At 39.1% G+C, this 45,562-nt stretch carries 37 protein-coding genes (1 of these 37 only partly in view); 19 read left to right on the forward strand and 18 right to left on the reverse strand.

Annotated elements, in window-relative coordinates; all coding sequences use genetic code 11:
• The 6 genes in view from B3297_RS15135 to B3297_RS15160 are tightly spaced (each overlapping or abutting the next) and all read right to left on the reverse strand, a layout consistent with a single transcriptional unit that may run on beyond the window.
• On the reverse strand, positions 1-1,031 hold the 5' portion of the coding sequence (locus tag B3297_RS15135) for a DUF58 domain-containing protein (protein WP_286779092.1). The gene continues 298 nt to the left of window position 1, outside the view; 1,031 of the gene's 1,329 nt are visible here — the first part of the coding sequence; its start codon is at positions 1,029-1,031; its stop codon lies off the left edge, out of view.
• Complete coding sequence (locus tag B3297_RS15140) at positions 1,031-2,020, reverse strand: AAA family ATPase (protein ID WP_286779093.1); 990 nt, start codon at positions 2,018-2,020, stop codon at positions 1,031-1,033. Before B3297_RS15140 ends, B3297_RS15135 begins: the two co-directional genes overlap by 1 nt.
• A complete protein-coding gene (locus B3297_RS15145) occupies positions 2,017-3,210 on the reverse strand; it encodes a DUF4350 domain-containing protein (RefSeq protein WP_286769242.1) in 1,194 nt (397 codons plus the stop codon). The genes B3297_RS15140 and B3297_RS15145 overlap by 4 nt, the downstream gene beginning before the upstream one ends.
• Entirely contained in the window at positions 3,207-4,082 is an 876-nt protein-coding gene (locus tag B3297_RS15150) for a DUF4129 domain-containing protein (RefSeq protein ID WP_286779094.1), read from the reverse strand. The genes B3297_RS15145 and B3297_RS15150 overlap by 4 nt, the downstream gene beginning before the upstream one ends.
• Entirely contained in the window at positions 4,075-4,986 is a 912-nt protein-coding gene (locus tag B3297_RS15155; RefSeq protein ID WP_286752832.1) for an ABC transporter permease, read from the reverse strand. The genes B3297_RS15150 and B3297_RS15155 overlap by 8 nt, the downstream gene beginning before the upstream one ends.
• Entirely contained in the window at positions 4,977-5,939 is a 963-nt protein-coding gene (locus B3297_RS15160; RefSeq protein WP_115049359.1) for a stage II sporulation protein M, read from the reverse strand. The genes B3297_RS15155 and B3297_RS15160 overlap by 10 nt, the downstream gene beginning before the upstream one ends.
• Before the next feature lie 115 nt (positions 5,940-6,054).
• On the opposite strand from B3297_RS15160, the gene B3297_RS15165 reads away from it, so the two are divergent.
• The gene (locus tag B3297_RS15165) at positions 6,055-6,786 is read left to right on the forward strand and encodes an RDD family protein (RefSeq protein WP_115046318.1); all 732 of its coding nucleotides are present in this window, start codon (positions 6,055-6,057) and stop codon (positions 6,784-6,786) included.
• Between the two features lie 352 nt (positions 6,787-7,138).
• On the opposite strand, the gene fabD is transcribed toward B3297_RS15165, so the two are convergent.
• The 3 genes from fabD to B3297_RS15180 all read right to left on the reverse strand — a co-directional run bounded on the left by fabD (position 7,139) and on the right by B3297_RS15180 (position 12,544).
• The gene (gene fabD / locus B3297_RS15170) at positions 7,139-8,029 is read right to left on the reverse strand and encodes an ACP S-malonyltransferase (protein ID WP_201639970.1); all 891 of its coding nucleotides are present in this window, start codon (positions 8,027-8,029) and stop codon (positions 7,139-7,141) included.
• 217 nt (positions 8,030-8,246) lie between these two features.
• The gene (locus B3297_RS15175; protein WP_070560942.1) at positions 8,247-9,476 is read right to left on the reverse strand and encodes a M16 family metallopeptidase; all 1,230 of its coding nucleotides are present in this window, start codon (positions 9,474-9,476) and stop codon (positions 8,247-8,249) included.
• A gap of 230 nt (positions 9,477-9,706) precedes the next feature.
• Complete coding sequence (locus B3297_RS15180; RefSeq protein ID WP_286779095.1) at positions 9,707-12,544, reverse strand: outer membrane beta-barrel protein; 2,838 nt, start codon at positions 12,542-12,544, stop codon at positions 9,707-9,709.
• Positions 12,545-12,813: 269 nt separating this feature from the next.
• On the opposite strand from B3297_RS15180, the gene B3297_RS15185 reads away from it, so the two are divergent.
• Entirely contained in the window at positions 12,814-13,410 is a 597-nt protein-coding gene (locus tag B3297_RS15185; RefSeq protein WP_286779096.1) for a ribonuclease HII, read from the forward strand.
• 27 nt (positions 13,411-13,437) lie between these two features.
• Here B3297_RS15185 and B3297_RS15190 read toward each other — a convergent pair whose 3' ends face one another.
• The 5 genes from B3297_RS15190 to B3297_RS15210 all read right to left on the reverse strand — a co-directional run bounded on the left by B3297_RS15190 (position 13,438) and on the right by B3297_RS15210 (position 21,231).
• A complete protein-coding gene (locus tag B3297_RS15190; RefSeq protein WP_286779097.1) occupies positions 13,438-15,918 on the reverse strand; it encodes a YfhO family protein in 2,481 nt (826 codons plus the stop codon).
• A 400-nt stretch (positions 15,919-16,318) separates the two neighbouring features.
• Positions 16,319-16,639 (reverse strand): YbjQ family protein, encoded by a 321-nt coding sequence (locus tag B3297_RS15195; protein WP_046673052.1) that lies wholly within the window; start codon positions 16,637-16,639, stop codon positions 16,319-16,321.
• A gap of 3 nt (positions 16,640-16,642) precedes the next feature.
• Positions 16,643-17,329: a potassium channel family protein gene (locus B3297_RS15200; RefSeq protein WP_046673051.1), complete on the reverse strand. Its 687-nt coding sequence runs from the start codon at positions 17,327-17,329 to the stop codon at positions 16,643-16,645.
• Positions 17,330-17,438: 109 nt separating this feature from the next.
• Complete coding sequence (locus B3297_RS15205) at positions 17,439-19,229, reverse strand: TrkH family potassium uptake protein (protein WP_236586147.1); 1,791 nt, start codon at positions 19,227-19,229, stop codon at positions 17,439-17,441.
• Between the two features lie 106 nt (positions 19,230-19,335).
• The gene (locus B3297_RS15210) at positions 19,336-21,231 is read right to left on the reverse strand and encodes a hypothetical protein (RefSeq protein WP_286779098.1); all 1,896 of its coding nucleotides are present in this window, start codon (positions 21,229-21,231) and stop codon (positions 19,336-19,338) included.
• A gap of 95 nt (positions 21,232-21,326) precedes the next feature.
• Between B3297_RS15210 and B3297_RS15215 the strand changes: the two genes are divergently transcribed.
• Positions 21,327-22,364, forward strand: coding sequence for a hypothetical protein (locus B3297_RS15215; RefSeq protein ID WP_286779099.1), 1,038 nt, complete (start codon positions 21,327-21,329; stop codon positions 22,362-22,364).
• Positions 22,324-24,777: a hypothetical protein gene (locus tag B3297_RS15220; RefSeq protein WP_286779100.1), complete on the forward strand. Its 2,454-nt coding sequence runs from the start codon at positions 22,324-22,326 to the stop codon at positions 24,775-24,777. The genes B3297_RS15215 and B3297_RS15220 overlap by 41 nt, the downstream gene beginning before the upstream one ends.
• A gap of 65 nt (positions 24,778-24,842) precedes the next feature.
• Here the strand turns inward: B3297_RS15220 and rsgA are convergent, their stop codons facing one another.
• The gene (rsgA, locus tag B3297_RS15225) at positions 24,843-25,763 is read right to left on the reverse strand and encodes a ribosome small subunit-dependent GTPase A (protein WP_115046310.1); all 921 of its coding nucleotides are present in this window, start codon (positions 25,761-25,763) and stop codon (positions 24,843-24,845) included.
• 106 nt (positions 25,764-25,869) lie between these two features.
• Here rsgA and polA point away from each other — a divergent pair, with 106 nt between their 5' ends.
• The 11 genes from polA to B3297_RS15280 all read left to right on the forward strand — a co-directional run bounded on the left by polA (position 25,870) and on the right by B3297_RS15280 (position 39,363).
• Positions 25,870-28,671 carry a DNA polymerase I gene (polA, locus tag B3297_RS15230; RefSeq protein WP_286779101.1) on the forward strand — a complete coding sequence of 934 codons (2,802 nt, stop codon included), beginning with the start codon at positions 25,870-25,872 and terminating at the stop codon, positions 28,669-28,671.
• Between the two features lie 4 nt (positions 28,672-28,675).
• Positions 28,676-29,806, forward strand: coding sequence for a toxin-antitoxin system YwqK family antitoxin (locus B3297_RS15235; RefSeq protein ID WP_286779102.1), 1,131 nt, complete (start codon positions 28,676-28,678; stop codon positions 29,804-29,806).
• 24 nt (positions 29,807-29,830) lie between these two features.
• A complete protein-coding gene (locus B3297_RS15240; protein ID WP_046671639.1) occupies positions 29,831-30,484 on the forward strand; it encodes a phosphatidylserine decarboxylase family protein in 654 nt (217 codons plus the stop codon).
• Positions 30,485-30,547: 63 nt separating this feature from the next.
• On the forward strand, positions 30,548-31,585 hold the full coding sequence (locus B3297_RS15245; RefSeq protein WP_070560922.1) for a sensor histidine kinase: 1,038 nt from the start codon (positions 30,548-30,550) through the stop codon (positions 31,583-31,585).
• Between the two features lie 90 nt (positions 31,586-31,675).
• On the forward strand, positions 31,676-32,323 hold the full coding sequence (locus B3297_RS15250) for a DUF47 domain-containing protein (RefSeq protein WP_046671637.1): 648 nt from the start codon (positions 31,676-31,678) through the stop codon (positions 32,321-32,323).
• A 36-nt stretch (positions 32,324-32,359) separates the two neighbouring features.
• The gene (locus tag B3297_RS15255; protein WP_046671636.1) at positions 32,360-33,370 is read left to right on the forward strand and encodes an inorganic phosphate transporter; all 1,011 of its coding nucleotides are present in this window, start codon (positions 32,360-32,362) and stop codon (positions 33,368-33,370) included.
• A 197-nt stretch (positions 33,371-33,567) separates the two neighbouring features.
• A complete protein-coding gene (locus tag B3297_RS15260) occupies positions 33,568-35,004 on the forward strand; it encodes an OmpA family protein (protein WP_376778163.1) in 1,437 nt (478 codons plus the stop codon).
• A gap of 181 nt (positions 35,005-35,185) precedes the next feature.
• A complete protein-coding gene (locus B3297_RS15265) occupies positions 35,186-36,598 on the forward strand; it encodes a tetratricopeptide repeat protein (protein ID WP_286779103.1) in 1,413 nt (470 codons plus the stop codon).
• Positions 36,599-36,695: 97 nt separating this feature from the next.
• On the forward strand, positions 36,696-37,442 hold the full coding sequence (locus tag B3297_RS15270) for a shikimate dehydrogenase family protein (RefSeq protein ID WP_070561041.1): 747 nt from the start codon (positions 36,696-36,698) through the stop codon (positions 37,440-37,442).
• Between the two features lie 44 nt (positions 37,443-37,486).
• On the forward strand, positions 37,487-38,128 hold the full coding sequence (locus B3297_RS15275) for an MBL fold metallo-hydrolase (RefSeq protein ID WP_070560919.1): 642 nt from the start codon (positions 37,487-37,489) through the stop codon (positions 38,126-38,128).
• Positions 38,129-38,133: 5 nt separating this feature from the next.
• Positions 38,134-39,363, forward strand: a complete 1,230-nt coding sequence (locus B3297_RS15280; protein WP_070560917.1) for an FtsX-like permease family protein — start codon at positions 38,134-38,136, stop codon at positions 39,361-39,363.
• Here B3297_RS15280 and B3297_RS15285 read toward each other — a convergent pair.
• On the reverse strand, positions 39,360-40,007 hold the full coding sequence (locus B3297_RS15285) for a carboxypeptidase regulatory-like domain-containing protein (protein WP_070560915.1): 648 nt from the start codon (positions 40,005-40,007) through the stop codon (positions 39,360-39,362). The genes B3297_RS15280 and B3297_RS15285 overlap by 4 nt on opposite strands.
• A 57-nt stretch (positions 40,008-40,064) precedes the next feature.
• On the reverse strand, positions 40,065-40,340 hold the full coding sequence (locus B3297_RS15290) for a NifU family protein (RefSeq protein WP_046671629.1): 276 nt from the start codon (positions 40,338-40,340) through the stop codon (positions 40,065-40,067).
• 242 nt (positions 40,341-40,582) lie between these two features.
• On the opposite strand from B3297_RS15290, the gene B3297_RS15295 reads away from it, so the two are divergent.
• Genes B3297_RS15295 through coaBC form a run of 3 tightly spaced genes read left to right on the forward strand, consistent with a single transcriptional unit; the run spans position 40,583 to position 43,032 of the window.
• Positions 40,583-41,512 (forward strand): outer membrane protein assembly factor BamD, encoded by a 930-nt coding sequence (locus B3297_RS15295; protein ID WP_112375121.1) that lies wholly within the window; start codon positions 40,583-40,585, stop codon positions 41,510-41,512.
• A complete protein-coding gene (locus B3297_RS15300; RefSeq protein ID WP_046671627.1) occupies positions 41,496-41,825 on the forward strand; it encodes a DNA-directed RNA polymerase subunit omega in 330 nt (109 codons plus the stop codon). Before B3297_RS15295 ends, B3297_RS15300 begins: the two co-directional genes overlap by 17 nt.
• 10 nt (positions 41,826-41,835) lie before the next feature.
• Positions 41,836-43,032 (forward strand): bifunctional phosphopantothenoylcysteine decarboxylase/phosphopantothenate--cysteine ligase CoaBC, encoded by a 1,197-nt coding sequence (gene coaBC, locus B3297_RS15305; protein WP_070560911.1) that lies wholly within the window; start codon positions 41,836-41,838, stop codon positions 43,030-43,032.
• 45 nt (positions 43,033-43,077) lie between these two features.
• Here the strand turns inward: coaBC and B3297_RS15310 are convergent, their stop codons facing one another.
• Positions 43,078-44,403, reverse strand: a complete 1,326-nt coding sequence (locus B3297_RS15310) for a methyltransferase RsmF C-terminal domain-like protein (RefSeq protein WP_286779104.1) — start codon at positions 44,401-44,403, stop codon at positions 43,078-43,080.
• A gap of 130 nt (positions 44,404-44,533) precedes the next feature.
• Between B3297_RS15310 and B3297_RS15315 the strand changes: the two genes are divergently transcribed.
• Positions 44,534-44,920, forward strand: coding sequence for an SRPBCC domain-containing protein (locus B3297_RS15315; RefSeq protein ID WP_286779105.1), 387 nt, complete (start codon positions 44,534-44,536; stop codon positions 44,918-44,920).
• The last annotated feature ends 642 nt before the right edge of the window (positions 44,921-45,562 follow it).

Consider the following 45,562-nt stretch of genomic DNA (forward strand, 5'->3'; position numbering starts at 1 on the left):
AAATTTGTATAGACAAAAATCAGCGAACGTTTATTAATATGTGCATTGGCATAACTATATAATCTTCCAAATTCAGACTCCTCAAATTTGGTCGACACCTGGTATAGTGCTTCTGAAATCTTATGCATTTGATTATTCCTCTTCTCTGCAGCTATAAATGCATTGATATCTTTTGAAAAGGTTAATAATCCAGCTCGGTCCTGCTTTAAGATGGTCGCATTGGAAAGAACAAGTGCAGCATTAATCGAGTAGTCCAATAAGGTAAGACCGTTGAATGGCATACGCATTGCCCGACCTAAGTCAATAAATGAATAGATCGGCTGAGACTTCTCCTCTTCATACTGATTGACCATCAGCTTCTTTACTTTTGCAGATGCCTTCCAGTTCATGTGCCTATAATCGTCTCCCTGCACATACTCTCTAACATGGTCAAATTCCATGGCTGAACCAATGCGTCGAATACGCTTTATCCCCAGTTCATTCAATCGGTTACTTGTTGCCAAAAGCTGATATTTTCGTAGTTGAATATAGGATGGATAACAGGGGATTTCCTGTTCTTGATTGGTAACAAACCTTCTTTTGAAAAATCCAAAACGTCTAACCAAAGCCATACAACGACCAAACTGATAAATTCCCCTTTGTGTAGGCCGCAAGGAAAATGAAATTTCAGAGCGTTGAAAAGCGGGTAAACTGGCTGCAAAATCATTGTCCCGAATTTGGAGCTGCACCGGAAACTCCTCTAAAACATCTACTTTTGTTGCAAATGGATAAAAAGAGCTCACCATAAGCTTCATCGGGTTTTCATCTCCATTGGATAATTTTTCAGGATATATCCTTGTGATCTCAATTCTGCCCTTCCCTGAAAATAAGACAATAAAATCAAAAGCCAAAACAGCCAACCAGATCCAAAAGACAATCCAGGCCACAATCAACAATCCTTTAACGAAAAAAGAAAATGTAAAGAGTGTCGCTACCCCCAATAGGGAGTAGAAGAATTGATTTGTTAGAAAAAGCTGTTTTAGTTTCTTCATTATCTTGGAATTTCTACAGAATTTATGATTTGATCGATGACATAAGCGGTGGTAAATCCTTCCATTTCCCTTTCTGGAGTCAACATGACACGGTGGCCCAGTACGGCAGATGCTACCCTCCGAATATCCTCAGGAGTAACAAAGTCGCGGCCTGTTAACGCAGCTGAAGCCTTTGCTGATTCCAACAAAGCAATAGAAGCCCGCGGTGAGGCACCTAGTGTCAAACTTGGATTAGTTCGTGTTTTTATAATGACTTGAGCAATGTAAGTTAGCAACTCCTCGTGCACAAAAATAGACTTGATCAATTTCTGGAATTCTAAAATTTCTGTGGCCGAAACGACAGCCTGAACCTGATCCTCTTTATTCTTTGCTTTTTGAGCATGATGCTCCTTCAATATTTCCAATTCCTGTTCAAGTTCAGGATAGTTCACATTGATCTTAAACAAGAAACGGTCGAGCTGAGCTTCCGGCAATCGATAAGTACCTTCGTGTTCGATGGGATTTTGCGTCGCAAAAACAACAAACGGCCCTGGCAATTGATAGGTTGTTCCATCTACCGACACCTGTTGTTCCGCCATGCTTTCAAAAAGTGCTGCCTGGGTCTTTGCGGGAGCACGATTGATTTCATCGATTAAAACAATATTTGCAAAAATGGGGCCCCTACGAAATTCAAACTCATTACTTTTCAAATCGAGTATCGACGAACCGGTTACATCCGAGGGCATTAAATCCGGTGTAAATTGAATCCGCTTAAATTCACTGTGAATCGTTTTGGCAATCAATTTTGCGGATAATGTTTTCGCCACCCCGGGTAAGCCCTCGATCAAAGAATGCCCTGAGGCCAAGATCGAGATTAAGAGCATGTCAATCAATTGATCCTGCCCAACGATGACTTTTTTCACCTCCGACTTTACCTGCGCCATTTTATCGAATAAAACCGAGACATCTATTCGGTTTTCAAAAGATATATATTTATCGAAGTCACTCATATCATTTTTGCTTTATGTTTAAACTCTTCTATTGTATCATTAATCATCTTAAGATCAGCCACATCATGTTGTTTAGCATCTTGCATATGAACAATCAGCCTGATTAAAGACTGCGTCTCTAGGAGCGGAACTCCAGTCCGCTCAGCCAGCTCCTCACTGAACTCCTCTTCCCGCAACATCAGCGTGTCCAAATGAAACCGCATCCGAAGATCGTGCAGGAAGTAATCTATTTTTTTTGCGACCATATTACCTGGTGCGCCATTTTCATAATATAAAGTAGCAATGGTTCCACAAAAGTCCTTCGAGAGATTCGGTTCTGGGCTCACGACCGCCACGGCTCGCTGCTCTCGTCTACTTCGAAATACAAGCAAAAGAACTAGCCCCGCCAACAAAACATACCAAGCTTGCCTAAGACCATCATTCATAAGCAATACACGCAAAGGTGTCCGATATTGCTCCAAATTCGCTTTAAAATCATACCAAGCGATCGGCTTATCATTTAGATAAGATAACGACTTAGCAACATAGGCATATTGCGAAGCGGAATTCAGCAAGTAATAGTTTCCAAATAAATCAGGGGTCAGGTGCAGATAGAATGTCCCTTTACCAAATTGAACGGCTATGAAGTTCGGTAACATAAATTCCTTATAGGTAATCGCGCCCAAAATGGTCGCATGTTTAGGAAGTTTTTTGAATACTTCGCCAAGATCTGATTTACTATAATGAATTTTATTGTTATCGTTCATCAACCGCACACGCAGTTGGCTTTTTATATTCACACCTTTTTTAAAACCATAGAAGTTATCTGTTTTCAAACCGAGGGAATCCAACAGATAAGGATCAATATCCTCGGCTACAATCATTGCTTTCCCACCCCGGTTTACATAATCCAGTAATTTATCTTCCGCTGCTTCACCCATTGAAAAATAGGAGGTGTAAAAAAATAAGTTTGCGTCGGTTTTCTTTGTACTGTCCAAATATTCATACAATGGTCGCTCAATCGTTGTGTTCTTTTGATCAATGATATGCTTTAGTTCTTGACGTAGCACATAAGCGCCAAAAGGATTTTTATCTTTTGCATCAAAAGTCCGATCCCAGATAATAGGTTTCTTACTTGTTGCATCGATAAGGGCTATTAACACTAACACAACAGTCAATAATATCAATCCAAATTTTACCGATCCCTTCATTTAATTTGTTTTTGATACTGGTGAAACAATTGCTGATATTGATTAAAATTGTCCTCTGTTAATTCAAATTGACCAAACCAGACATAATCAAATATTCTTGTACATTCCGCAAATCCACGACGGAGCTCCTCGTTTTGAATCTCTTGTGTAAATTCAGCGTTCGTTTTGCTCAGCTTCCATTTGATATGATCGGATTGCGCTAGTTTCTGAATATTCAATAGCTGTAAGTACCGGATACCCAATGCATAATTCCTTTGAGCGATAGCCTCCTGAATATAAGGCTCCAGGTTGCTATTCATCAGGTTTCGCTCCACATACGCTAAAACGTCCAGTTCACTCTCCTCTTCACTATGCTTAATAAAATATTGTTTTCTGTTGTAGAGCACTTTATAAAGAATAAACGCTAATGCGGTGACAGCTAAGAAGGCAAATACATAGCCAAACTCTTCCCGAAATTTATAAGGATTATCCGGCATGATACTCCCGATCCAATCGGCGAGCCGGGCAAGGATGCGTTGCAATACGCCCACCCGATCTTTAATATTTTCAGAATAAACAAAATCGTCTGTCTCGTAACGTTTGATGATATCCTGATAAGGATCCATTTTAAACGAACGTTCTTCGGTATATTTTGGAATCGAATCAAATAATGTTGGATCCCACAGGTCAATTTCGTCTTTTCCCTGTTGGCCATTAGGAGCCTTTACTGCAGAATCAATGCGGACAGAATCTGCTCCCACCAAGGTTGAATCTATTTGCACATTAAGTGAATCAATTCTATCGCTGTTGGAGTCCGTGTCCCTTGGCTTGGGATCACAGGCGTACATAATCGATAAACAGGCAATGCAGAAAAAAGACAAGAGTTTATTCATCTTTTCCTCCTATCTTTTCGATCATGCCATAAATACGTTCTCCAAATTTGAGATCCTTGGCTGTTTCATAAATAATACCATTGGCCAAAACGCCGGACATATAAAGAAAGAGCGTAAATAGTGTGATAAATAAGCCCCCAAATGTCATCAGGAGTTTTCCCCAGGATGAGTCAAAGAAAGCGGCATCTATTCCAAGGAAGTTAAATGACAAAAGCCCCATGATAATCAATGGTACAATGGAAATCATCATGACAGCCATTTGAAAAATAAAGTTCACAATGTAGGTTGCGATACCGTATTGGATCAATTTTTTGCTCAGCATGACATAGGCATCTGTAAAACAGCTTCCCAGATCCGAATAACCTTCCCGATAAAATAGAAAAGAGCAAAACAACCATATCCCAACCATCGAGCCCAATATACCAATGGCAAAACTTCCAATAAAAGGGATAAATGCACAAATCACAGCTACGATTGCCAGTGGGATAAAGACAACGATTAACGCCAATATCATGGCAATCAAAAACATAAAGTATTTACCGAGGTTAGATCTGAAATTTCTGAATACTTCCGATCCTGAAAATGCTGTGCTTTTACGTTCTTTGAGTAGCATAAAATATTCAATGGAAATACCATAAACGTACAATCCCAAAGCGATCAATGCCAAAATGAGTAATCCAGCCCAAGTAAAAGCATCGATATCCTCAAAAGAATCGCTATTAGCCGAAAAAGTGATTTTTGTAGAAAGAAAATAGTAAACTAAAGCAATCGCTGCTAGGGGAACCGCAGATAAACCAAAAATAGTAGAAACAAAGTGCTTATAGATCAATTTAAAAAGATCTATGAAACTTTGGATAAAGTCCCCCACCTTCCGTTCTTTTTGAAACTCAAAATCTATTTCCATTGAAATCGTTTTGCTAGTCGATAAGGATTAATAACATAAAAATAAAGGATAGCCAGTACGGATAAAACGATAATTATTAAACATAACCAAATTGACATATTATAATACCGTGTTACAAAACCTTCCAATGTTCCGGCTATAATAAAAAAAGGAATCGTGCTGACGAGAACTTTCATTGCAATCTTTGCTGTACGGACAAACGATGTCAAACGTGTAAACGATTTGGGAAATAGAATGCTATTACCGATGGCCAATCCGCATCCTCCTGCCACAATAATTACCGAAATCTCAATAGTGCCATGAATCCAAATCGCCGACATGGCTTTCCCCATAACGCCATACTGGAAAAACATATGGTGAAATGCACCAAGCATAATACCATTGCTAAACAGCACATAACCTGTCCCTACACTGAAAAATAGTCCGGCAGCAAAGGCCATAAAAGCAACCCGCACATTATTAATCGTAATCCAAATCGCTGATCCAAAGTTGCTCCCCTTCCCATATACTGCAGCAGGATCTCCTGCTTTTATGCTTTCTATCGTCGAATCGACATAGTAGTCACCTAAAATAAGCCGAATAAAATCCATATCGTATACAGACGATACAAAACCAATGACTGAAGCCAAAACAAAAATTAAGAAGGAGTACAACAAAGGTCTACGGATTGACCAGATCGCCTGCGGTATCTCTTCATTGATAAAAGATTTAAACTTATTATTGGAAGCTTTCTGATCTTTATAGATTTTCTGATGCACGGTCACTGCCAGTTCATTCAGGTAAGCCTTTACCTTACTTTCAGGATAAAAAGTTTGTGCATAAGCCAGATCATTAGTGAGCTCAATGTAATTTGAGGCCAGTTCATCTGGATCAACCTGCATATTAATTGATAAATTATTTTCAATTAACGTCCATTTTTCTTTATTTCGTTCTACAAAGGATGCTTCTCTCATTAATTTTTTTAACTGGCTGAACCAAATATAGGAAATATCCATGATTGAAAAGCACAAATTGGAGCTAAAATGACCTAGAAATTCTATATTGCTATTAAACTCAAATAATTTACATATGAATAAGCTTGAGATAAATACAGCACAAAATGTAAAAATCGAATATAATCTTGCCAGTCTTGGTTCAAGAATGATCGCTTTTGCAATAGATTATTTTATTATAGTCTGTTATTATTTCTTTTGCTTCTTTCTCTTGGACAGCATAAACATGAACGCAGGAGATCCCTATCTTTTTTATGGCGTTATGATGGCATTGACCCTACCCGCGTTTTTTTACACATTGATTACCGAAACCGCCTTTGGTGGTCAGACAGTAGGTAAGAAAATCATGAAAATAAAGGTCGTTAAACTTGACGGTTCGCGAGCCAACTTTTATCAATACTTGTCCAGATGGAGTCTATCTATTGTAGATATTTGGATGACGATGGGTGGTGTCGCCATTACCTCGATCGTTTTATCCAAAAATGGGCAACGCATTGGAGATATTGCCGCAGAAACTTCCGTTATCAGCCTCAAACCTACATTAAAATTGAGCGACACAATTTACGAAGAGACTTTCGACAATCATCCAATTCTATTTCCACAGGTTATCAAATTGAGCGACAAGGATGCTAATTCGGTCAAAGAGATCTACCAAACAGCTTTTGATAGAAGAGATGTGGGCATTTTAACAGCTTTGGTCCAGCGTCTTGAGGCGGTTATGGAAGTCAAACATCCTGAAAAAATGACTCCCAACGACTTCGTGCTGCAGGTCATGAAAGATCATTACAGCATGTTTAAGGATAAATAGTTTTTACGCTCATAGTTGATTCTGCATTCTCTCGGTTAAAAAACGGATATCGATCGGAGCTCGTTCGGTGTTTCTTCGCTTGCAACCGAAGAAGTACCGAACGAGCTCCGAACAAGTACCGAATAAGCACCGAGTAATCTCCGAAACTGATCGCTATGTCTTATCCATTTTTACAGGTTAATTCTTGAGGTAAAGTAAGAACCGTATTAGACCTTTTGTAAACATTTTTCAGGGATGGACAGGTAATTCTTGATGTGATTCCGATTTTTCGTTCATAAAAAATGCCCTCAAAAAGTTGGACACTTTTTGAGGGCACAGCAAAATAATTCCTTTTTTTATACTGAACATTTTGTTACGCGGTCACTGAAGCCGCAGAAGTCTGCACCTGACGGTCAACCTTCTTAACCAATCCCTGCAATACATTTCCTGGACCTACTTCTACAAAAGCTGTTGCACCATCGGCCAACATATTTTGTACTGTCTGCGTCCACCGTACAGCGCCAGTTAATTGCGCAATAAGATTTTCCTTGATAACCGCTGGATCTGTCTGTGGTTTGGCATCTATATTTTGATAAATCGGACAGCGAGGCGACAAAATGTTTACAGCTTCGATAGCCGCTTGCAATTCGACTTTGGCAGATTCCATCAATGGTGAGTGAAATGCTCCACCAACATTTAGCTTTAATGCGCGCTTAGCACCGGCCTCGGTCAATAAAGCACAAGCTTTATCCACACCTTCAATAGATCCCGAAATCACCAATTGTCCGGGACAGTTATAATTCGCTGCCACCACTACGTCATCAACTTTAGCACAGATATCTTCCACTATAGCATCTTCCAGACCTAATATCGCAGCCATCGTTGAAGGCTGAAGCTCACATGCTTTTTGCATCGCGTTGGCGCGTTGTGCAACCAATTTCAAGCCATCTTCAAAGCTCAGTGCGCCCGCTGCTACCAAAGCCGAAAACTCACCCAATGAGTGACCTGCAACCATGTCCGGTTGAAAAGACTCTCCCAATGCTTTTGCCAAAATGACCGAATGCAAGAAAATAGCCGGTTGGGTTACGTTGGTTTGTTTCAACTCCTCGTCTGTACCGGAAAACATGACATCCGTGATGCGAAATCCTAAAATATCGTTAGCCTGTTCGAACAAAGCTTTCGTTTCATCATTTAAATTATACAGGTCTTGCCCCATTCCAACAAATTGGGCCCCTTGACCAGGAAATACATATGCTGTTTTCATCCCTTATATTTTTTATTCGTTTATTTGTCTGCTACAATAGGTATTGAATCTGCTTTCTGCAGTCAATGGTTGATGAGAACGAATTCCCGTAAGCGCAAACTTAGATAAATTGCTTTTTATATGCAATATAAATTCATTTCAGCCAGCTATATTCCCATCTTCGGCCGTTCGATCTCATATTGTTCATTTCCTCAGAAGGATCTATCGATCCTTAAATTCAGTCTTCGGGAACAAAACTTAGCGACAACATCTTCTTCGGGTCAAATACATCTTGCGCTATTTCCAGCAGCCCTGTATTAGTCAAGTCCTGAATTTTTTCAATTACTTCGTCCAATAAGATGACACGATCATAGTCCATCACGTTTTTCGCGGCAGAGATAATCATACTCATACGGTTCTCTTCGGTCAAAGCAATCTGACCAATAAATTTCTGCTTCGCCTTTTTTACTGCAGTTTCGGATAGCGGTTGCTCGGTTAGCTTCGCTAGTTCTTTAAAGACGAGTTTTTTAGCTTTTTCAACTTTTTCTTCATCGGTACCGAGGTAAATACTAAATAACCCTGTATCCGAAAAAATAGTATAATTAGATTCAATGGTATAGGCTATTCCATATTTCTCCCGAATAGAAAGATTCAGAATAGAACCCATTCCCATGCCGCCAAGCATATTGTTCAAAAGCAACAGCCCTGTCTTACGCTCATCACGATAACCGTAAGCCAAAGATCCAAGCATGTAATGAACCTGATTAATTGGTTTTGCAACTGCAAGATGCTGTTCAATAATTGGATTGACATCGTTTCTCATCCGCATAATTGTATTTGCTGGAACACCACCAAAGATCTTGTGCAACAATCGCTCAACTTCTTTTAGCGTATAATTACCTGTGATACCAATAACCATTTCATTTGTATCATAGTTTGCCTGCATAAAGTCGACGATATCGCCCTTTTGTAGTGCGAGAAGCTGATCTTCCAGTCCCAAAATATTGTGTCCTAAACCCGACCCCTGAAAAACCAGATCCTCAAAATCGTCTACAATAGACTCTTCTGGGCTATCCAGGTAAGACGCCATTTCATCTACAATGACAGATTTTTCTTTATCCAATTCTATATCGGGAAAAGTGGAATGAAAAAAGATATCTTCAAAAAGATCTAAGGCACGACTTAAATAAGGCTGAAGAATAGAGGCATGTACACAGGTATATTCCTTCGTTGTATAAGCATTCAAATCTCCGCCAACGGATTCCAAATGATTTATAATCTGTTGTGTCGAGCGTCTTTCTGTTCGTTTGAATAAAAGATGCTCAATAAAATGGGCTACACCATATTTTCCAGCAGACTCATCACGAGACCCCGCATTGATGACCATGCAGACATGTGTAACCGGTAAATTCTGATATTGAAATACTACGCGTATTCCGTTTGAAAGTCTAATAATTTCGTATTCCATGCAGTATAAACTAGCTGTAACTTCTTTAGTCTATCTATTTTGTGTGCCCGTTAGCCTTGACTATCTCCTCCAAAAAAATATACAATCGTACATTCTTTCGCCACTTTGCTCAATCTTCAAATCATAGGGCACATGAAGTGATCACAAAACTAGGCATTTTTAAACGCAAAACGGTCATAGCGAAATCACTATGACCGTTTTTATATCCTATAGCAATAAGATTATTCAAATTACATACGCGGTGGTCTCATTCCGCCTGGGAATCTGTTCTCGCCTTCAGGGTTCCCCATAGCGAATTTTTGGAACTTGTAAGTAAACAAAATCATAAAATATCGTCCCAAACGGTTGGTACGGCTATCTGTAATCATAGATTCGCTCACTGTCCGGGAAACATTCGTTTGCTGATTCAATAAGTCAAATGCTTGTAAACGTACTGTACCACGTTGTTGACTCAAGAACTTCTGCTCAAGGTACGTATTGATGACAAACGGGTTTGCATTGATACCGGCTCCATAACCACTATTGAATTGCTTCGATAGATCCGCTCCGAAAATTGTAGTTTTTGTGATGTTAACAGAGCCAATCAATGTGGGTGTCCAAGAAGAAACATTCGTCGTACGATTTGTCAATGAATTCTCCGTATGATTAAATTGGTAGCGTACTCCCGGATTGATTTCCAAATTCTCCGAAGGGTTGTATCTAAACATCAAACCTTGATTTAAAACAATATTCCGGGCAACGTTCTTTTGACCGATGTTATCATCTTTCTCCGTAGAAACATATCCAATATTTTTGTTGTAGGACACCCCGCCCATTAACATAATATTATATGTTTTTTCTTTCAATGACTTTCCGTAATGATAAAAAGAACTCACATTAAATGGTTTATCGCTTGTTTCATTCAAGTAGCGAGTTTCGGATACTAACGTAGAATTTGTTTGTCCAGTTTGATAGTCCATTAAATCATCAAAATAGCTTTTGCTCAAGCTCACAATCTTGTTGTTAGTCAAACCGGCATTAACGAACGCAAAGAAGTTATTTCCTTTTTGAAAATCATTTTTACGGAACCGCACATTCAATTGATGGCTAAATTCCGGATTCAGATTGGCGTTACCGATTACGATACTGGTCCGATTTGTACTCATATCAAAGGGCAAGATCTGCGTTACTGAAGGCTCATTCGGTGTTCCCGAATAATTGACAGAGATATTGGACTGTCTCGAAAATTTATACTCAAAACGTGCAATAGGCATCCAGTTCATATTGTTGCGATGAATTGGAACGACTAAGCCTGAACTGATCGCATCTCCTCTTAATTGGGAAGGTTGAGCTGCTGCTCCAATGGAATAGGTTATTTTATCGCCACTATACAAATAGTTCGCCCCTATTTTATGTGTTGTGAAGGAATAATCGTAATTGTAATCAAAATTCAACTTCGGGTCTTCTGCTATAAGGTTTCCATCGCGGTCAAATCCTTGTTGTTTGTTCGAATTATCATACTTATTTTTGTTGAAATCATAGGTAAACTCTACTTTTCCTTTCTCGGAAACAGGCTCAGTATAATTCACCGAGGCCCCTCCATTCCAACTTTTATTATTAGCTTCCAGAATCGTCTTTTCATAGATCGAGTCTAATGGAGCATTTGCATTGTTGGGATCCGCCAACAACCTATCTAGAATGGCATTCTGATCTTTCGTTGTTTTTGCATTATTGAAGTTCATGTTTACAAAAACATTCCTTCCTTTATCATTAAATTTATGATTGTATAAACCGCTAATCCCAAATCTCGGTGCAGTGGAATTGGCAACAATATCTTGCGCCTGAGAATTATTAAATACACTACTACGATACGTGAGCGAATTCGTACCTGTCGTTGCATCGCTCTTGTCGTAGCCAAACTGAGGCGATATTTTGATATAATCTTTCGTTGTAGGCTTCCATTCGACATTTGCTTCGAAACGATGGCTATCACCAACCGTGTTCGAATTGGATGTCACACTGTCCGTCTGCATTATATTAGGCAGTGTATTTTCCTGAAAACGTTGGGATAGTGTTGTATTGTTGCTATGGCTAAAACTATAGCTACCGTAAACAGTCAGTTTATCATTAAAGTCTTTGCGGTAATTCAGTCCTATGGAACCAATTTTTGTCAAACCGTCCGAGCCACCAAACATACCACCACCTCGGCGGCCGCCACCACCCTGGCCACGGCGGGCGCCACCACCTACAGTACTAAAATCGAATAAGGGGGCATTGGTATTGTTCAAATTCCCCAGCACCGAAATTTGTTCACCTTCACGCATCCCCATCCACATACCGGTAGCCTGATAGCGATCTTCTGTTCCCACGCCAGCCCGTAGGGTAGTCATGTGTCCTGTATTGTATTTTGGGTCAATCTGAATATTTAATACTTTTTCTGAATCACCCGTTTTATTACCGGTGACATTGGCCATATCGCCATAATCGTCGATGACCTGCATCTTTTGGATAATATTTGCCGGTAGATTCTGTGTAGCTGTCTTTACATCTCCACCAAAAAAGTCCTTACCATTTATACGAACCCGCTTAACAGACTCCCCTTGTGCCGTAACATTGCCGTCTTTATCGACTTCGACCCCTTGTAATTTTTTCAAAGCGTCCTCGGCAACCGCGCCATCGCGGAGTTTTAGATCTTTCATCGTATATTCGAGGGTATCACTTTTGACAACGACTGTAGGGACTCCATCAACAACAACTTCTTGTAGCATCTGTGAGTTCTGTTGTAAAGTCAAACTTGGAATAATATGCTTTGATTCGCCTTTAGGGATACTAAATTCCTGCTCAAAACGTTCGAACCCAAGGTTTGAAACCGTAATTTTAAAGGTATCCGCCTTGACTTTATCAAAGATAAAAATCCCGGCCATATTGGATCCTGTCGTCATGGAATCCAATTTTGACGTTAATTTCACTGTTGCACCGGCGACAATTCGATTCTTGTCGTCCTTCAACATTCCCTGTACGCTCTTCGTCTGGCCGTAAACGGTCCATCCCATCAGCATACTAAACAACAAAAGCATAAAGCCTCTCATAATATGTATTTTTATATTTCTATAATTGTTAAATCTTTGACACCAAAACTATTGCCCAAGTTTAATATTGAAACAATATGGCCCAGACCGGAACAACTTCTTATTTTGCTAATGAAAATTATTCCATCATATTAATAGTCTAGTGCTCTAAATCTTTACAAAAGAAGACATTATTAGTGTTAATTAATGTAAATGGCCAATATTCACACAGAAGTTACAATAAATAACTCCAAATTTATTTGTAATTTCGGCTATTTTAAGAATCGCATATGCTATTATCATATTATCAGGAGCAGTGGATTGAAGCCGGTTGTGACGAAGCTGGAAGGGGCTGTCTGGCAGGGCCCGTTTTCGCTGCAGCAGTGATTTTCCCAACAGACTATTACCACGATCTCCTTAACGACTCCAAACAACTTAGTGAGAAAAAAAGGATGATGTTGCGGCCAATTATCGAACGCGAAGCTCTCGCATTTGCAGTTGCCAGTGTTTCAGCCGAAGAAATAGATCGCATAAACATCCATAATGCAAGCTACTTAGCCATGCACAAGGCGCTTGATCTCTTAAAGACCAAAGCCGAGTATATTATTGTTGACGGGAATAAGTTTATTCCTTACCAAGAGATACCTTATTCATGTATTGTGAAGGGGGATGGAAAATACCTATCCATTGCTGCGGCCTCTATTTTGGCTAAAACGTACCGGGATGAATACATGGACAACATCGCCTTGGATTATCCCGATTACGACTGGCTCAACAACAAAGGGTACCCAACAGTTAAACACAGAACAGCTGTATTGGCGCATGGGTCTACGCCACATCATAGAAAAAGCTTTAGAATAACTGATCCACAACTCAAATTATTCTAAAGCTCACACAATAAAAAGAAACAGCAGCTAAGCCGCTGTTTCTTTTTTATTCCCTCTAAAGGAGAAATATATCGCCGCTCCTATTCCCAATACAAGAATAATAGACGAGATTAAAGTCAATACATTACCCAATTTGTGCGACTCTGGATCAAAAACAAATTCTACCTTATGCGTTCCCGCAGGTAACTGCAGTGCTCTTAAGATATAATCCGCACGAATAATAGGCGTTTCCTTTCCATCCACATAAGCTTTCCACCCTTTATCGTAAAATACTTCAGAAAATACCGCAAAGGCATCATTGGCAGATGTATATTCATATTGCATTTTATCGGGATGGTAGGAGGTCAACTTAATCTCTCCTGTCGTTGAAGCATTCGAAGTTTTAGCCTTAATCTCATTTTGATATTGTTGATTCACAAAGGCCTCCTTATGTGGGTCAAACGAACTGATTGCCTGCATTTCTTCGGCATTTCCTTTCACAAAACTTACCCGATCTACAAACCAAGCATTTCCTGCAGCTGTACTTCTTCTTACAATACGTTGTGACTGATTCTGAGGATCTGTCGTAATCAAATAACGTACGTTGAACATATCCAATACATCTTCGTTCAGGGCGCCATTAAATTGATTTTCCAAAATTTCCTGGAAACGCATTAATTTTGCTGCATGGTATCCGCCTAAGGATTTATGGAAGTAGGACGGACGGGCATCCGAAAACGGATCTGAAGTCAAGTCTAGTACGCGGTAGCTTGGATCTTTATCCATTAAGATCAATTGATCCACTTCACGTTGTTGGAATACTTGCTGTGCTGTAGCCCCTTTCTCCATAAAAGATTTGTCATTCAAAAAGCGCTTATCTACACTCCATAAATCAAACAAGAATAAGACCAGCAATGTCCCCAGTAATACACCTTCGCTCAGTTTCTTCTTTAAAAAGACCCAAACAAATCCAAAAGTTAGTAGAACAATGACAAAGGAACGATAGGCATCTTTGCTTGCGATATCTTTACGATCCAGAACCAACTGGTTTGCCAAGTCCGTCGCAAAGGCCTTGTCGCCTATCTGGTGCTCAAAAGTTGCTACTAAATTGCTATGCTCCGCATTCCTAAAACTTAAAAAGAGATCGGGCATCACGCCAATAAGCAGACAGACGCCACCGACACCAATAAAAGTATACAGCACTTTTTTATCTAAGTTTGGAATCTCCTTCGCCCGTGTCAAAAGCTCGTTGACAGCCAGAATTGCCATCATAGGTACTGTAATGGAAACCACAACAAGAATGGATTCAACAGCCCTAAACTTATTGTACATTGGGAAATAGTCAAAGAACAGATCTGATACAAGTGTAAAGTTTTTTCCAAATGACAAAAGCAATGCTAAAATGGTTGTTGCCAAAATCCACCACTTGAAGCGGTCCTTGACAATAACAAGGCCTAAAACAAATAGGAAGAAAACTCCAGCCCCAAAATACCATGGTCCCGAAGTGAAACGTTTGTCGCCCCAATAGGTTGGCATGCCTTGTGCCATCTGACCAGCTTGAATCTCCGACGCACCTCCTCGTTCCATTAGGAATTTAGCGACATGTGATTTTTCGTCCAATTGTCCACCAGTTGAACCACCATAGGCATTTGGAATCAAAAAGGTAATGGTTTCACCAATCCCTTGGCTCCACTCATAGGCATATTCTTTATCAAGCCCTTTCTCTTTGCTGTTGTTGTTATCAACCTTCGTGATATTGGCATGTCCACGCGTACTTAATTTACTATATTCCCAAGTTGGTAATAAAATTGAAGCATTTACCATCAAAGCGATGACCACTGCGATAATCTGCCTTCCTGAAGCGATAAAAAAACCTTTTAATTGCTTTTGTTTAAGCGCATCGATGAACGTGAAAATCACGTATACCATGAGGACTATTAACAGATAATAGGTTGTCTGTAAGTGATTGACGCGAATTTCCAGCGAAAGGAACAACGCCAATAATACAGGCCCCCACAATTTACTTCCCCGATAACACATAATAACCGCAGCAATAACAGGCGGAATAAATGCGATTGCATTGGCCCTTGTTATATGCCCAGCTTCAATATAAATAAAATTATAGGATGTAAATGCAATGGCTATTGCGCCGACTGCGGCAAGCCAGGGTTTGATCCGTAAGACACTAAAAAGGAAATAAGCCCCCAACAAATAAAATAGCACCGTATCCATTGGGCTCGGAAAGGCGAACTTAACCGCTTTTAAGAAATAGGTACCAATGTTATTCTCATTTTCTTGCCAAATTTGATAAGTCGGCATTCCGCCAAACATAGAATTAGTCCATAAAGGCGCTTTACCATCCTTTGCCTTAAAATCAAATAATTCCTTCTGCGCCGCCTGCGCCTGTACCACATCCGACTGCGCCAGTGTTTTTCCTTGCCAAACAGGGGTAAAATAAAAAAATACGAGCGCAATAAATATCGCAATAACGATCAAATGTGCTGAATTCGCCTTAAACCAATTTTTCATCCGTATAAATTTGTCATTTTAAGGTGATGAATATATCTAATTTATTCAACTTACCAAATAATCGTTCATTCATAACTTGCTTTTCGTTGTATCTATGAACACATTATTCGCGGTTTGATAAATCTCGATGATTTCATTTACCTTCTTAGGTTGTTTAAAAGTCTTAAAAGCCAAACTTAGATAAATTTGTTTTTATATACAATTATAATTATCGCTCAGTGTCCTGTTAACAGCAGGGTATTAACTGTATTGACTCGGCAATCGATCGCTCTTCCTTTTAAATACATAAATAGAAGGTGTCTAGAAAAATCGGGGCAAGCCTTTGGGTACTCAATAGCTGAAATGTTGCCTTAGCGAGGGACACATAAAAAAGGGAGCAAAATTTTTTGCCCCCTTGTAATTAAGATCTCATTTTTACCGCCGTTCCCGTTGCGCCCACCATCATCATTCCTCCTGTTCCTACCGTCTGGAAGTCCAGTCGAACCCCAACGACCGCATCAGCGCCCAAGGCGCGTGCACGGTCTTCAAGTTCACGCAGCGCTGCTTCACGGGTTTCCTGGAATGCGCGTTCATAAGAGTTGGATCTTCCGCCAAAAAAATCGCGAAAGCCCGCCATCATATCCTTGATTGCATTTGCCCCCAGAACCACTTCGGAAGAGACTATTCCCAAATAGCGTTCAATTTGGTGCCCCTCAATAGTACCTGTTGTTGTCAATAACATATTTTATTCTCCTTTTTGAATTAACTTATTAATATTGGATAGCTCACCAAAAACAACCAAAATATCACCCTCTTCCATGATCGTTTCCGATGCGGCAATTCCTGAAGCTTCTTTTTGTTCTTTAGTCACACCATCCTTTTTCATTTCTGTAATTTTCACGGTGGTTAAGACGATCACCTTGTATAAATTCGTCAGGTTCGCTTCACGCAAGGTCATCCCCACGTAACGCGCCGGAACTTTAGTCTCCACAATAGAGTATTTATCCGAGACTTTAAACGAATCGACGATATCAATATTGTCTAAACGCATTGCCAAACGCTCAGCAGCCTCTTCTTCCGGCATGATATATTCATTGATTTCCATGGCCTCCAACACAGTTTTTTGTAAATCTGAAACGATACGACCAATGATACGTTTAACCTTCAACTGTTTTAAAAGGGCTACGGTCATGAGCGAAGCTCCCTCATCCTCTCCAATTGCAACAATGACAGCATGGGCATCTTTAAGGGGTAATGACGATACCGCTTCTCGGTCGGTTGTATCTAGGCATACCGTGTGCGTTATCTTGTCCTTGAGTTGTTCAACGATACTGAGATTTCGGTCGGCACCAATCACCTCATGCCCGAGTTCAGTAAGATGTACCCCTAAAGAACGTCCAAAATGCCCCAATCCTAAAACAATATACTTCATATCTCAAACTAAAATAAATTTACCTTTATTTCCAAGCTATCTTTCAATTTATATGCTCATATTCCGCTGATAAAGCCATCAAATTTAGCCAAAACGGTCACTTGTCTGCTTAAAACAAGATCTTTTCTTCCGGAAATACAATATTTCTCCGGGTTGTATTTTTAATAAAAGCCACCAATAGCGTCAACATCCCAACACGTCCAACAAGCATTGTCAACGCAATAATTAATTTCCCCCCCATACTGAGCGAGGGTGTAATCCCCAAACTTAATCCACATGTTGTATAGGCTGATAGTGCTTCAAAGAGGAGTGCTTTCATACTCTTATCTGGATCAGTAAAAATGAGAACAAAAAAACTGAATCCAACCACAAAAAACGACAATAAAATAATCGCAAAAGCCTTGTTAACAGATTCGCCGGCTATTCGCCTTTTAAAAATCTCTATATATTCTTTTCCTTTAGCCAGCGAAACAATATTCAACAGTGAAACAGCAACGGTAGTTACCTTTACTCCCCCACCAGTAGATCCGGGAGAGGCCCCGACCCACATCAGCAGCATAATCAAAAAAACAGTTGGTGGCCCAACAAAACTCAAATCAACACTATTGTAACCTGCCGAACGTGCGGCATTGGCCATAAAGAAGGAAGTCGCCCATTCCCCATCGATTCCCTTTTCAAGAGAAAGTGTATTCCCTCGCTCCAAGAAATAGAAAAACAAAGTGGCACCTACAATAATAATCGCATTACAGACCAGCACCAATTTAGAATTAAAGCTAAAGCTCCATGCTTTATGCTTATAGTTTTTCTTTGTGATCCATCGGTGATAATAAAGCAATATGGATTCTTTCATATAGGTGTAGAAATTCAATACTATTCCAAACCCCAAACCACCAAGAATGAAAAGCGAAGATAACGCCAACTGGAATGGGTAATTGAATTTATAGGCTTCATTGGTAATACCCCCTGATAAGATCGAAAATCCAGCATTACAGAATGAAGAAATAGAATGAAAGATCGAAAAGAAAACCATGCTCCCTAAATTTGGAAAATTAGCACTTTCCAAGGTACTAAAGATCAGTATAGCGCCAAGAAATTCAAACAGCAGCGTAATAAATATCATGGTCAATAGGGTTTTAATGACAGAGGCTACTTTATTTTCACCCAGAATTTCACCAAACATCAATTGATTCTTAAAAGAAAATCCGCCAGAGAAAAAATAGCCAAAAAAACCTGTAAATGTCATAATACCCAACCCGCCAACCTGTATCAAAACAATGACCACAGTTTGTCCGAACATGCTAAAATTGGTTGAAATATCGGCAACTGACAAGCCTGTGATACAAACAGCACTCGTTGCCATAAATAAGGCGTCCACAAAACTTAATGGAGCTTCTACCGTGGTCCGTGGCAACATCAAGAGTACCGTGCCAAGCAGGATAAGAGCGAGGAAACTGATGACAAATAATATGGTCGGATTAAAATAAAAATTATCAAAGAAAAGTGTGCTCTTCGACAGCTCCGCGATAAAAATTAGATAGATTCCGAGATAAACCCACTGTTCTCTTGAAAAAACAGCGAGTGCTCCAAACCCTGCAAAACGGGCAATAAGAATAAATACAAAGTAAATGAGAATAACCAAGCCCGAGTAATGCTCCACAGCAATTTTTTTGAGTGCGTAAATGGAGGATGACTCGCGGAGAGCAATCATGAAAAAGAGCACAAAGAATAGATAATGAATTGTTTTACCCAGCAATTTCCCTAGTGCAGGATCAGTAACATAGCCTACATTAAATATAACGATTGCAGCGCAAATCATGCTCACATAGAACATGATTTTGTCTACAAGCCCATTTTTATATTTGAAAACAAATCGGATAAAACTTAAAATCGAATCTATCATAATGTCTCAAACTAAGATAAATCTGTCAATAAATGCAAATCTATCTCCGTTGTGTTTTTTGGCGCGCCGACTTAACCAAGGCAACCTTTTCACGTGAAACGGATCTTTAATTTCCCGCCCCTTCTTTCTCGAGTTCCTTTTCAGCCTTTTCACGGTCACGCTTCCTTTTCTCTTCAATCTTTGCCGCCTCTTTGGCCTCATCTTCTTTTTCTTCCTTCAGCAACTCCTCAGGCGTTTTGTGCTTCTTAAATATACTTGAAATCATTTTCTTGGCCTTGCTGATTCCCCCAACGATTTTTTCAACTTTTCCAGCTGTGTTCATTAATTTAGCTTCCCGTTCTGGATCAAGGCCGACACATTGCTTAATTCCAACCAACAAAGTCTGCCACATCGCTTTAAAAAATGGATGATTGGGGTCCCTGCGCTTATTGATATGCCCTACCGTATATTTCCCGTATAAATCCGGATTGCTCGGATTAAACAACACCTGATTAATCATAAAAGACAGCAGCCCCTTTTTTTCTCGACGACCATCATCACCTGGCTCCGACAGGATATTAACTTTGAGATCATCATAATCCATTTTAAAGGTTCCTTTACTACGGTAATCGTTGGCCCATATGTCAAATGTAATCTGACTGAGATTGCCCGATTTAACCTCAACATTTAACAATGGCCGGATCATTTTATTAACGACTGTTAGATCCATTTTCCCAAGTGTGCCCTTGTAGGTATAGGCCCCAACTTTAGAGGTCATATCAAAAACGAAGTTGGTAGAAAGCTTGCCTGCATTCATAAAATTGCTGCTCAAATTTGCACGCATGAGCTTCTGCTTAAGCAATTTTGCCGAATCATTTGTCACATTCAATATCGTACCATACGTGTGATCAAAAGTAATGGTACCGATTTGACTATACTCATCACTCATTTCAGCATACGTAATTCCTATATTATCTAAAATCAATGAATCAATTCCCAAGCGTGTCGACATCTGCATTAATTTCATGTGCGGAGCATTTCCAATCTGACTGGTGGGTGGGCTTTTATAATGTTTATCACTATAAATCGAAAGAGAACCATTTTTTAAGCGTGCATTTTGTGCATATATTTTCTTATCACGGGAAAGCTCGGCAAAATTGAATCCCGTCAAAAGCAGGGTATCCATTTTCAGCACCATATAGCTTCCACCTTCACCTTTCTTTCGGTAATATGCAGCCTTATTCAGCGTCGGCTGATAAGCAACTTTAGTCAACAGGACATTGCGATTTTTACTATTGATTTTCAACTGATCAAAGTTTATCTTATAAAACCCGTCTGGAGTTTTATAGGTAAAACCAGGCACCTCAATATCAATCATTTTCGTATGATAAAAGCGCTGTTTGTCATGCTCAGAAGTCGAATCGATTAAAACGTCATCTATACGAACCTTGACCTTCTTGACTTCGAAATCTTGATAAACCCCTTTTTGGACCTGCGTATATTTAAAATCGATATCATTCAAATTGACAGCCCGAACCTGAATTTTTTTCAGATTATCCTTTATCTTTTCATACAATGGTTTTTTAGGTCCCCTACTCACCGTATCGTTATAACGGTGTACCTCATTGATGACATGAATCGTTGGTGTTTCGACGGTGATATCATTCAAAAAAAGTTCCTTTTCCATCAATACCCTTCGGATACCAAAGCTTTTTATTTTCAGCCTATTGATGGAAATTTCAAAGCGGTTATCTGGTGCTTTTTTGACCAACTCCAACTTTTTATATACGGAACTGTCTGAGACGAGCTGCAGATTGTCTATTGTTATATTGCCTAATAATAGGTTGACGTGGATATCGTCGTATGTAATAGTATACAAATTGTCCGTTGCTTGAGACACCAGCTGCTTGATTTTAGTATCTAAAAGGGGCTTCCACTTATTGCTAAAATACCAAATACCACCACCCAACGCCAGTAGGATAAACGCTACAATACCAAGAATCCATTTGAAAATAGGCTTCATAAAGTCACAATCTCTTTGTAATTTCGTCTTTATTTTATTGAATAACAAACAAAATTAAGCCCATTTTGTTTGAATTATGACTAAATAAGGTGAATATGCTGCGTAAAACACAACTATTTTTATTTTTTGTACCGCTATCTCTACTTTTTTTAGTTTCCTGCACCAAAACAAAGCATGAAACGGGCTTCTATTTTTGGAAGACCGTATTTCAGGTAGATACCGCAGAAAGCCGATCCTTAAAAGAAATTGACGCGAAATCTATCTATGTCCGCATCATGGATATTGATTTCGATCCATCTGGTGTACAAGCCATTCCTATTAGTCCCATTACGTTTACGCAACCTATACCCAAAGAACAGCAATTGATTCCTGTAGTATTTGTCAACCAACGTGTTTTTGCAGAGATGGATAGCCTGCAGATCAGGGGATTGGCAAATAAGATTGTTCCGTTTGTGACGGCTAAAATACAACAAGCCGGAAAAGAAAAATTTACCGAACTCCAACTGGACTGCGATTGGACAAAGACATCCCGTGATAAATTTTTCTATCTGCTCAGCTATTTGCAGCAATTACCGGCATTAAAAGATGTTATCGTGAGCGCTACGCTGCGGCTCCACCAAGTCAAAAATACGGTTACCAGCGGAATTCCGCCTGTGAAAAAAGCCATGTTGATGTGTTACAATATGGGGAATCTCAGACAATTTGGCAATCAGAACTCCATTTTAAATCAACAGGACCTCAAGACTTACCTAAGCGGAACATTACGCAATTATCCGATGGAAATGGATATTGCATTACCGCTATTTCAGTGGTTTGTCGTTTTCAGAAATAATAATTACATCGGTATTTCAAAGCATATCAACGAAGAGGATATCAAAGACTCCGCCTTATTTACCCATAACTCCAATACGAACCTCTATATTTTAACAAAGGATCTCCCAAAAGCAAACCTTAAAAAGGGAGATGTTATACGTTTTGAATCCATCAATCAGGGTGAGCTCCTACAAACGGCAAAATTTTTGAAGGGAGAGCTGAAAGGAAAAGAACACCGGATTATTTTTTATCATTTAGATCAAGCTACACTAGCACACCATGGCAATGCCGAATTACAAAAAATTATTGCTGCTTTCTAGCACTACATTAGCTTTCTTCTTTGGAGAGATTGCAACCAATATCGCCTGTGGTCCTGAAGTGGATCCTTACGACAATCAAACGACATATTATCTCCCCAATCTGGAGGAAAATGGATTTTCTGCCTTTCAATTCATCCCCTACCAATTTCTTTATACCGAGGAAGCACCAGTCAAAGAAAGTTTAATTAATGCCGAAACTTGGGTGAAGCACCTCGGTTCACAGGTCAAGGTTAAGGATGTCGAGCAATTGATGTACAACAGCAACGCTGCAACCGCTAATTTAGCCAGCAATCAACAAAAATCGGCTTGGACCAGCCTGCCAGATTCCATTAAAGGAAATACGTTCTTAAGCACATTGATTGACGGAAAACATGAAGCTGAACGTGCTTATTTTATGTTCACCAAAAAGCAGGAACCCATTACGAATATTCAACATAACTATTGGGATCCGGATACCCGAAATTTCAAAGAAATCACACAATTAGCTGAACTCGCCGAACAGCAGATCTCCAAGTACCCCAAAAATAGCTTTCTCTATATCCGTTATGCATATCAAGCCGCCCGCTTATATCTATTTGGGAAGGAATACGCCAAGAGCATGACGATTTATGAAAAGTACCTGCAATCTGCTAAGGGAGACGAAGCTATCCTCAATTGGGCACTATCCAACTATGCGGGGGCTGTCCGCAAAAATGGTGATCCTGCAAGGGCAGCTTATCTCTTTTCCAAATTATTCACCGCCAGTCCGGAAAGACGCATCCTCGCGTATGCTAATTTCCATTATATTACAGCCAGCGATGCCGAGATATTTCAATATGCAAAAAATGATGCCGATAGATTCAACATCAATGCGATCATTGGCTTCGGGACAAGTGACTATGCCCTGAAATATCTGATCGACTGCTATCAGCTCGATCCTGCCAATACCGTAAATGCGGTACTATTAGGACGCGAAGTCAATAAGATAGAAACAGAAATGAACGAGTCTTTTTACCTCAGTAGCGATAATTATAATTACTACAGTAAAAATGACGATAAAGGAAAAGTTAAGCTACATCTGGATTCGCTCCGCAATTTTGCGCTAAAACTTTATCGCGACAAAAAATATGTTCAACCCCAATTGGGCCTTATTACTGCTGCCTACCTAAGTTGGATGAATAAGGAAAATGCTTTAGCAAAAGAATACCTTGCTGGAATAAAAGAGACTGACCTCAGTCCAAAATTGATTGATCAGCTTCAAATTACCCGATTGCTCACACAATTGACGGACTGGCAAAGCAGTAAGCAGCTGGATGAAGTTCAATTGACCAAAACCTTATCGTGGTTAGAAGAAAAAGCAAAACTAGATGGTAAAGAAGATATCCGCAAACAAAACTGGGGTTATAGTGCTTTTGAATACAGCAACTATAGTTTAATCTGCCGGAACATTTTACAAAATCTTGTTGTAAAACACTATTTGAACACACAAGACACCGCTATGGCTAGTTTAGCTGCTGTAAAGGCAGATGCTTTTTACAACTATGGCTTTGTGAAAGACTCATTGGAAGATAATATGCAGTGGACAACAATGCACTTTTGGGAAAATAGCCTTACACCTAAAACGCTGTTAAAAATAAGGAATTTATTGTCGGACAATTCCCAACAGAACACCCTGTCTAAATTCTTATTGAAAGATATCAAACATTTTAATAGGGATTATCTCACCGAATTACTGGGTACAACTTATTTGCGCGAACTGGATTTCCAAAAAGCAGCAAAAACATTAGCAGCACTTCCTAAAGACCATAAAATAAAGGAAATTAAAAACTGGTATAGCACGGATGAAGATGACATCAAACCCAACCCCTTTATTGTGACGATAAATGACTATCCAAAAAAATACGGAAAGGAAAATACAACCAAACTAAAATATGCTGAACGGATGGCGCGGTTGGAAAATGCGATAAAAACGGAAAAAGACAATCAGAAAAAAGCGGAATATTACTTTCAAATGGCTACAGGTATCTATCAGACAAGTACCTACGGCAATGCATGGTCCATCGTATCCTACGATTGGTCATCGACAGATAACCATGCTCCCTCAACACTCCATTGGCAACGAAACTACCTACAGACTAAATCGGCAAAGGAATGGTATAGCAAAGCGCGCGCGCTCAGTTCCAATAAAGAATTCAAGGCTAAATGCACTTTTATGCTGGCCAAATGCGAACAAAAGGATTTTGTTTATACCAATGAATCGTGTTGGCAGTATTATGATTCACCTTTGAAAAATCCTTTTTATCGCTTTTCAATGCAAAATAGGTACTTCAAAGAATTGAGCACACAATATAAAGATACCCCATTCTTTACCATCGCGTCAAAAGAGTGTACCTATCTTCGCGACTTTTTAAACTTGACACAAGCGATACAATAAGGGCTGCCGCCTACCTTGCTTTATAAAAATATAGCGCCTTNNAAGGCGCTATATTTTTATAAAGATTAAGATCTACTATCTTCATTATGATATATACTGAGGTAGCTATCATAGCGGGAACTCTCAATATAGCCTTCTTCCACAGCCTCCATAATGACACAACCGGGTTCATTGATATGCCTGCAATTATGAAATCGACATTGATTCATCAACGCGCGCATCTCTGGAAAAAAATGGGATAGCTCCTGTTTTTCTATATCGACAATTCCCAACTCACGAATACCAGGCGTATCAATTAACTTCCCTCCAAAAGGAAGATCAAACATTTCAGCAAAAGTAGTTGTATGCTTTCCTTTGTCAGACCAATCGGAGATTTCACCAGTTTTCAACCCGTATTCAGGAACGATTGCATTGATCAACGTTGATTTGCCAACCCCAGAATGACCTGATACCAAGGTTATTTTATCTTTAAGCAGTTGCTTGACAACGTCGATATTGGTACCGGTTAACGCAGAAACCTCGAAACAGGGATAGCCAATATGTTCATAAATAGCTTTATAGTCTGCCAATATCTCCAACCCTTCATCACTAAAAAGATCCAATTTATTGAAAATAATTACGGCAGGAATTCCGTAGGCCTCCGTTGTTACTAGAAAGCGATCGATAAAACCTAAAGATGTTGGCGGAGAGGCAAGTGTCACCACTAAAAAAGCTTGATCCAGATTTGCTCCGATAATTTGAGTTTGTTTGGACAAATTGACGGATTTTCGAATGATATAATTTCGACGAGGTTCCAGTTCGTGAATGACCGCACTATCCTGATCAGGTTCCACATCAAAATGTACCCAATCCCCCACAGCAACAGGATTAGTCGTTTTTATTCCTTTAGTACGAAACTTTCCTTTAATACGACAATCGTATCTTTTATCATCTTCGCCCAAAACTTGATACCAACTACCTGTCGATTTAGTTACCAGTCCTCTCATAAATCCTGTTGCATTAAATGTGTCATAGTACAAAAATCGGAAAAATTTATTAAACTTACCCTTTGATGAATTTCTTACCTTTGTAAGGAGACTAAAATTCAATTTTGTGAAAAAACTATTTCTTCTAGATGGAATGGCTCTGATATATAGAGCTTATTTTGCATTGAGCAAAACTCCCCGAATTACCTCAACAGGGTTAAATACAGGAGCAATCATGGGATTTACCAATACCCTATTGGATGTATTGAAAAATCAGCAACCTTCCCACATAGCAGTAGTGTTCGACACGGCGGCACCTACCGCACGACATATTGAATTTGAAGCTTATAAAGCACATCGCGAATCTATGCCAGAAGACCTTGCGGCCTCTATCCCCTATATCAATCGCTTAATTGAGGGCTTCAATATTCCGATCATCACCATGGATGGTTACGAGGCCGACGATATTATCGGTACGCTGGCAAAAAAGGCTGAAAAGCAAAATTTTCAGGTCTATTGCATGACACCGGATAAAGATTTCGGGCAACTTGTGTCTGAAAATATCTTTATCTATAAACCTGCACGCATGGGTAATGGAGCAGAAGTACAAGGTGTCAAAGAGATTCTTGAAAAATGGGAAATTTCTGACGTTTGCCAGGTCATCGATATCCTTGGTCTTTGGGGCGATGCCGTCGACAATATCCCTGGTATACCTGGAATTGGAGAAAAAACAGCGAAAAAACTTGTTCAGGAATACGGATCTGTCGAAGGCATTATCGCTAACGCGGATCAGCTTAAAGGAAAAATGCGCGAGAACGTGGAGAATTTTGCAGAACAAGGGCTTATCTCCAAAAAATTAGCCACTATTTTATTGGATGTACCCATTGAACTTGATGAAAAATCGCTAGAACTGGAAGACCCAAACAAAGAAATCCTTGAACCACTATTTGCAGAATTGGAATTCCGAACACTTGGAAAACGAGTTTTCGGCGATGAATTCTCCGTACTTGACAAGAGCATTCCTACAAATGGGCAAATGGATTTATTTTCGACAACAACGACGACAATTACCACGACCGAAATTGTCACTGAAATCAGTGTCGAAAATGTCGCAATAAATAATATACATAATACAACACATGAGTATGTTTTGGCCGACACAGCGGAAAAACAAGTAGCGCTAGCCGAACAGCTTGCGTCTTTAGATAGTTTTTGTTTCGACACAGAAACAACAGGATTGGATGCAAACCTTGCCGATATTGTGGGCTTATCATTTTCTTTTGAAAACGCTAAAGCGTATTATGTCCCAACACCTGCCGATCGTGAGGGTGCTCAAGCTATAGTCGATATTTTCAAGCCAGTTCTAGAAAACCCAAACATCGAGAAAATAGGACAAAACATCAAATACGATATTTTGTTATTAGCACGCTATGGTGTAAAGGTACAAGGTTCCCTTTTTGACACCATGCTTGCACATTATCTAATTGATCCAGATACCCGCCACGGGATGGAGGTACTTGCAGAAAATTACCTGAATTACAGCCCGGTATCAATCACCGAACTTATCGGTGAAAAGGGAAAGAAGCAAGGGAATATGCGCGACGTTGAAGTCGAAAAAGTAAAAGAATATGCTGCTGAAGATGCAGACATTACCCTACAGCTAAAAAATGTGTTTCAACCCCTTCTTGTCGAGACCAACACCATGCAGCTCGCTCAGGATGTCGAATTCCCATTAGTCTATATACTCGCTGAAATTGAACGAAACGGTGTAAAAATAGATGTTCCGGCACTTGAAGAGTTTTCAAAAACACTGGATCAGGACATTAAAAATCTCGAGGAATCCATCTTTGAGAAAGCGGGCGTAAATTTCAATATCGCCTCCCCTAAGCAATTGGGAGAAGTCTTATTCGATAAACTGCAACTGGATCCTAAAGCTAAAAAAACAAAAACAGGACAATATAAAACAGGTGAAGATGTATTATTGGCATTGGCCCATAAATCAGATATCGTCCAAGATATCTTGAACTTTAGGCAGATGCAAAAACTCAAATCTACCTATGTTGATGCGCTACCTGAATTGATAAACCCCGAAACAGGGCTCATTCATACGTCATATAATCAAGCGGTTGCCGCAACAGGCCGTCTGAGCTCAACTAATCCGAACTTGCAAAATATCCCGATCCGTACCGAACGGGGAAGAGAAGTCAGAAAAGCCTTTATCCCAAGATCTGAAAACAACGTGATCCTCTCAGCCGATTATTCACAGATTGAACTCCGCCTGATTGCCGAACTCAGTAAAGATCAGAATATGATGGAAGCATTTAGTCAAGGTCACGATATCCACCGGGCAACAGCCGCGAAAGTCTATAATGTGGATTTTGATGCCGTTACTTCTGAACAACGTCGCAACGCGAAAGCAGTTAACTTTGGCATTATCTATGGCCAGTCGGCCTTCGGCCTTTCCCAAAACCTTGGCATATCTCGTAAAGAAGCATCCGATATCATCAATGAATATTTTAACCAATATACAGGAATAAAAAAATACATGAGTGATGCCGTCGAGTCTGCAAAAGAGAAGGGTTACGTTGAAACAATTTTAAAACGAAGACGTTATTTGAGAGATATCAATTCTGCAAACATGACCGTTCGCGGATTCGCTGAAAGAAACGCAATTAATGCTCCGATCCAAGGATCGGCAGCAGATTTGATCAAACTTGCCATGATCGCGATTCAGAAGGAAATTGAACAGCGAGGTTTAACAGGTAAAATGATCATGCAGGTGCATGATGAATTGGTTTTTGACGTACCTAAAGACGAGATCGAGGTATTCAAAAAAATTATTTTGGACAAAATGTCCAATGCTATAAAAACAAGTGTTCCTTTGATCGTAGAAATTGGAGAAGGCAAAAATTGGCTAGAAGCACACTAAAGTTATGATTAGAAAATTCATCCATATCTTATTATTATTGTCTGTGTGCAGCTTTACAAACCTGTATGCACAGGATGAAAAACCTGTATTCTATGAAAAATTAGACCAGGGATTGATTCGTTTTTATTTTGACAAATATTATTATTTGGTTTCAAAAGAGTGCGAGTTTAAAACGATTGAACGTGTGAGCAAATTTGATTTTGCAAAGCAAGTCTTTGACGGAGAGTTTCGCGATTTTGCGCCAAATGGAGCGAGAATACTCATTGGTTCCTATAAAGATGGTAAAAAAGAAGGCGTATTTCAAGCCTTCCATCCAAATGGAGTGCTGAAATGGGAAGTAAATTTCCAAAACAACCACCCGACCGGTGATTGGAAATATTACTACCCGGATGGAAAACCGCTATTGACCATAACCTATAGTGAACAAGGCTACTTTATAAAAGATTACTGGGACAACAGGGGCAAACAGGAAGTAATAAATGGCGAAGGCAACTATGAATTTTCTATTCCGTTTGAAGGATTTACTGAATTTGGGTTTGATTTCTACCTACGCAAAGGAAAGGTGAAAAGCGGCAGGCCACAGGGAAACTGGAATACATATTTCTACAATGTAGGTCAGCAACCCGTTTACGCTATGACACAACGCTTTGCAAATGGTGTGCTCACAATGACCTATGATGACAATGGAGACCTAAATAATGAGGATTTCATGTCGCTAAGCATCCTCCCTTATGACTATTTTATACGAGCGGAACTATTTAACGGTAAGTCTTGCAGCTTTGATGATTATTCCAATTTTTATGCTTTCTTAACTAAACGTTTTAATGACAATCTCAATAAAACAAGACTAGATATCACCAAGCAGGTTAATTTTTCTTACCTCGTGGAAGTAAAGAAAACCGGAATGGCTAATCTAAAAAGTCTCAAGTTAACATCAGATTCCGGAAACGAATCTTTCGATGGCATTTTGAGCCGTATTGCGAGAAGTATTGACTTCTATTTCCCTACGTATAAAGACAACCAGCCTCAAGACGACCTCATCAGAGTGTCTGGTGGGATCACACAGGGTAACGATGGAAAAATCTATACCCATTCAATTAAAATCGAAAGACAAATAGACAATTCGAGTAAATAATTATCTTTGCAGAAATAAATAGATATGAAATTTCATAAAGAAGGATATACCACATTAGCGATCGCTGTACTTTTTATCTTCATTATCAATGCCGTTGCGGATTATTATGACGCTCCGCAATACGCCAAATGGTTTATTTATGCGCTATCAGCATTCCTATTCATCACAGTTGTCCAGTTTTTCAGAAGTCCCAGAAAAGTGGTCAACCCGCAGGATGACGTGATTCTTTGTCCAGCGGATGGAAAAGTTGTTGTTATCGAAGAAACTGAGGAAAATGAGTATTTCCATGATAAGCGTATACAGGTATCTATATTTATGTCTCCTGTCAATGTGCATGTCAACAGAAACCCAATCAGTGGTTTAGTCACGTTCTTTAAATACCATCCCGGTAAGTTTCTGGTGGCTTGGCACCCCAAATCATCTACAGATAACGAAAGAACAACAGTCGTTGTCAAAGATAAGGCTGGTCGGGAGGTTCTTTTCCGCCAAATAGCAGGAGCCTTAGCGCGCCGCATTGTATGGTATGTAAAAGAAAAAGACGAAGTCGTGCAAGGCAATGAGTTTGGTTTTATCAAATTCGGTTCCCGCGTAGATTTATTTCTTCCTTTAGGCACTGAAATCAATGTTAACATTGGTGACAAGGTTACTGGAGCAAAAACGATTATCGGAAAATTTTAACAATTTATTAATATCATTATAAGTAACTTAGGCTCCAAATCAGGGGCCTTTTTTATTCTGCAAATGAACTTTAAACAATTACTACTGGCAAACTCCGCAGCTGTCGGCATTGCAATATCTACGATCAGCTTTTATTATAAACATGACCTACAGACAGCGCTGATCATTTTCTTTGTTGCTGTGGTAACGAGTTTCCTTCTATTTAACTATCTATTTGAAAAATATATATATCGTAGACTCAATACGATGTATAAATTAATTCATAACCTTAAACTCGGTAAGGATCTTAAAGATGCTATCGGAGAACATGTCAGTGAGGATCCTATCACAGATGCTGAGAACGAAGTCAAAGCATGGGCAAAAGATAAAAAAAATGAGATAGAGCAGTTAAAATCACAGGAGAAATTCCGAAGAGAGTTTTTATCCAACATTTCTCATGAATTCAAGACGCCTTTATTTGCCACTCAAGGTTACATTGAGACCCTGCAAGATGGCCTGATGGAAGAAGACATGGAAATGGCCAAGAATTTCTTAGATAAGGCTGCCCGGAATCTAGACCGGCTAAATTACCTGATTCAGGATCTTGATGAAATATCCAAACTGGAATCCGGAAAAATGGTCCTGAATATAGAAAAATTCGATATCGTCGACCTCATTAAAGACACCACCTACTCTCTTGAAGACAAAGCTAAACAACACAATATCAAAATAGAATTCAAACCCAAAGTGGGTACACCCCATTGGGTTAAAGCTGACCGAAATAAAATTCATCAGGTATTATACAACCTGATAGATAATTCCCTAAAGTATGGAAAAGAGGGCGGGACAACGAAAATTAAGATTTTCCCACTGTTTGAACAGGTTCTTATCGAAATTACAGACGACGGTTATGGCATCGAAGAAAAAAATCTGAGCCGTGTATTCGAGCGCTTTTTTCGAACTGATAAGAGCCGATCACGCGATATTGGAGGATCAGGATTAGGATTGGCTATCGTAAAGCACATTGTCGAAGCACATCAGCAAAACGTAAATGTGCGTAGTACAGAGGGCATTGGAACAACATTCGGCTTTACTTTACAAAAAGTTCAGTCCGGTAATTAAACAATTGATGACACTTTTGTGTTTAAACAAAATCAATGTTAACATTAACTTAACATTAAGGTATTATTTTTGCAAAAATAAATTTAAGATATGTCTTTAAATAGCATTTTTCAATACTTCGTTCCAAAGGATAAAAAATTCTTCCCTTTGTTTGAACAAGCCGGCAACAACTTGATCGAGATGTCAAAGTTGTTAAAAGATATTGTTAACTCAAGCAACCCTGAAAAGAAAAAGGAATTAACACGCAAAGTGGAAGATTTGGAACATAGAGGCGACAACATCACGCATCAAATTCATTTGGAGCTGGGAAAGAACTTTATCACTCCTTTTGACCGCGAAGATATACACTCTTTGGCAAGCTCATTGGACGATGTCGCAGATTTTATCCATGGAGCCGCCAATAGAATGGACCTTTACAAGGTTGAAAAGGCCACCGAGCCAATGATTGAAATTGCTGACTTACTAGTCGAAGCTACAGAACATGTATCAAAAGCTATTCATGAGCTTAGAGATTTGAAAAATATCCGCAATATTACGGATTCATGTGTTCGCATCAATAGCGTAGAAAACAAAGCGGATTATATTTTCGATAAAGCTGTAGCTGACCTTTTTGAATTTGAAAAAGATGCAATTTCATTAATTAAACACAAGGAAGTGTTATCTGCAATGGAAGATGCAACCGATAAATGTGAGGATGTTGCTAACGTATTAGAAAGCATTCTGGTTAAAAACGCATAATCATTCGATTTAAGTGCACAAAAATTCTACGAGATTATGATGTCAACATTACTCGTTGTTGTAATTGTCCTTGCGATTGCTTTTGACTACATCAATGGATTCCATGATGCCGCCAATTCTATTGCGACAGTTGTATCAACAAAAGTTTTAACGCCAGCAATGGCCGTTTTATGGGCTGCGATATTCAACTTTGCAGCTTACTTCTACTTTACAGATCATAAAGTAGCCAATACCATTGCAAAAACAGTATTGGAAGAATACATTACCTTAGAAGTTATTTTTGCGGGGTTACTTGCAGCAATCGGTTGGAACTTATTTACATGGTACTATGGTGTGCCATCCAGTTCATCCCATACGCTTATTGGAGGTTTTGCAGGATCGGGAATGGCTTACGCGTTCATCCTTGGCGCAGATCCTATCCACGCCATCAATATTGATGCAACCTTAAAGATTATTGCATTTATCGTACTGGCCCCTATTATAGGTATGACGATATCGGTTATCATCACATTGATTGTAATCAACCTGGCAAAAAACTCCCGTCCAAGTGTTGCCGAAAAATGGTTCAAGATATTGCAACTTGTTTCTTCTGCCGCCTTGAGCTTTGCACATGGAGGTAATGATGCGCAGAAAGTCATGGGAATTATCCTTGTAGCGATGGTTGCTGGTGGCTATGTCCCAACGACTGAACACATGCCTGAATGGATTCCATTAACTTGTTACGCAGCAATCGCTGCCGGAACAATGAGCGGTGGGTGGAAAATTGTTAAAACGATGGGAACCAAGATTACAAAAGTAACACCCTTGGAAGGTGTTTGTGCTGAATCTGCAGGAGCTGTCACCTTGGGTATCACAGAACATTTTGGGATACCAGCCTCAACTACGCATACCATTACAGGTGCAATCATCGGTGTTGGTGTTGTCAAACGTGTATCAGCAGTACGTTGGGGGGTAACAATTAGCTTGTTATGGGCTTGGATATTAACCATTCCGGTTTCAGCTTTGTTGGGCGCGTTGTCGTTATTGGTCGTACATTATTTGCTTTAGAAAAAAATACTTAATTTTTTTCTTAAACCTATTGAAACAAAACAAAAATTTGGTACTTTCGTACCGGATTTTTGTTTTGTTGTTTCACATTAAATACTTAATTTAGTACAAAATATAGCAAAAACAAAATTTTAACATAACTTTAAGACTTTGGCACGGCAATTGTACTATTCCATGTGTTAATACGATAATTAAATTTGAAAACAATTAAAATTAATAATAACCTTAAAAACAAGAGTATGAACTATTCTACAATTAAAAAAACAGCAGTTGCTGCTACATTAGTTGCCGCTTTAGGTTTCGCTGGTACAGCACAAGCTCAACAAGTATTCGGTGGTAGATCACAATACAGAACTTGGTCTATCGGAGTTCAAGGTGGTATCACTACACCAAACACAATTCTTCCTGGATCAAATGCTTTTGGACAAAAAGTAGGTTACTTCCAAAACAAAGTTGGTGAATACTACGGATTAACTATCCGTAAACAATTCTCTCACACTTTTGGTTTAGAATTAGAAGCAAACCGTGGTAAGATCAAAACTTATAACAAAGCTCTTGACGGATTTAACGGATTTGAAGCTGGTTCTGGAACTAATCGTAATGGTGTTGCTAAATCTGCACAAACTGATGTAAATTGGGCAGCTAGCATTAATGGTGTATTTCAATTAGGAACTATTGATTTCTTAAGAAGAGAAAATGCGGTTAACTTCTACGCTAAAGTAGGTTTAGGAGTATTGGCTAATAATCCTGTTCAATTTGGAAATGAAGACTTTTCTGGAACAGAGGTTTATAACAATAAAGGTAATTGGGGATCTGAAATCTTCGGTGACCGTGAATTCAAAGGTGACCGTGATAACAAACTAACGGCTTTCGTTCCTGTAGGTGTTGGTGCTAAATTCAAATTATCAGAAGTTGTTGCCTTGAATTTAGGTTATACAATGAACTTTACTGATGATAACTTATTATATGGTCCCGCTCGTACAGATTACAAAGGTAAATTCTCTACAGTGATGGCTGGTTTAGAATTCACTTTAGGTTCGAAAGACAAACAAAACTTGACTTTTGCTAACCCAGTTGCTACATTGTATGATGAGTTGAAAGATCCTTCATTGAGAAACGAAGTTGAAGCGTTGAAACAACGTGTAAGCACTTTAGAAGGTACTGTTAACACATTAAGCGCTGACGCTGATGGTGATGGTGTATCTGATAAATTTGACAAATGTCCTGGTACTCCAGCTGGTACTCCAGTAGATGGTTCAGGATGTCCAATCAAATTCCCAGAGCCAGTTGCTAACAACGTTACTTCTAACGGTTACTACGCTCCAATTCAATTCGAATTTGATAGCTCAGTATTGAAAACTTCATCTTACTCTACATTAGACAAATTGGCTAAAGAGTTACGTGATAACAATTCATCTGTACAATTAGATGGTTATGCTTCTGCTGAAGGTTCTGAAGCTTATAACTTGACTTTATCTAAAGACCGTGCGAACTCTGTAAAACAATATTTAGTAAACGCTGGTGTTTCTTCATCAAGCATCACTGCTAACGGTTACGGAGAGAAAAACCCAGTTGCATCTAATGCTACTGAAGAAGGTCGTGTTCAAAACCGTCGTGTTGAGATCAAAAAATAATCGTATATAACTTATACCATTATATTAGAAGCCGGCTTTAAAGCCGGCTTTTTTATTTTACCCGTATTTATCCTTAACTTTGTGGAGGATATCCGATTTGTGGAAAATTAGTTCGAACAAATTAGATAAGAAATTAGTATTTTGAATTAAAGAACAGAATACTGGTTTTAAACTTTTGAGAATGGAAGAGGATTTTGAATTTGAAAACCCCGAAGAAAGAAAAATCTCGGTGGACAGATATGAGGAAATGCTTCGAAACGAGGATCAGTATTTTTTTGACTCCAAGGCTTTTGAAGGAATTATTGATTACTACACTGAAAAAAATGACCCTGTTAAGGCCCTACAGGTTACCGAATATGCGATCAGCCAACACCCTTTTGATATTACCTTCCTATTGAAACAGGCACAACTGTTTTCAACGATTCAACAATATCAGAATGCACTTGCAGCGCTTGATAAAGCGGAATTATTGGAAGCTTCAGAAGGAGACATTTTCTTGATCCGCGGCGGCATATTAGGCAGTATCGGCCAGTTTGATAATGCTTTGGAACAGCTCTTCAAAGCACTTCCGCTATTAGATAATAAAGATGAAGTCTACTTCCATATTGCGATGATCTTTCAAGCGCAAATGAATTATGACAAGGCTATAATTTATCTAAAGAAAGCCCTTGAGCTCAACATGGATTACCAAGAAGCACTCTATGAATTGGCCTACTGTTATGATGTATTGGATAGACAAGAGGAAAGTATCTCCTTTTATAAAAAATACATTGATTCAGATCCATACTCCTACTATGCTTGGTACAATTTGGGAAATTCTTTCCATAAAATCAGTCGGTTTGAGGAAGCTCTGGATGCTTATGACTATGCTATATTAATTAAAGAAGACTTTTCTTCAGCTTATTTCAATAAGGGGAACGCTCTTGTTAATCTAGATCGCTATCAGGAAGCATTGGACGTATACAAACAAACATTTGAATATGAGCAACCAAGTGCTGATACCTATTGTGCGATTGGCGAATGTTATGAGAAACTTGAGCAGATGGAGGAAGCCCGCAATTATTATAAAAAAGCAGTCAAATTAGATGCGGAGCTTGCTGATGCCTGGTTCGGTATTGGGGTCACCTTAGATTTCGAAGAGCGTTATTTTGAATCTCTTCATTTCTATAAAAAAGCATTGGAGCTGGAAGATACAAACCCCGATTACTGGTTTGCGATTGCCGATGCCCGATACAAACTACAACAAATAGATCTTGCAGAAGAAGCCTATAAAAAGGTAGTCGCTTTGAACCCAACAGATATAGATGCGTGGCTCGATTATTCCTCCATTCTATTTGAACAAAGTAAAATTGAAGAAGCCATTGATGTACTATCCGATGCCATCACACAAAATCCAAATGCTGCAGAGCTGTACTATCGTGTGGTTGCTTATCTATTTGCCAATGGACAATACAATGAAGCGCTGAACTTTTTAGAGCTTGGTCTGGCGACGGATCCCGATAAGCATCATATTCTTTTTGATTACCTTCCACAGCTACAAGGGAATCAGATTATTACTGAAATTGTAAAAAAATATACAAAGCCGAAAGATTAACATGTAAGAGGCTCATATCCGGTCATTGCATAGCAATGACCGGATATTAAAATTGAAAATATATTCCTGTTCCCACAACGTACTTTTCGCAATTCAAATGAAAAAATTAGGCTTAATAGGATACCCGTTAGGGCATTCTTTTTCAAAAAAATATTATCTAGAAAAATTTCATCAAGAGGGTATTACCGATGTGGATTATGATTTATATCCACTTGCTCAAATAGCCGATTTTACAATAATTGCTTCCAATAAAGACTTTTACGGTGTCAATGTGACCATTCCCTATAAGATAGAGGTTATGGATTATTTGGATGAGCTCTCGGAAGAAGCTCATGCAATACAAGCTGTAAACTGTATTCGAATCAGCCATACATCAGATGGCATAACACATCTTAAAGGCTACAATACAGATGCCTATGGTTTTGAGGCATCGCTAAAGCCGCTATTAAATCCCCAAGCGGATAAGAAGGCTTTGATTTTAGGTAATGGGGGCGCTGCAAAAGCTGTCATTTATGCCCTGAATCAACTTGGAATAACACATACTTTAGTAAGCAGAACCAAACAGGCAGGCCAGCTCACTTATGATGAAATTGATCGTGCTATCCTAGCTGACCATACTTTGATTATCAACTGTTCACCGGTTGGTACATTTCCCAATACAGCAGAATATCCGAAAATTCCTTACGAATTCTTAACTGAGAATCACCTCTGTTATGATCTCATATACAACCCAGAGGAAACAACGTTTCTTCGAAAAAGCAAAGAAAAAGGTGCCAGAATCAAAAACGGGTATGAAATGTTGGTTCTACAAGCAGAAAAAAACTGGGAAATCTGGAATAGTTGACCTTTCAATAGTAAGAAATCAATAAAAACTGTAATTTTACCACTATGCTTACGATCAAAACATTCACTTTCAATCCCTATCAGGAGAATACTTATCTACTTTATAACGAGTCAGGAAATGCCATTATCATTGATCCTGGGATGTACGGCGAGCAAGATCAGCAAGAACTCCTAGCTTTCATCGCAAACAATAAACTCAAGCCGACACTCCTATTAAATACACACTGTCATATTGACCATGTATTGGGGAATAGTTTTGTCCATGAAAAATTTGGCTTGCTTCCGCAGTTTCACGAAGGTGAGGTACCAATTTTAGTAGCGGTTCAGAATTATGCTCCTCAAATGGGCATCCGATATGACATTTCCCCAATTGGGGAAACATTTCTAAATGAGGATGATACCATTCATTTAGATGATGATGAGCTAACGGTCATTCTTGCGCCTGGACATTCCCCTGCACATATTTGCTTATATTCAGCTGATCAAAAATTCTTGATCGGAGGAGATGTTCTATTTCGCAATAGCATTGGCCGTACTGATCTTCCTGGGGGAAATCACCAGCAGCTTTTGGATAGCATAAAAACAAAACTTTATACCTTGCCCGACGACACGATCGTCTATCCGGGGCATGGCCCATCGACTACGATTGGCTTCGAAAAAAATTCTAATCCATTTATCCAAGGATAAAAGTCATGAACCTGCCATTTCTATTTGCAAAAAGATATCTGTTTTCTAAGAAATCAGTTAATGCCATTAATATCATCTCTTCAATTAGTGTGATTGGCGTAATGGTAAGTAGTGCCGCATTAATCATTTTGTTATCATCATTCAATGGAATGGAACAGCTGATACTATCCATGTACAGTAAGTTTGCTCCTGAGCTGAAGATTGAACCCAAGAAAGGCAAACTTTTTGATAGCAAACAGGCTATCTTCAGCGAATTACGAAAAGATTCTAATGTGGTTCATTATACGGAGGTTCTACAAGAGAAGGTATTGTTACAATATTCAAATAGACAATTTATTGCAAATATAAAAGGTGTCGAACCTCAATCGCTAAGTAAGAAGACCGGAGACAGTATCCTCGTAGATGGCCAATACAAACTTACTCATGACTCGACTAACCTCGCAATTCTAGGGGCTAGCGTACAGGCAAATCTGGCGATTCCTATGCAGAACTCTTCGGGACAAATTCAAGTGTATTCACCGAGAAAAGGGGTAAAAAATTCCTCCAATCCTGCTGAAGAGTTCAACATCCGATCCATAACTCCTGTAGGGGTAATGCGCTATCAACAAGATTTTGACAATTTGATAATTACACCGATTTCATTTGCTAAAGAGGTTCTCGGAGAATATGACCGCGTTTCATCGATCGAATTTTACCTAAAAGATGGTATAGATGTCAACTTATTTGGGCAGACATTACAAAAGAAAATAGGACCAGATTATATTGTAAAGAATAGGGAAAAACAAAACCCCACCTTATATAAAAATGTACGTGTTGAACGCTGGGTCGTCTTCTTTATCCTGACCTTAATCAGTGTGATTGCAATCTTTAATATTGTAGGTTCCTTAACCATGCTTGTACTGGACAAACAAAAGGATATGACGATCCTGAAAGGTTTGGGTGGGGCTGATAATCTAATTCAACGTATCTTCTTTTATGAAGGTCTTATGATCGCTATTATCGGTTGTGTATTAGGTCTATTGATAGGCGGCATATTCAACTATATTCAGTCAGTCTATGGAATCATTCGTGTAGAAGATGGAGCGAATACCATTATTGACAGCTACCCTATGGTAAGTAAGTGGAGTGATTACATTTTAGTATTCATAACAGTCATTGGCATCTCTGGTCTAGTTTCCTATTTCTCCGCTAAATTAAGTGTGAGAGAACTCAATAAACTGAAATCGACTGATTAATAACTTGAACTTTTTCGGCTTTGACTTCCTTTTGTAATCTGTTGGATTAAACTGCCCCATGCAAAAGGATTTAACAATGGATTAGCATAACGTTGGTTGATGACTTTATTATTCATGGTATTAAAGCTCTGCGCATTATTAATTGAACGCATTTCATTTCCGTCACGTGGTATTACAGCTGCCATTGCAGACAAGGACTCATACGACAAGGATCTTCTTACTCTAACGATGTTATCTTCGGAAACGTCTAGATTCATAAATGCAATGTTAAACTCTTCTATACTTGCCCAAGGATAGGGCGTTACCATCGGAAGTTCCGTCACTAGATTTTGCATAATGATATTTGCGGTATATTTATCTCCAGAAACCTCAGGAATAGTGACAACTAAAGGATCAAAACCGACAGAGGTAAAACGAATTGTATCGCCTACATGTGCCACAAAAGAGAAATAGCCCTCGTTATTTGCAGCAAATGCTTCATTTCGGAAAGATAAATTAGTGACAGTCGCATAACCTACAGGAAGTCCAGACCCAACCGTTGTTACGATACCGGAATATTGAATAATTTTCCTTTCCTGCGCTTGTAATGCAGCGGAACAAAAAAGTATAAATACAGCAAATAATATAGAAACCAGCAACTTCATAGAACAAATTTAAACAAAAGTAGCCGAACTAGCCGTTAAATTGTGTTAATAGAAAAACTAATTAACAGAGGGTAAAGTTGCTTCTGGGGAATCTGGATCTGTTAAATTAATAGCCTCTACTGCTGTAATTTCAGGAACAGCTTTCTTAATTGCCTGCTCTAAACCAGCTTTAAAGGTCATAATGCTCATTGAACATGAAGCACATGCTCCCAATAATTTTAAACGCACGACATTATCCGCTGTAATCTCTTCAACACTCACATTTCCGCCATCAGTCTCCAAATATGGTCTCAAGGTATCTAATGCTTGCTCAACTTTTTCTTTTAAAGTCATACTCTTAATGCTATTCAATGATTGTAATATGTAAAGATAATCAAATATTTTAAAATGTGTATTTTTAGGCTTCGCTATCATTGGAAAAACAACAAGTATATGACAATATACCCTCTTCCAAGCTACAATCGAGTTAAAGAATGTTAATAAGAAATGTTGTTTTTGCGATCAAATAATTATTAAACTATATTGCGCAGTAAAATTTAATTGATTAGTATAACAAATTCACTTATCTTTGTAAAATGTTTTTAAATAGGCGTATAGCGGCTATCTGTGCCGGCATGATGTTTCTATTGGTATTTACTGGCTGTAAAAGTAAATTTGAGAAATTGCGCGCAAGCAATAACATCGCTCAAAAGTACGAAGAGGCCGTAAAACTTTATGAGAAAAAGAAATATACAAAGGCGTTAGTTTTGTTTGATGACTTGCGGACCAAATTCCGTGGACAAGCTGAAGCAGAAAATATTTACTATTATTTGGCATTTGCCAACTACCGTCTGAAAGATTATACATCTGCAGCATTTCACTTTAAAGATTTTGCGGATGTTTATCCAAATAGTGCAAGAGCAGAGGAATGTCGTTTTATGCATGCCTATTGTTATTATTTAGATTCTCCGAGATCGACGTTAGATCAAGCAAATACAAGAAAGGCAATTGATGCTTTACAGCTCTTCGTCAATCTCTATCCCGAATCGGAACGGTCCAAAGAAGCCGCAGATCTTATTCAGAAATTAAGAGATAAACTTGAGCTTAAAGCATTTGCTAATGCAAGACTGTATTATGATATGGGTCTTACGGATGATTATAGGGCAGCTGTCATCGCATTACAGAATGTATTAAAAGAATACCCTGATACAAAATACGCAGAAGAGATTGAGTTTTTAACCTTAAAAGCACAATACATCTATGCGTCAAAAAGTTTCTTCCTGAAACAAGAAAGCAGATTTGATGATGCCTTGGATTATTACCGTAGCTTCGCAAGTAATTTTCCGAATAGCAAACATATGAAAGAGGCAGAATCTCTTCGTGAGAATTCTGAAAAAGGGATTAAAACCGCCCTCTCTCAAGTGAAGGATTATAATAAGGCCGTTGCGGAGCAGGAAGTGTATATTAAAGAACAAAAGGCGAAAAAAGAAAAAGAAAATACCCAAAAAGATGAGTCAAAAAAATAACAATTCAGTTCCAAACTCTACAGTCACACGTGACTTGAGACAATTGGACAAAGGCACTGACAATCTCTATGAATCTATTGTAGTTATTTCTAAACGCGCGAACCAAATTGCAGTAGATATTAAAGAAGAATTGAATGGAAAACTTGCTGAATTCGCGAGCAACAACGATAACTTGGAAGAGGTATTCGAAAACCGTGAACAAATAGAGATTTCAAAACATTACGAGCGTATGCCAAAGCCTACTTTGGTTGCTATTGATGAATTTTTACACGATAAAGTGTACTACAGAAATCCTTCAAAAGAGCAGGACTAATACTTAAACAATGGCTTTAGCTGGGAAAAATATTGTAATTGCTGTATGCGGCAGTATTGCCGCATACAAGATTGCATCCCTTATCCGCCTTTTGGTAAAAGCGGAAGCCAAAGTTAACGTAGTCATGTCAAAAGAAGCGACAGCCTTTATTACCCCGCTTACGCTTTCCACACTCTCCAAAACCCCCGTTTTAATAGATTATTATCAGCCGAATACCGGGGAATGGAACAATCATGTCGAAATTGCTTTAAATGCAGATTATATTTTAGTCGCACCAGCAACGGCAAATACCTTGGCCAAAATGGCCAATGGGTTTTGCGATAACCTCTTAACAGCCGTGTATCTATCAGCAAAATGTCCAGTACTATTCGCTCCAGCAATGGATTTAGATATGTGGAAACACCCTTCAACACAGTCCAATATTAATAAGCTTAGTTCTTATGGCAATATCCTCATTCCTCCGGGAAAAGGGGAACTGGCAAGTGGTCTAGTGGGTGAGGGGCGTTTGGCGGAGCCGGAAGAAATAATGGATTTCTTAGTTAAATTTTCGGAGCGAGGACTGCCCTTAGCAGGAAAGAAAGCATTAGTATCAGCTGGCCCTACTTATGAAGCTATAGACCCAGTCCGCTTCATTGGCAATCATTCAAGTGGAAAAATGGGCTATGCCATCGCCAAAGAACTTGAAGAACTTGGCGCAGACGTCACGCTAGTATCGGGACCGACTGCCCTGAAATTACCCGAGCGCGTCTATACGATTTCAGTTACCTCGGCAGCTGAGATGCTGAGCGCCTGCGAAGAATATTTTGAAGCAGCAGATATTGTTGTGATGAGCGCTGCTGTGGCAGACTACACTCCAGTTGAAGTCGCTACCCAAAAAATAAAAAAGAAAGAAAACGAATTCGCTATCGCGCTGACGAAAACCGCCGATATTCTAGCTACTTTAGGTGCCAAAAAGAAAGAAAACCAGTTACTCGTTGGGTTTGCATTGGAAACCAATAATGAACTCGAAAATGCAAAAGACAAATTGGTTCGAAAAAACCTGGATTTTATTGTGCTCAATTCCATGCAAGATAAAGGTGCCGGCTTTGCCACGGATACCAATAAAGTCACTATAATCGATCGGTCTGGAAATACCCGTGAGTTTAGCCTAAAATCGAAAGAAGAAGTTGCTAAAGATATCTGCTCAATTATCGTGAGCCTATCCTAAGCAAATTTTATATATACTCCCCTTGGAGTATAATGTCTCCAGCTCTTATAAATTTGCAATCCTCAATTCCTTTGGATAATAGTTGTTTATTCGGTTGGTCAATACCTTCATCCAGCCCAAAGGTTTACCTTGAAAACTTGCTATGGCCCATCCTTGAATATTTTCGCCAATCGTATCCACAGCTATATTTTCCTTTCTAAGATAATTGCGGGCATCCTCAAGCGACAATTCCACCAATTGGAAGTCTTTGGTCAAATGAATGCTCAAAGCCAGCGCATGGCTTGGTATTAGCTCCTTTCTGTTAAGTTTCCCAACATTAGTTCCCGCATTCTTAAGATAAAGTACATTTTGGAGATACTTTAGATCATGTTCATACATTTTTGGAAAAACATATACATCCTCATGATGAAGAAAAGTATGAAAACTGGCACTATCCGAAATCCAATTATCTAGAATTCCTCTAGGTACCTCTGATTTTTCGGGTTTAATTCGCTTTCTATTGAACGTTTCCTGTTCGCCAATCTTCTTAAGGACAGCAATAAAAAAGCCCTCTCCACCTAATTTATGCGGGTAAAATCGATAACCGTGTGCACGATGCTTATTAGAACTTGTATGATCAATTCCCCAATGCTCTTCAATAGCTATTTCAATAGATTCGAAATCACCGCTATCCAGTAACCAATCGACAATATCTTCATTTTCTTCCGGAGAATAAGAACATGTTGAATAGAACAAATATCCGCCCTTATTTAAAGTCGCCAAGCTTTCAGCCAAAATTCGCTGTTGTCTTTCGCTACAAAGCTTAACATTAGCTTCGGACCATTCATCGATGGCATCGGTATCTTTTCTAAACATTCCAGATCCAGAACATGGGGCATCAACAAGCATCAAATCGAAGTATCCTGGAAGGCGATTAAACGCTGCAGGATCATTATTTGTCGTTACTGTGTTGGCATTTCCCCATTTCATTAAGTTATCTTGCAGGATGGTAACCCTAGTTTTAATAATTTCATTTGCAACCAAGAGCGATTCCGGATGCAAACTACTATTTAATAAAGTAGACTTTCCTCCTGGAGCGGCGCATAAGTCCAATGCCCGAACACTCCTTTCATTTAACTTCAAACTTCGAATAATATGGTCTATGAACATAGAAGAAGCATCTTGTGGATAGTATGCTCCAGCATGAAATAAAGGATCTAACGTAAATACTGGACGATCCTGAAGATAATAAGCCCCATGACACCAAGGAACTTGTCCTGCATTAGGAAACGGACAATCTTCTAATTTATTAGGGTTTAGGCGTATTGCTGTCGCCCGAATACCTTCCTCATGTATCTTAATAAATGCATCAGTATCAAATAATGGATTCACTCCTAACTTTTTTACTAAAGAATTTGGCAGAAAATTACTCATATTGTCCCGATAGTTTGCGATAAAATTAAGATAAATAAAAATGAAGTCAAAATAAGTGGTAAATTACAAGAAAGAGTAACTTTGCACCATGAAAGAATTCAAGAAATATGCTATTATTCCTGCAACTCCAGAGGAGCTGTATCTTGCATTAACGACCGAAATTACCGCTCGTCTTTGGACAGGAGACCTAGTGTACATAGACGCTACTATCAACGGAGAATTCTCCTTATGGGATGGTGCTATAACTGGCCGATTCTTGGAACTGGAACCTTCGACAAAAATTGTGCAAGAATGGTACTTCGGTGAAACAGACAACCCTTCGATCGTTACATTAAAGCTGCATGAACATAAAAAAGGGACATCCCTGGAAATTAGGCAGACAAATATACCGGATGAAGACTTTGAAAATATCTCGGATGGATGGGAAGACCCTTATATCTCCTCGTTGATCGACTTTTATACAGAAGAAGATTAAAGCAATGCAGCTATTCTTCCAGGGTATAGTGTAATAGCCAAGAACATCAGGTATTTGTATTCCATATAGACCGTTGGCAATACAGATACCTCCTTTACTGTGCCCGACTTTCCACTTTCCAATATATAATAATTGATATTTCACTATTATACAACATGTGAGTCGTTTCAATATCTCAAATAGAACGGATTATAATTTCTACATGCTCCTTTAATCCCAATCTTCATACATATAAAATATCCCACAATAGTTTCAAACACCAAACTCAAAGCTCCTGCCGATATATTCATCCTTTACAGGCAAAGGTGTAGCAATCTTACAACATAAAATCGGCAACAGCGAAAATTATGGTGTTAAAAAGTTTTCAATCCTATCTAATAGAAATACGAATGATATATCCAAAAACCGAGACTTTCTCACCTCCGTAAACCATGGGGGTAATAGCTGAGACAGGACATGCTCCTAGTGATTACAAGTAGCTTGTGTAGTGACCGCCGAATATTTGATTTACAATAAATGCTGGCTATAACGATGCGTCACACTGCTGCGGAACAGCGCCGGTCCGGGGGGGGGGGACGGAGGATATGCAATAGCATTGTACGGGGAAGTACGGGGAGTATCTAAACGAAAGAAGCCCTTGAC

It is taken from the genome of Sphingobacterium sp. UBA3519 (genome assembly GCF_002377215.1).
Taxonomy (GTDB): domain Bacteria; phylum Bacteroidota; class Bacteroidia; order Sphingobacteriales; family Sphingobacteriaceae; genus Sphingobacterium; species Sphingobacterium multivorum.

Bases quoted from the DNA above. Each gene is read 5' to 3' on its own strand.
- B3297_RS15140 (WP_286779093.1), bottom strand. From the start codon at position 2,020: ATGAGTGACTTCGATAAATATATATCTTTTGAAAACCGAATAGATGTC.
- B3297_RS15145 (WP_286769242.1), bottom strand. From the start codon at position 3,210: ATGAAGGGATCGGTAAAATTTGGATTGATATTATTGACTGTTGTGTTA.
- B3297_RS15150 (WP_286779094.1), bottom strand. From the start codon at position 4,082: ATGAATAAACTCTTGTCTTTTTTCTGCATTGCCTGTTTATCGATTATG.
- B3297_RS15155 (WP_286752832.1), bottom strand. From the start codon at position 4,986: ATGGAAATAGATTTTGAGTTTCAAAAAGAACGGAAGGTGGGGGACTTT.
- B3297_RS15160 (WP_115049359.1), bottom strand. From the start codon at position 5,939: ATGAGAGAAGCATCCTTTGTAGAACGAAATAAAGAAAAATGGACGTTA.
- B3297_RS15165 (WP_115046318.1), top strand. From the start codon at position 6,055: ATGAATAAGCTTGAGATAAATACAGCACAAAATGTAAAAATCGAATAT.
- fabD (WP_201639970.1), bottom strand. From the start codon at position 8,029: ATGAAAACAGCATATGTATTTCCTGGTCAAGGGGCCCAATTTGTTGGA.
- B3297_RS15175 (WP_070560942.1), bottom strand. From the start codon at position 9,476: ATGGAATACGAAATTATTAGACTTTCAAACGGAATACGCGTAGTATTT.
- B3297_RS15180 (WP_286779095.1), bottom strand. From the start codon at position 12,544: ATGAGAGGCTTTATGCTTTTGTTGTTTAGTATGCTGATGGGATGGACC.
- B3297_RS15185 (WP_286779096.1), top strand. From the start codon at position 12,814: ATGCTATTATCATATTATCAGGAGCAGTGGATTGAAGCCGGTTGTGAC.
- B3297_RS15190 (WP_286779097.1), bottom strand. From the start codon at position 15,918: ATGAAAAATTGGTTTAAGGCGAATTCAGCACATTTGATCGTTATTGCG.
- B3297_RS15195 (WP_046673052.1), bottom strand. From the start codon at position 16,639: ATGTTATTGACAACAACAGGTACTATTGAGGGGCACCAAATTGAACGC.
- B3297_RS15200 (WP_046673051.1), bottom strand. From the start codon at position 17,329: ATGAAGTATATTGTTTTAGGATTGGGGCATTTTGGACGTTCTTTAGGG.
- B3297_RS15205 (WP_236586147.1), bottom strand. From the start codon at position 19,229: ATGATAGATTCGATTTTAAGTTTTATCCGATTTGTTTTCAAATATAAA.
- B3297_RS15210 (WP_286779098.1), bottom strand. From the start codon at position 21,231: ATGAAGCCTATTTTCAAATGGATTCTTGGTATTGTAGCGTTTATCCTA.
- B3297_RS15215 (WP_286779099.1), top strand. From the start codon at position 21,327: ATGCTGCGTAAAACACAACTATTTTTATTTTTTGTACCGCTATCTCTA.
- B3297_RS15220 (WP_286779100.1), top strand. From the start codon at position 22,324: ATGGCAATGCCGAATTACAAAAAATTATTGCTGCTTTCTAGCACTACA.
- rsgA (WP_115046310.1), bottom strand. From the start codon at position 25,763: ATGAGAGGACTGGTAACTAAATCGACAGGTAGTTGGTATCAAGTTTTG.
- B3297_RS15235 (WP_286779102.1), top strand. From the start codon at position 28,676: ATGATTAGAAAATTCATCCATATCTTATTATTATTGTCTGTGTGCAGC.
- B3297_RS15240 (WP_046671639.1), top strand. From the start codon at position 29,831: ATGAAATTTCATAAAGAAGGATATACCACATTAGCGATCGCTGTACTT.
- B3297_RS15245 (WP_070560922.1), top strand. From the start codon at position 30,548: ATGAACTTTAAACAATTACTACTGGCAAACTCCGCAGCTGTCGGCATT.
- B3297_RS15250 (WP_046671637.1), top strand. From the start codon at position 31,676: ATGTCTTTAAATAGCATTTTTCAATACTTCGTTCCAAAGGATAAAAAA.
- B3297_RS15255 (WP_046671636.1), top strand. From the start codon at position 32,360: ATGATGTCAACATTACTCGTTGTTGTAATTGTCCTTGCGATTGCTTTT.
- B3297_RS15265 (WP_286779103.1), top strand. From the start codon at position 35,186: ATGGAAGAGGATTTTGAATTTGAAAACCCCGAAGAAAGAAAAATCTCG.
- B3297_RS15270 (WP_070561041.1), top strand. From the start codon at position 36,696: ATGAAAAAATTAGGCTTAATAGGATACCCGTTAGGGCATTCTTTTTCA.
- B3297_RS15275 (WP_070560919.1), top strand. From the start codon at position 37,487: ATGCTTACGATCAAAACATTCACTTTCAATCCCTATCAGGAGAATACT.
- B3297_RS15280 (WP_070560917.1), top strand. From the start codon at position 38,134: ATGAACCTGCCATTTCTATTTGCAAAAAGATATCTGTTTTCTAAGAAA.
- B3297_RS15285 (WP_070560915.1), bottom strand. From the start codon at position 40,007: ATGAAGTTGCTGGTTTCTATATTATTTGCTGTATTTATACTTTTTTGT.
- B3297_RS15290 (WP_046671629.1), bottom strand. From the start codon at position 40,340: ATGACTTTAAAAGAAAAAGTTGAGCAAGCATTAGATACCTTGAGACCA.
- B3297_RS15295 (WP_112375121.1), top strand. From the start codon at position 40,583: ATGTTTTTAAATAGGCGTATAGCGGCTATCTGTGCCGGCATGATGTTT.
- B3297_RS15300 (WP_046671627.1), top strand. From the start codon at position 41,496: ATGAGTCAAAAAAATAACAATTCAGTTCCAAACTCTACAGTCACACGT.
- coaBC (WP_070560911.1), top strand. From the start codon at position 41,836: ATGGCTTTAGCTGGGAAAAATATTGTAATTGCTGTATGCGGCAGTATT.
- B3297_RS15315 (WP_286779105.1), top strand. From the start codon at position 44,534: ATGAAAGAATTCAAGAAATATGCTATTATTCCTGCAACTCCAGAGGAG.